Annotated in this window: 55 protein-coding genes and 1 riboswitch (2 of these 56 running past the window's edge); of the genes, 27 read left to right on the top strand and 28 right to left on the bottom strand. The window is 66.8% G+C overall.

Translation table 11 applies throughout. The features are described from left to right. Nucleotides 1-1326 carry the 5' portion of a ShlB/FhaC/HecB family hemolysin secretion/activation protein gene (locus A9973_RS07660; protein WP_255469053.1) on the bottom strand. Its footprint begins 336 nt before the window's first position, so 1326 of the gene's 1662 nt are visible here — the first part of the coding sequence; it begins with the start codon at nt 1324-1326; its stop codon lies beyond the left edge, outside the window. A 385-nt stretch (nt 1327-1711) separates the two neighbouring features. Between A9973_RS07660 and A9973_RS07655 the strand changes: the two genes are divergently transcribed. The 7 genes from A9973_RS07655 (at nt 1712) to A9973_RS07625 (ending at nt 9827) form a co-directional block, all read left to right on the top strand. Then, a complete protein-coding gene (locus tag A9973_RS07655) occupies nt 1712-2224 on the top strand; it encodes a winged helix DNA-binding protein (RefSeq protein ID WP_183013121.1) in 513 nt (170 codons plus the stop codon). A 9-nt stretch (nt 2225-2233) separates the two neighbouring features. Continuing rightward, nucleotides 2234-4087 (top strand): dipeptide ABC transporter ATP-binding protein, encoded by a 1854-nt coding sequence (locus tag A9973_RS07650; protein WP_183013120.1) that lies wholly within the window; start codon nt 2234-2236, stop codon nt 4085-4087. Nucleotides 4088-4138: 51 nt separating this feature from the next. Continuing rightward, nucleotides 4139-5671, top strand: a complete 1533-nt coding sequence (locus tag A9973_RS07645; protein ID WP_183013119.1) for an ABC transporter substrate-binding protein — start codon at nt 4139-4141, stop codon at nt 5669-5671. 47 nt (nt 5672-5718) lie between these two features. Beyond that, the gene (locus A9973_RS07640; RefSeq protein WP_183013118.1) at nt 5719-6642 is read left to right on the top strand and encodes an ABC transporter permease; all 924 of its coding nucleotides are present in this window, start codon (nt 5719-5721) and stop codon (nt 6640-6642) included. A 5-nt stretch (nt 6643-6647) separates the two neighbouring features. Then, nucleotides 6648-7517, top strand: coding sequence for an ABC transporter permease (locus tag A9973_RS07635; RefSeq protein ID WP_183013117.1), 870 nt, complete (start codon nt 6648-6650; stop codon nt 7515-7517). Between the two features lie 69 nt (nt 7518-7586). Beyond that, a complete protein-coding gene (locus tag A9973_RS07630) occupies nt 7587-9326 on the top strand; it encodes a peptidase M14 (RefSeq protein ID WP_183013116.1) in 1740 nt (579 codons plus the stop codon). Between the two features lie 63 nt (nt 9327-9389). Then, nucleotides 9390-9827: an acetyltransferase gene (locus A9973_RS07625; RefSeq protein ID WP_006225776.1), complete on the top strand. Its 438-nt coding sequence runs from the start codon at nt 9390-9392 to the stop codon at nt 9825-9827. Nucleotides 9828-9837: 10 nt separating this feature from the next. Here the strand turns inward: A9973_RS07625 and A9973_RS07620 are convergent, their stop codons facing one another. The 7 genes from A9973_RS07620 to A9973_RS07590 all read right to left on the bottom strand — a co-directional run bounded on the left by A9973_RS07620 (nt 9838) and on the right by A9973_RS07590 (nt 15408). Then, nucleotides 9838-10023 carry an oxidoreductase-like domain-containing protein gene (locus A9973_RS07620; RefSeq protein WP_183013115.1) on the bottom strand — a complete coding sequence of 62 codons (186 nt, stop codon included), beginning with the start codon at nt 10021-10023 and terminating at the stop codon, nt 9838-9840. A gap of 30 nt (nt 10024-10053) precedes the next feature. Next, nucleotides 10054-10644, bottom strand: coding sequence for a GNAT family N-acetyltransferase (locus A9973_RS07615; protein ID WP_370539455.1), 591 nt, complete (start codon nt 10642-10644; stop codon nt 10054-10056). A 24-nt stretch (nt 10645-10668) separates the two neighbouring features. Beyond that, nucleotides 10669-11277, bottom strand: a complete 609-nt coding sequence (locus A9973_RS07610; RefSeq protein ID WP_183013114.1) for a bifunctional 2-polyprenyl-6-hydroxyphenol methylase/3-demethylubiquinol 3-O-methyltransferase UbiG — start codon at nt 11275-11277, stop codon at nt 10669-10671. Further along, complete coding sequence (locus A9973_RS07605; RefSeq protein WP_183013113.1) at nt 11274-12800, bottom strand: lytic murein transglycosylase; 1527 nt, start codon at nt 12798-12800, stop codon at nt 11274-11276. The genes A9973_RS07610 and A9973_RS07605 overlap by 4 nt, the downstream gene beginning before the upstream one ends. A gap of 84 nt (nt 12801-12884) precedes the next feature. After that, nucleotides 12885-14267 carry an MATE family efflux transporter gene (locus tag A9973_RS07600; RefSeq protein WP_183013112.1) on the bottom strand — a complete coding sequence of 461 codons (1383 nt, stop codon included), beginning with the start codon at nt 14265-14267 and terminating at the stop codon, nt 12885-12887. Nucleotides 14268-14275: 8 nt separating this feature from the next. Then, a complete protein-coding gene (locus A9973_RS07595; protein ID WP_183013111.1) occupies nt 14276-14638 on the bottom strand; it encodes a sel1 repeat family protein in 363 nt (120 codons plus the stop codon). A gap of 62 nt (nt 14639-14700) precedes the next feature. Beyond that, nucleotides 14701-15408, bottom strand: coding sequence for a hypothetical protein (locus tag A9973_RS07590; protein ID WP_183013110.1), 708 nt, complete (start codon nt 15406-15408; stop codon nt 14701-14703). A 155-nt stretch (nt 15409-15563) separates the two neighbouring features. Here A9973_RS07590 and A9973_RS07585 point away from each other — a divergent pair, with 155 nt between their 5' ends. The 4 genes from A9973_RS07585 (at nt 15564) to A9973_RS07570 (ending at nt 19895) form a co-directional block, all read left to right on the top strand. After that, the gene (locus A9973_RS07585) at nt 15564-16499 is read left to right on the top strand and encodes a LysR family transcriptional regulator (RefSeq protein ID WP_183013109.1); all 936 of its coding nucleotides are present in this window, start codon (nt 15564-15566) and stop codon (nt 16497-16499) included. Nucleotides 16500-16544: 45 nt separating this feature from the next. Continuing rightward, nucleotides 16545-17495: an adenosine deaminase gene (locus A9973_RS07580; RefSeq protein ID WP_183013108.1), complete on the top strand. Its 951-nt coding sequence runs from the start codon at nt 16545-16547 to the stop codon at nt 17493-17495. A 141-nt stretch (nt 17496-17636) separates the two neighbouring features. Then, nucleotides 17637-18905 carry a carboxylesterase family protein gene (locus tag A9973_RS07575; protein ID WP_183013107.1) on the top strand — a complete coding sequence of 423 codons (1269 nt, stop codon included), beginning with the start codon at nt 17637-17639 and terminating at the stop codon, nt 18903-18905. Nucleotides 18906-18947: 42 nt separating this feature from the next. Continuing rightward, nucleotides 18948-19895, top strand: a complete 948-nt coding sequence (locus tag A9973_RS07570) for a tripartite tricarboxylate transporter substrate binding protein (RefSeq protein WP_183013106.1) — start codon at nt 18948-18950, stop codon at nt 19893-19895. On the opposite strand, the gene A9973_RS30955 is transcribed toward A9973_RS07570, so the two are convergent. Further along, on the bottom strand, nt 19882-20043 hold the full coding sequence (locus A9973_RS30955; protein WP_220805367.1) for a hypothetical protein: 162 nt from the start codon (nt 20041-20043) through the stop codon (nt 19882-19884). The two genes, A9973_RS07570 and A9973_RS30955, sit on opposite strands and share 14 nt — an antisense overlap. A gap of 160 nt (nt 20044-20203) precedes the next feature. Here A9973_RS30955 and A9973_RS07560 point away from each other — a divergent pair, with 160 nt between their 5' ends. After that, entirely contained in the window at nt 20204-21592 is a 1389-nt protein-coding gene (locus A9973_RS07560) for an amidohydrolase (RefSeq protein WP_183013105.1), read from the top strand. Between the two features lie 165 nt (nt 21593-21757). Next, the gene (locus A9973_RS07555; protein ID WP_183013104.1) at nt 21758-22561 is read left to right on the top strand and encodes an aspartate dehydrogenase; all 804 of its coding nucleotides are present in this window, start codon (nt 21758-21760) and stop codon (nt 22559-22561) included. 10 nt (nt 22562-22571) lie between these two features. On the opposite strand, the gene A9973_RS07550 is transcribed toward A9973_RS07555, so the two are convergent. Both A9973_RS07550 and A9973_RS07545 read right to left on the bottom strand, forming a co-directional pair. Next, a complete protein-coding gene (locus A9973_RS07550; RefSeq protein ID WP_183013103.1) occupies nt 22572-24404 on the bottom strand; it encodes an ABC transporter ATP-binding protein/permease in 1833 nt (610 codons plus the stop codon). 132 nt (nt 24405-24536) lie between these two features. Beyond that, nucleotides 24537-25424 carry a LysR family transcriptional regulator gene (locus A9973_RS07545; protein WP_183013102.1) on the bottom strand — a complete coding sequence of 296 codons (888 nt, stop codon included), beginning with the start codon at nt 25422-25424 and terminating at the stop codon, nt 24537-24539. Between the two features lie 116 nt (nt 25425-25540). On the opposite strand from A9973_RS07545, the gene A9973_RS07540 reads away from it, so the two are divergent. From A9973_RS07540 to A9973_RS07520, 5 genes are all read left to right on the top strand, one after another. Then, a complete protein-coding gene (locus tag A9973_RS07540) occupies nt 25541-26377 on the top strand; it encodes an amidohydrolase (protein ID WP_183013101.1) in 837 nt (278 codons plus the stop codon). Continuing rightward, nucleotides 26374-27363 (top strand): tripartite tricarboxylate transporter substrate binding protein, encoded by a 990-nt coding sequence (locus A9973_RS07535; protein WP_183013100.1) that lies wholly within the window; start codon nt 26374-26376, stop codon nt 27361-27363. Before A9973_RS07540 ends, A9973_RS07535 begins: the two co-directional genes overlap by 4 nt. 151 nt (nt 27364-27514) lie before the next feature. Further along, nucleotides 27515-27898 carry an RNA-binding S4 domain-containing protein gene (locus A9973_RS07530; protein WP_183013099.1) on the top strand — a complete coding sequence of 128 codons (384 nt, stop codon included), beginning with the start codon at nt 27515-27517 and terminating at the stop codon, nt 27896-27898. Beyond that, complete coding sequence (locus A9973_RS07525) at nt 27895-28251, top strand: translation initiation factor Sui1 (protein ID WP_183013098.1); 357 nt, start codon at nt 27895-27897, stop codon at nt 28249-28251. The genes A9973_RS07530 and A9973_RS07525 overlap by 4 nt, the downstream gene beginning before the upstream one ends. Before the next feature lie 17 nt (nt 28252-28268). After that, nucleotides 28269-28622 (top strand): DOPA 4,5-dioxygenase family protein, encoded by a 354-nt coding sequence (locus tag A9973_RS07520; protein WP_183013097.1) that lies wholly within the window; start codon nt 28269-28271, stop codon nt 28620-28622. 4 nt (nt 28623-28626) lie between these two features. Here A9973_RS07520 and ppk2 read toward each other — a convergent pair whose 3' ends face one another. Continuing rightward, nucleotides 28627-29787 carry a polyphosphate kinase 2 gene (gene ppk2 / locus A9973_RS07515; RefSeq protein WP_183013096.1) on the bottom strand — a complete coding sequence of 387 codons (1161 nt, stop codon included), beginning with the start codon at nt 29785-29787 and terminating at the stop codon, nt 28627-28629. A gap of 222 nt (nt 29788-30009) precedes the next feature. On the opposite strand from ppk2, the gene A9973_RS07510 reads away from it, so the two are divergent. Next, nucleotides 30010-30483, top strand: coding sequence for a hypothetical protein (locus A9973_RS07510; RefSeq protein WP_183013095.1), 474 nt, complete (start codon nt 30010-30012; stop codon nt 30481-30483). Here A9973_RS07510 and A9973_RS07505 read toward each other — a convergent pair. Further along, nucleotides 30458-31648, bottom strand: a complete 1191-nt coding sequence (locus A9973_RS07505) for a PLP-dependent aspartate aminotransferase family protein (protein WP_183013094.1) — start codon at nt 31646-31648, stop codon at nt 30458-30460. The two genes, A9973_RS07510 and A9973_RS07505, sit on opposite strands and share 26 nt — an antisense overlap. Nucleotides 31649-31743: 95 nt before the next feature. Here A9973_RS07505 and A9973_RS07500 point away from each other — a divergent pair, with 95 nt between their 5' ends. Continuing rightward, nucleotides 31744-32550: a hypothetical protein gene (locus A9973_RS07500; RefSeq protein WP_183013093.1), complete on the top strand. Its 807-nt coding sequence runs from the start codon at nt 31744-31746 to the stop codon at nt 32548-32550. A 33-nt stretch (nt 32551-32583) separates the two neighbouring features. Here the strand turns inward: A9973_RS07500 and A9973_RS07495 are convergent, their stop codons facing one another. The 12 genes from A9973_RS07495 to A9973_RS07440 form a co-directional block, all read right to left on the bottom strand. Further along, the gene (locus A9973_RS07495; RefSeq protein ID WP_183013092.1) at nt 32584-33240 is read right to left on the bottom strand and encodes a methionine ABC transporter permease; all 657 of its coding nucleotides are present in this window, start codon (nt 33238-33240) and stop codon (nt 32584-32586) included. After that, on the bottom strand, nt 33221-34324 hold the full coding sequence (locus tag A9973_RS07490) for a methionine ABC transporter ATP-binding protein (RefSeq protein ID WP_183013091.1): 1104 nt from the start codon (nt 34322-34324) through the stop codon (nt 33221-33223). Before A9973_RS07490 ends, A9973_RS07495 begins: the two co-directional genes overlap by 20 nt. Before the next feature lies 1 nt (nt 34325). After that, nucleotides 34326-35087 (bottom strand): MetQ/NlpA family ABC transporter substrate-binding protein, encoded by a 762-nt coding sequence (locus A9973_RS07485; protein WP_255469085.1) that lies wholly within the window; start codon nt 35085-35087, stop codon nt 34326-34328. A 253-nt stretch (nt 35088-35340) separates the two neighbouring features. After that, nucleotides 35341-35766 (bottom strand): CopD family protein, encoded by a 426-nt coding sequence (locus A9973_RS07480; RefSeq protein ID WP_255469052.1) that lies wholly within the window; start codon nt 35764-35766, stop codon nt 35341-35343. Nucleotides 35767-35857: 91 nt separating this feature from the next. After that, nucleotides 35858-36790: a DUF2242 domain-containing protein gene (locus A9973_RS07475; RefSeq protein ID WP_183013088.1), complete on the bottom strand. Its 933-nt coding sequence runs from the start codon at nt 36788-36790 to the stop codon at nt 35858-35860. Between the two features lie 106 nt (nt 36791-36896). After that, a complete protein-coding gene (locus tag A9973_RS07470) occupies nt 36897-37883 on the bottom strand; it encodes an ABC transporter ATP-binding protein (protein ID WP_183013087.1) in 987 nt (328 codons plus the stop codon). Beyond that, complete coding sequence (locus A9973_RS07465) at nt 37880-38938, bottom strand: ABC transporter ATP-binding protein (RefSeq protein WP_183013086.1); 1059 nt, start codon at nt 38936-38938, stop codon at nt 37880-37882. Before A9973_RS07465 ends, A9973_RS07470 begins: the two co-directional genes overlap by 4 nt. Next, nucleotides 38935-39831 (bottom strand): ABC transporter permease, encoded by an 897-nt coding sequence (locus A9973_RS07460; protein WP_183013085.1) that lies wholly within the window; start codon nt 39829-39831, stop codon nt 38935-38937. Before A9973_RS07460 ends, A9973_RS07465 begins: the two co-directional genes overlap by 4 nt. A gap of 4 nt (nt 39832-39835) precedes the next feature. Continuing rightward, nucleotides 39836-40789 carry an ABC transporter permease gene (locus A9973_RS07455; RefSeq protein WP_183013084.1) on the bottom strand — a complete coding sequence of 318 codons (954 nt, stop codon included), beginning with the start codon at nt 40787-40789 and terminating at the stop codon, nt 39836-39838. 62 nt (nt 40790-40851) lie between these two features. After that, nucleotides 40852-42519, bottom strand: a complete 1668-nt coding sequence (locus A9973_RS07450) for an ABC transporter substrate-binding protein (RefSeq protein ID WP_183013083.1) — start codon at nt 42517-42519, stop codon at nt 40852-40854. Nucleotides 42520-42725: 206 nt separating this feature from the next. Next, on the bottom strand, nt 42726-44000 hold the full coding sequence (locus tag A9973_RS07445) for a Zn-dependent hydrolase (protein WP_183013082.1): 1275 nt from the start codon (nt 43998-44000) through the stop codon (nt 42726-42728). A 55-nt stretch (nt 44001-44055) separates the two neighbouring features. Then, a complete protein-coding gene (locus tag A9973_RS07440; protein ID WP_183013081.1) occupies nt 44056-45432 on the bottom strand; it encodes an MFS transporter in 1377 nt (458 codons plus the stop codon). 120 nt (nt 45433-45552) lie between these two features. On the opposite strand from A9973_RS07440, the gene A9973_RS07435 reads away from it, so the two are divergent. From A9973_RS07435 to A9973_RS07425, 3 genes are all read left to right on the top strand, one after another. Further along, the gene (locus A9973_RS07435; RefSeq protein WP_183013080.1) at nt 45553-46536 is read left to right on the top strand and encodes an AraC family transcriptional regulator; all 984 of its coding nucleotides are present in this window, start codon (nt 45553-45555) and stop codon (nt 46534-46536) included. 104 nt (nt 46537-46640) lie between these two features. Then, nucleotides 46641-47738 carry an NAD/NADP-dependent octopine/nopaline dehydrogenase family protein gene (locus A9973_RS07430; RefSeq protein WP_183013079.1) on the top strand — a complete coding sequence of 366 codons (1098 nt, stop codon included), beginning with the start codon at nt 46641-46643 and terminating at the stop codon, nt 47736-47738. After that, on the top strand, nt 47732-48742 hold the full coding sequence (locus A9973_RS07425) for a 3-hydroxybutyryl-CoA dehydrogenase (RefSeq protein ID WP_183013078.1): 1011 nt from the start codon (nt 47732-47734) through the stop codon (nt 48740-48742). Before A9973_RS07430 ends, A9973_RS07425 begins: the two co-directional genes overlap by 7 nt. Here the strand turns inward: A9973_RS07425 and ampC are convergent. After that, a complete protein-coding gene (ampC, locus tag A9973_RS07420) occupies nt 48739-49923 on the bottom strand; it encodes a class C beta-lactamase (protein WP_183013077.1) in 1185 nt (394 codons plus the stop codon). The genes A9973_RS07425 and ampC overlap by 4 nt on opposite strands. 100 nt (nt 49924-50023) lie before the next feature. Next, nucleotides 50024-50114, top strand: a riboswitch (glycine riboswitch). 140 nt (nt 50115-50254) lie between these two features. Between ampC and A9973_RS07415 the strand changes: the two genes are divergently transcribed. From A9973_RS07415 to A9973_RS07405, 3 genes are all read left to right on the top strand, one after another. After that, entirely contained in the window at nt 50255-51484 is a 1230-nt protein-coding gene (locus A9973_RS07415; RefSeq protein WP_183013076.1) for a D-amino acid dehydrogenase, read from the top strand. 176 nt (nt 51485-51660) lie between these two features. Beyond that, nucleotides 51661-51942 carry a type II toxin-antitoxin system Phd/YefM family antitoxin gene (locus A9973_RS07410; protein ID WP_183013075.1) on the top strand — a complete coding sequence of 94 codons (282 nt, stop codon included), beginning with the start codon at nt 51661-51663 and terminating at the stop codon, nt 51940-51942. A gap of 9 nt (nt 51943-51951) precedes the next feature. Next, the gene (locus A9973_RS07405; RefSeq protein ID WP_255469051.1) at nt 51952-52260 is read left to right on the top strand and encodes a type II toxin-antitoxin system RelE/ParE family toxin; all 309 of its coding nucleotides are present in this window, start codon (nt 51952-51954) and stop codon (nt 52258-52260) included. A 165-nt stretch (nt 52261-52425) separates the two neighbouring features. Here the strand turns inward: A9973_RS07405 and A9973_RS07400 are convergent, their stop codons facing one another. Next, nucleotides 52426-53751, bottom strand: coding sequence for an MFS transporter (locus A9973_RS07400; protein WP_183013074.1), 1326 nt, complete (start codon nt 53749-53751; stop codon nt 52426-52428). 97 nt (nt 53752-53848) lie between these two features. Between A9973_RS07400 and A9973_RS07395 the strand changes: the two genes are divergently transcribed. Next, nucleotides 53849-55366, top strand: coding sequence for a PLP-dependent aminotransferase family protein (locus A9973_RS07395; protein WP_183013073.1), 1518 nt, complete (start codon nt 53849-53851; stop codon nt 55364-55366). Between the two features lie 45 nt (nt 55367-55411). Here the strand turns inward: A9973_RS07395 and A9973_RS07390 are convergent, their stop codons facing one another. Next, nucleotides 55412-55591 carry the 3' end of an aspartate aminotransferase family protein gene (locus A9973_RS07390; protein ID WP_183013072.1) on the bottom strand. Its footprint extends 1149 nt past the window's final position, so 180 of the gene's 1329 nt are visible here — the last part of the coding sequence; the start codon falls outside the window, past its right edge — the gene reads right to left on this strand; its stop codon occupies nt 55412-55414.

Here is a 55591-nt window from a genome sequence, read left to right as displayed (position 1 = left end):
GTTGCCGATGGTGAAATAGTCTGCCGGCACGACGGCGGTCTTGGCGTGCTGGATCTGCCAGTTGCCTTGGTACGCGAAGGGCTGGTCCGCAATCTTGAAGGGCACGTACAGACCGATGTTTCCGGCATAGATGGTGCTGCGCCCATTCCAATCGGGGTCGCCGTAGACATAACCCGGCTGATCGGAATAATGCGGCAAGGTACCGCGCACCCCGCCCCCCACGTCCAGCACCGATTGCCCCAGATACTGACGATGCGCGTAGCTGAATTCGTAGCCGGTAACGTCACGACGTTGCACATCGATGGGCACATCGTTCAGCGTGCTGTCCGTGCGCTTGCGCAACAAGGTGAACGACGCATTCCCTTTGTAGGCCGTGCCGCGATAGGGCACGACCGAAACGCCTGCCTGCACCTGTTTGGTGGTGCCGCCATAAATGATGGGGTCTTCGAACCCCGCCACCGTCTGCCGGTACGTGGATTTGCTGGCACCGGCAAAGAACATCCAGTAGCCGAACGGAACGCTGTAGTTGATGGACGCCGCACGCGAGTTTGAATTTGAATCCCGCCAGCGCGCGTTGCTGTTCCAGGACACCGACAATTGGTCATACAGAAACAACGGTGAGTCCAGCGTCAGCCCGGCATTGACCTGATATTTGCCGATGGTGTCCATGCCGCCGTTGTCGCCGCCGACATAGCCGTGCCAGCGCTTGCCGGAGCCCGGACGGATGACGATGTCCGAATCTCCCAGCTCGGGGCCGGGCGCGACATCGATCGTCGCGTCCGCCTGACCGGCCAGCCGGCGAATATTCTCCAACGCCTGATCCAGATCGCGCTGGTTCAACTCGCCGCCCGCGCCCGTCGGCACGGCAGTGCGCCACCAGCCGACGGTGTCTTCGCCTTTGACGCCGGATATGCGTCCCGGCACATAGCGCAGCGTCAGTTTGCCCGCCGCCAATGATTGTTCGGGTACCAGCACGCGAGCGGTCACCCTGCCGCTGTCGATCAATTCACCGGTCAGGTATTCCTGCAATGCGCGCAAGCCTTGCGCGCCCACGCATTGATCAACCACCGCGCGGCTGGCTTCCGACACGAATGCGGGCGGCTGCGCGCTGTCCCACACCACCTGGTTGATGGCGAAGCACGGGGTTTCGGCCGGAAACTGCAGGGCTTGGGCGGCACGCTTGACGTCGGGAGTCAGGACGTCGGGGCGTTCCGCGGCCCGCTGGCGCTGCACATCGATTTCAAGTTCCTGCCGGCGCTGGATCTCGGCGGCGCGCCCGCCATCAGGCACCGGCTGGCCAAAAGCGGCGACCGAAGCACCGATCATGGCGACTGCGGCCAGCGCTTTCCCGCCTCTGCACAAAGCAACTTCCATACATATGTCTCGCTGCAAAACTGCCGTTTTTTGTCTACTTTAGATATTTATAGTTACCAATTTTGCCATGGAAAACCCGAATGTAATATTTTTTTATTTTCTATATTGAAACCACGACCGTGGAAGTTAGATGATCTTGCAAGAACAAGACATAAGATTGTTCTGAATTTCAGTCTTTTATCGTGCAGCACCACATCGGCGATGCAAACATTGCGACCCCACAAGTAACAGAGGTATTTGCTTATTTCCCCGGGTTATCCCGAATGCCTCCATGTCAACAAATCGTCAATAATTCGCCAACATTTTGTCATCGATCCGTCCCTTATCCGCCTTATCCATGTCCGTATCCGTCCGGGACGTCATTGTTTCCTCCGCCCATCTCGCCTCGTCCGCCCCGGAGCTTTCCGAGGTGGAATTCGGGCTGATCATCGCGTCCCATGCCTTCAACCGCTGGATGGTGCGATGCATGGCCTGCGCGGGCTTGCCCGAACTGACCTCGCTGGACATCCTGGTGCTTAACCATGTGTTCCACCGCGGCCGCGGCAAGAAGCTGGCGGACATCTGCTTCACGCTGAATGTCGAAGACACCCACCTGGTGAACTACTCGCTGAAGAAGCTGGAGCGGTTGGGCGTGGTGCAAAGCGCCAAGACGGGCAAGGAAGTGATCTACACGACCACCGAAGCCGGCGCCGCCGCCATTCAGCGCTACGCCGAAGTGCGCGAGCAATGCCTCGTCAAATCGTTCATCGACTCGCCTGCCGCGGACGACGCCAACCACCAGTTGGCCAACACCCTGCGCACCCTGTCGGGCCTGTACGACCAGGCGGCCCGCGCCGCCACCTCGCTGTGAGAATCCACGTTGTCTAGCACCCCTGCCTCTTCGTCCGCCCCGTTGCTGTCCGTACGCGGCGTATCGGTCGATTTCAATACCGAGAACGGCGTGTTCCGCGCCGTCGACGGCCTGGACTTCGACGTCCGGCCCGGCAGGACGCTGGCGATCGTCGGCGAATCCGGCTCGGGCAAGTCGGTCACGTCCATGGCGATCATGCGCCTGACCGACTACACCAGCGGCCGCATCGCCACGGGCCAGATCCTGTTCCGCGACAACGACGGCCGCGAGACCGACCTGACGACGGCCACCGACGAGCAGATGCGCGCGATCCGCGGCAACGACATCGCGATGATCTTCCAGGAGCCGATGACGTCGCTGAACCCGGTGTTCACGATCGGCGACCAGATCGTCGAGGCCATCATGCTGCATCAGCAGCTGTCCCGCGCAGCGGCACGCCAATCGGCGCGCAAGCTGCTTGAGAAAGTGCGCCTGCCGGACGCCGAGCAACTGCTGGACCGTTATCCGCACCAATTGTCGGGCGGCATGCGCCAGCGGGTGATGATCGCCATGGCGCTGTCGTGCCAGCCGCGCCTGCTGATCGCCGACGAGCCGACCACCGCGCTGGACGTGACCATCCAGGCGCAGATCCTGAACACCATCCGCGAATTGCAGCGCGACCTGGGCACGGCCGTCATCTTCATCACGCACGATATGGGCGTGGTGGCCGAGATGGCCGACGATGTGGTCGTGATGCTGCGCGGCAAGAAGGTCGAGCAAGGTACCGTCGACGAGATCTTCAACGCGCCCAAGCATCCCTATACCCGCGCGCTGCTGGCCGCCGTGCCGAGGCTGGGCAGCCTGACCGGCAGCGACCTGCCGCTGCGCACGCCGCAGACCGTGCTGGAGGGCGACACCCTGCGCGAAGTGGGCGAAACGCGCGAACAGGACACGGCGCGCTACGACGAACCGGTGCTGCGCGTTGAAAAGCTGACCACCCGCTTCGACGTGGGCCACAACCTGTTCGGCCGCGTCACGCACCGCGTGCACGCCGTCGAAGAGGTGAGCTTCGACGTCTACCCGGGCGAAACGCTGGCGCTGGTGGGCGAATCGGGTAGCGGCAAGTCCACCATCGGCAAGACCTTGCAGCAACTGGTGGCACCGACTTCGGGCGCGGTGCGCTACAACGGCCAGGACATCTTTTCGATGGACGCCGCCGGACGCCAGCGCCTGCGCCAGGAAATCCAGTACATCTTCCAGGACCCGTACGCGTCGCTGGACCCGCGCAAGACGGTGGAATTCAGCATCGCCGAACCCATCCGCACGCATGGCCTCTTGAACGGCGACACGGCGATTGCCCGCCGCGTGGGCGAACTGCTTGAGCAGGTGGGCCTGAAGCCGGAACACGCCAAACGCTACCCGCACGAATTCTCGGGCGGCCAGCGCCAGCGCGTGTGCATCGCGCGTGCGCTAGCCAGCAATCCCAAGCTGATCATCGCCGACGAATCCGTGTCGGCGCTGGACGTGTCTATTCAGGCGCAGATCCTGAACCTGCTGATGGACCTGCAGAAAGACCGCGGCCTGTCCTACCTGTTCATCACGCACGACATGGCCGTAGTGGAGAAAGTCAGCCACCGCGTGGCCGTGCTGTATCTGGGCCAGATCGTGGAACTGGGCACGCGCCGGCAGATCTTCGAATCGCCGCAGCATGCCTATACCCGCAAGCTGCTGGCCGCCGTGCCGGTGGCCGAACCTGGCCGCCACATCGACACCTCGCTGATCGAAGGCGAAATCCCCAGCCCGGTCCGCCGCGTGGGCGACGAGCCGGCCATCATCCCCCTGATCGAATTCGCGCCCGGCCACCAGGTGGCCCGGGCCGCCTGAAGCCCCCCTTTTTCCCTCGGCCCGATCCGACTTCCCGTCCCTGGAGCGACCATGCAATCCCTACGCACCACCTTCACCGCCGCCGCCCTGACCCTGGCGCTGGGCGGCGCGATGCCCGCCGTCTTCTCGACCGCGCATGCCGCGGGCACGCTCAGCGTGGCCATCAACCAGGACCCGGGAAGCTGGGATCCGATCGACACCTTCGTGACCTTCTGGGGTTCGGTCGGCGGCAACTTGTACGACGGCCTGACGATGCGCGGCGCCGACCTGAAGCTGCAACCGGGCCTGGCCACCAGCTGGGAATACCTGGACGACAACAAGCGCCTGCGCTTCAAGCTGCGCGAAGGCGTCAAGTTCCACAATGGCGAACCCTTCAACGCCGAAGCGGTGAAGTTCACCTTCGAACGCCTGCTTGGCGCCGAAGGGGCCAAGGGCCCGCAGAAATCCAACTACGACTCGATCGGCGAGATCAAGGTCGTGGACGAATACACCGTCGACTTCATCCTGAAGCAGCCGGATCCGGTGCTGCTGACCAAGCTGGCCGGCTACGGCGCCATGATCGTGCCGCCGAAGTACATCAAGGAAAAGGGCGAAGACTTCTTCAACACGAACCCGGTCGGCACCGGCCCGTTCAAGTTCGAAAGCTACCAGCCCAAGGTCAACGTGACGCTTGCGCGCAATGACGAGTACTGGGGCGGCAAACCCAAGCTGGACAAAGTCGTGTACCGCTTCATCAGCGAACCCGGCACCCAGGTTGCCGAGCTGCAGGCCGGCCGCATCGACATCGCCACCCTGATCCCGCTGGGCCTGATCGAAACCGTGAAGAAGGCCGGCAACGCCGACGTCATCTCGACGGGCGGCCCCGTGGCTTTCGCGCTGCGCTACAACACCAAGGGCGGCATCACCCAGAACCGCGACGTGCGCCGCGCGCTGATCATGGCCGTCGACCGCGAAGCCATCGTCAAGCAGCTGCTGCTGGGCCAGGCCAAGGTCATCGCCAGCTTCCAGGGCCCGCAGTCCTTCGGCTACAACCCCGAACAGAAGCCCCTGCCCTTCAACCCCGCCGAAGCCAAGAAGCTGTTGGCCGCGGCCGGCGTGAAGCCGGGCGCCACCGTGCAGATCGACGTGCGCGGCAGCGATTCGAACTTCCGCGAAGTGGCGCAGGCCGTGTCGGGCTACATGCAGGCCGTGGGCGTGCGCGCGACCATCAAGCCGTATGAAACCGGCGTGCTGCTCAACGACATCATCCCGGGCGGCAAGACGGGCGAAATGTGGCAGAACCAATGGGGCGGCTGGACGTACGACTACGACAACACCGCCTACCTGATGTATCACACGGGCCAGAAGTGGAACCCGTACGACAACGACGCCAAGCTCAACGGCATGCTGGAAGCGCAACGCACCGTCTATGACGTGAAGAAGCGCGAAGCCATGCTGCAGGAGATCGCCGGCTATGTCGCCGACCAGGCGCTGGAGCTGCCGCTGTACAGCCTGAACACCATCGTGGGCGTGAACAAGCGCGTGAAGAACCTGGAAGTCCCGGGCGACATCCGTTTCCGTTTCCTTGAAGTTAGCGTCGATTAAGCATTAACCCAACGATCCGCCCCGGTGTGAAGCCGGGGCGGCGCCTCATGACCGGATTTCTCATCAAACGCGTGTTGCAGGCCGTCTTCGTGATCGTGGCCGTGACACTGCTTGTCTCTTATGCCGTGCGCCTGACCGGCGACCCCGCGCTGATGCTCAGCCAGGGTTCGGGCAGCGTCACCGAACAAGACCTGGCGAACATCCGCCAGGCGCTGGGCCTGAACCGGCCCTTCCACGAGCAATACCTGTCTTACATGCAGGGCCTGCTGCACGGCGATTTCGGCCGCAGCTTCATGGGCGGCACGTCCGTCGCCAAGCTGATCGGCGACGCGCTGCCCGCTACCCTGATGCTGGCCTTCACGTCGCTGATCTTTTCGATCCTGATTTCGCTGCCGCTGGGCATCCAGGCGGCCATCAAGCGCGGCAAGGCGACCGACCAGGCCATCCGCATCCTGTCGCTGGTGGGGTTGTCGTTCCCCAACTTCTGGCTGGCGCTGATGCTGGTCCTGCTGCTGTCGATCACGTTCCCGCTGCTGCCGCCTTCGGGCTGGAGCGGCCCCGCCAGCCTGATCCTGCCGTCCCTGACGATGGCCATCATCCTCAGCGCCACCAATATCCGCCTGGTGCGAACCACGATGCTGGAAACGCTGTCGGCGCAGTACATCATGGTGGCGCGCAGCAAGGGCCTGAAGGAACGCGTGGTGCTGTACAAGCATGCGCTGCGCAACTGCGCGATTCCGCTGATCACCTATCTGGGCCTGCAGTTCGGCGGCCTGATCGGTGGCATCGTCGTCATCGAGATGGTGTTCAACTGGCCGGGCCTGGGCACGCTGGCGTTCGACGCCATTTCCGGCCGCGACTACCCGGTGCTGCAGGGCACGGTCACCGTGCTGGCCTCCGTCATCGTCCTGGTCAACCTGATCGTCGACATCGCCTACGGCATCGTCGATCCCCGTATCCGCACGCGGTAAGCCTTATGCAGACAACCACCCCCACCGCCGCCGCCCCCAAGCCTTTCAAGCCGCGCAGCCGCTACCGTTCCCTGGAATTCGTGCTGGGCACCCTGCTCACCGGCGTCATGGTCCTGCTGGTGCTGACGTCCGGCTGGCTGTTCCCCGACGGCGGCGAATCCATGGACCTGGCGGCCCGCCTGATGGCGCCGTTCACGTCCGCCGCGCATCCGTTTGGCACCGATCCACTGGGCCGCGACGTGCTGGCCCGCGTGATCGTCGGCGGCAAGATTTCGCTGATGGTGGGCTTCGCGTCCGTCATCGGCGGCGCGCTGCTGGGCATCGTCATGGGCCTGATCGCCGGCTACTACCGCGGCTTCTGGGACATGATCGTCATGCGCTTCGCCGACGTGCAGCTGGCGCTGCCCTTCATCCTGGTGGCCATCACGTTCATCGCCATCCTGGGCGGCGGGCTGTACAACGTGATCTTCTTCATGATCGTGTCGCAATGGGTGCAATATGCGCGCCTGGTCCGGGCGCAGGTGCTGGCGCTGCGTGAACGCGAGTTCGTGCTGGCCGCGCGCGCTTTCGGCGTACGCGACCTGGCCATGATCCGCCACCACATCGTGCCCAACCTGCTGGGCCCGCTGGTGATCCTGATGACGCTCAACGTGGCCAACAACATCCTGCTGGAAAGCAGCCTGACCTTCCTGGGCCTGGGCGTGGATCCCATGATCCCCAGCTGGGGCGGTATGCTTGCCGATGGGCGCACCTACATGCAGACCGCATGGTGGGTCAGCGTCTTCCCGGGCCTGGCGATCATGCTGACCGTGCTGGGCCTGAATCTGCTTGGCGACTGGTTGCGGGACCGCCTGGACCCCACCGGAAAGGTGTAAGGCAAATGCCCCGCAAGGGGCATTTTTCCCTTTCCCGGATGCCGAAAGAACACCGAAGGAACCGAAAGCATGTCTTTGCTGGAAAAAACATTCGACCGCACGCTGGACGCCTGGACCCATGCCTACATGGCCCCCGCCTGGCGCGGCGCGGTCGTGGAAGGCTGGCTGTTTGAAGGCGTGGATGCCCGCCGCGCGGCCGAAGCCCGGCTGGCCCAGGCCGGCGTCACGGCGCGCTTTCGCAGCGCCTACAAGCCGCTGGTGCACTTCTTCCTGGAAGAGGCCGACCGCGAAGGCCTGGTATCCGCCCTGGTGCGCTACCCGCTGCACGAGCATGCCCAGGCCAAGCGCTTCACGCTGGAGGCCTACCCGCTGGTCGACCTGATGGCGGGCGTGCGCGTGGTCATGCAACCCGGCGCCTCGGACCTGCATTACGACGTCACCCTGACCTACGCGGACGGACGCAAGCTGGACGCGCGGGTCTTCGCCCCCAACCAGCTGGGCCAAGCCCAGGACGGCAAGCCCGAACTGTCGCCGACCGGCTGGCTGCGGGTACACGACGCCGAAGGCCAGGTCCAGATCGATGCCGCGCACGCCACCGAATACCAGCAAGTGTTCCGCAGCATCGTCGACACCGTGCGCAGCCATCCATGGGGCGCGCACGAGCCGTACTTTGACCGTCTGGAAATTCGCGTCGACCTGCCGGGCATGGACTTCGCCCTGCCCGTGGACGAAGAAATCGTCAGCACCTTCGAAGCGCTGCACGAGGACGTGTACTTTGCATTGCTGGAGCACTTTCAGCATCACTCCGGCCGCCCCTCGGGCGATCGCGGCCTGCAGCCCGGCCAGATCATCCCCGACATCCGGCGCCATGATGGCGCGGCGCGCGTGCAGATTTCCGTGGAGCCGTTCGAGGCGCCGGCCCCTGTCTTGGCCGCGCCGCTTGACGCCCCGCTGGCCCAGCGCCGCGAACCCTTGACTGCCGGCCAGATCGCCGGCTGCATGGCGGCGTTCGGTGGCGACGCGTTCCAGGCGGTGTCGCGCCAGGGCCGCCCGGTACTGGGCACCTATGTGCGCGGCCCCGGCCCGGCCGTCTTCATTTCAGGCGCGCAGCATGCCAACGAGACGTCTGGCGTCGTAGGCGCCCTGCGCGCGGCGCAAACGCTGGCCGCCCGCGGCAATGCGCACTTCGCGCTGATCGCCGCCGAGAATCCCGACGGCTATGCGCTGTTCAACCGGCTGCGCGAGCATCACCCGCGCCATATGCTGCACGCGTCGCGCTACAGCGCCCTGGGCGACGATATCGCCTACCGCGAACACGCGCCGTTCTTCGAACGCGATGGCCGCCACCAGGCGCACGCGATCAGCGGCGCGCAGCTGCACATCAATCTGCACGGCTATCCCGCGCATGAATGGACGCGTCCGCTGTCGGGCTACCTGCCCCGCAATTTCGAACTGTGGACCATCCCCAAGGGCTTCTTCCTGGTGCTGCGCCACCATCCGGGCTGGAGCGAACGTGCACGCCGCCTGATCGAAGGCGTGACGGCCCGGCTGGCCCGCAACGTGCCGGGCCTGGTGGAGTTCAATGCGCGCCAACTGGAACGCTTTCATGCGCACGCGCTGGAATCGGGTTTCGACGTGCTGAACGGCATTCCGGTGCAGATCACGGAAACCGACCGCGAAGAACTGCCGATGGCGCTGATTTCGGAGTTTCCGGATGAAACCGTCTACGGCGACCGCTTTGTTTTCGCGCATACTGTGCAAATGGAAACCGTCCTGGCGGCGACCGAGCTGTATCGTTCAGGGCAGTAGACAGGATGAAGGCGCGGCGACCAAGGACCGCGGCGCCTTTTGACAAACAGAATCAATAAGAAAATGAATATCCGAGAACGCAATCACGGCGACGATCTGGTCCTGGCGGACATCTGGCTCCGTTCAGTGCGCGCCACGCATTCCTTCCTGACCGAAAAAGAAATCCAGGCCATGTACCCGCAGGTGCTCAACACCTACCTGCCGTCCGTGCGCGTGTGGGTCTGTGAGGACGATGCCGGCGAACTCGCCGGCTTCATGGGCTTGTCCGGCAACAAGGTGGAAATGCTGTTCGTGGACGCCAACAAGCGCGGCAAAGGCGCCGGCCGCCGGCTGCTGAACTTCGCGCGATCGCTGCACGGCACCCTGCTGGTCGACGTGAACGAGCAGAACCCGCAGGCGCACGGCTTCTACAAGCACTACGGGTTCGAAGACGTGGGCAGGTCGGCCCAAGACGACGCGGGCCGCCCGTTCCCGATCATCCACATGAAGCTGGCAGGGTGACGCGACAGGTCTACGGATTCTGTCGTTCGTGGCGCGCGCGCCAGGCTTTCAGCGCCTCGCGGTAGGCCTCCATGGCCTCGTCGTAGCGATCATAGACGCAGGGGATGCAACCGCTGTTGCAGCATTCCTCGGGCGCGGGGCGCTCCGGGGGAACGGGCTGCGGATCATTGTCTTCGGGGAGGGTCGTCGTGCTCATGACGCAATGTTAGCGCCGATGCGCCCGCCGTCAGGCACTGGCTGGCGCGTGGGCGGCCCGCCATTCCCTGCGGCGGATTTCGTAGCGGACTTTGGCGCTGGCGTCGTCGCCCGCCGTTTCACCCACATACCGCAAGCCGGTCTTTTCCATGACGCGGCGAGACGCCGCGTTGGAGCGCAACGCCACCGCTGACAACACGTCCACCGGCAACAACTCGAACCCCATTTCGATCAGCGAGGCGGCGATCTCGCCCGCGTAGCCCTGCCCCCAGCAGTGGGGCTGGAAGGCATAGGCAAGCTCGATGGCGCCGTGGTCGCCCGACACCGTGTACTTCAGGCCGGCGCGGCCCGCCATCGCGCCCGTGTGCCCGTCTTCGAGCACATACATCCCGTACCCGTACTCGACCCAATGCGAGACGTTCTGCGCCACGTAGAGCCGGCTGGCGGCGGCGTCGCGCGTGCCGCCCATCGTCTCCATCAGATCGGCGTTGGCGTGCATGTCGATGATGAACGGCAGATGCCCCTGCCGCATGCGCTGCGCACGCAGCCGGAGAGTCAGGAAAACGTCAGGAAACACGGATTGCGGCATGACAAGCGGCCAATGACGGGACGGCTCCATCATAGCGTCGCCGGGCCGCGCCGGGCATCAGCCTCGCACCAATCCCACGAAGCTCCAATGCACGTCGCCGCGGTCCAGCATGTCTTCGCGCGTGCTCAGGTGCAGGCGCGACAGCCCATGCCCGGCCGCCAGGGCGAAGGTCTCGTCGGCGGACACCTCGAACATGCGCCTGCCCGGCGGAACCGGCCCGTGGCGAAGCGACATCAGGATGCGGCCTTGCGGGGCCAGCAGCGCGGCCAGGCTGGCCATGCCCGACGCACGCTCGGCCGCGTCCAGATGCATCCAAACGGCCGTCAGCATGATCACGTCGAATGCGCGTCCCCGGGCACGCAGGCCCGCCAGGTCCGGCAAGGCATCGTCCACCCATTCCAGGTCGAGCGCCGCGTGGCGGCGTTGCCCCTCCAGACGCAACTCGGGGGTAGGCTCGGCTGCCACGACCGCATGCCCCATGCGCGCCAGCGCCGCGGCGTCGCGCCCGGAGCCCGCTCCAATGTCCGCGATGCGTGCGGGCGCGTCCGGGATCAGGTGGAGCACATCGCGATGCACGTCGGCAAACGCGATGCTCTCGTACTGGTCGGCCAGCGCGGCCGCGCGCTCGCCGTACCCTTCGGTGCCGCCTATGCGTGGCCGGCTCATTTGGGAGGAAGCGCGCGCGCCGCCAACGGCGGATCGGCCTTCAGGACATCCAGAATGCGTTTGCCCACGCGGCCGTCCTGCGGCAGGTTGCGGCGCTCTTGCTCGGCGCGCACCGCGTCGCGGGTCTTGGCGCCCGGAATGCCGTCGGCCACGCCGATGTCGTAGCCGCGGCCGTAGAGGTCTTCCTGCAGTTGCTTGATCTCGGCGCGCGACAGGCCGGGGTCGTCCGTGGGCCACGCGGCGACGATGCCGGGGCCGCCCTGCAGGCGGTTCAGCAGCAGCGACACGGCCAGGCCGTAGCGGCGCGACTGGTTGTAATGCAGGATGGCGTCGAAATTCACGGTGGCCAGGAAGACCGGGCCCTTGGCGCCGGTGGGCGCGAACAGATAGGCCTGTTCGTCGTTGCCGGACGGCAGCTTCAGCACCGAGCCGTCGCCTTGCTTCAGGCCGGCCTGCGCCCATTGCGCGATGGTGCGGCGGTCTTGCGAACCCACGTACTCCGCGTCGGGTTCAGGCGGGATCGCGGCGGCCAATTCGGCGGGCACGCGCACTTCCACGACGGCAGGCAGCCCGTGCGTCCATTTGGCGCGGCGCTTGCGCAAGTGGTTGGCGGTAGAGGCCAGCGCGTCAGGCAGCGAGTTGTAGAGGTCGATGCGCCCATCACCGTCGCCATCCGCGGCCAATTCGTAGAACGAGGTCGGGATGAACTGCGTCATGCCGAACGCGCCGCTCCAGGACCCCACGAAACTGTCCGCGGGGACCGTGCCGTCGCGCAGCAGGCGCACGGAGGCGTAGGCATTCTTTTCCCACAGCGTCTTGTTCTCGGTGCAGGCGCGCGTCAGCCATGCGTTGAGCACGTCGGTCTTGCCGATCTGGCGGCCGTAGTTCGTTTCGATACCGAAGATGGCGACGAGCGTGGCCGGATCCACCTGGTACTGCTGGCCGATCGCGGCCAGTTGCGGCCCGACCTTCTTCATCACGGCGCGGCCGTCGTTGACGCGCTCGTCGTCGACGGTCTTGGCGATGTAGTCCCACCAGCTTTCGCGCCCTTCCGGCTGCCCCTTGGCGGAGGCCACGGTCGTGGGCAGCAGTTTGGCGTTGGCGGTGTACTTGTCCCAGTCGGCCACCGTCAGGCCGTTGGCGGTGGCGCCCTTGCGCAGCTTCGCGATGCAGGCCTTGGTGTCCAGCTCGGTCGGGACGATGACGGTCGGCGCGGCGGCAGGGACCACGGCTGCGGCCGGGCTCGCCGTCGCGGCGGGAACCTCGGACGGGGCCGGGGCGGCCGGTGCCGGGGTGGCGGCGGGTTCCTTTGCCGCGTCTTGAGCCGCCGTCACATCATCGAAGCTGCGTTTCGGGGTCAAGGCCGGCTGCACCGGCGCCGGTGCGGGCGACGGGGTACGCGACCCGGTCGCCGATTCGGGCGATTGCGCATGCGCGGCGCCGGCGGCGGCCGCCATCACGGCGGCGGCCAGCAAGGCGCGGGAAAGGGTATCGATTCGAGGGCCTGAGGAACGCGGACGCATGGTAATCCTGAAAAATCGAAGTCAGCCGGAATCGTACCGCGACCAGCCGCCGAAATCGAACCGCAAGCGGGTGTCCCGGGCCTGTCAGGCGGCCGGTCTGCCCTTCAGCGCGGCCGGCGGTTCGCGCAGCACGCGCAGGCAGACCACCATGGCGATCACGCTGAACAAGGCGAAGCCCAGGGTCTGCCCCAGCATCACGCCCTCGGGGCCGCCGTAGTGCGCGCCCAGCCACACGAACGGCAAGGTGCCCAGCGTAGCGCGCAACCAGCCGATGACCGTGGAATAGGCCGCGTAGCCCAGGTTATTGAACACGGCGATCGACACGAAGAAAAGGCTGTTCACCGCCCAGGCGAAGCTGCCGTAGCGGCAGAAGAAGATGATCAGGTCGCGCCCCGGGCCGGTGACCTGGAACACGTCGGGCACCCAGGGCGCCAGCACCGCCAGTACCGTGGCAGCGGCAAAGCCGTAGAACAAGGCCCACCGCGATGTCAGCCTTACGGTCTGTTTCACGCGGTCCCATTGCCCCGAGCCCAGGTTCTGGCCAAGAATGGGGCCAATGGCGCCCGGCAGCACGAAGAACAGCGAATAGGCCAGTTGCAGCACGCGGTCGACCACCGTGGCGCCCGCGATCACGCTGGGGCCGAAGCTGGCATAGGTCGAGACGGTGAAGATCACCGCCGCCGGCGTCGCCAGCGTGGTCAGCGCGGCGGGCAACGCGATCTTGCCGATTGCCGCCAGGTCTGCTCGCAAGGCGCGCAAGGCCGGCCACGCCACCAGGCGATGCGTGCGGAACACCAGCCAGGCGCCCAGCGCCACCGTGGCCAGGCGGCCCACGCCGCCCGCCCAGGCAATGCCCGCCATGCCGCCGTCCAGCACGAAGATGACGATGGGGTCCAGCACGGCCACCGTGGCAGTGCCCGCCAGCAGCACCCACATGGACTGGCGGCCGCGGCCGGCCGCGCGCAGCAGGTTGGACAGCATCATGCCGATGCCCATCACCACCGCGAAGGGCGTGGTAATCAATACGTACGACAGCAAGTGCCCGCGCACGTCTTGCGCCAGCCCGATGGCCGCGGTGAATGGCCCGATCGCCGCCAGGAAGACCGCCCCGGCCGCCACCGCCGATCCCGCCATCAGGATCAGCGACGCCCCGGCCAGCGTCCGCGCGCGCCGCGCGTCGCCGGACCCAAGCGCCCGCGACACCAGCGCCGCGCCGCCCACGGTGACGCCGATGCACACCGACGTGATCGTGAACTGCGTCATCGAACCGAATCCGACCGCGCCCAGCACCGCCTCGTCCTTCAACGTGCCCAGGTAAAACAGCGACAGGAATTCCACCGCGAAGACGGCCAGCATGCTTGCCCAGCCCGTGAGGATCATCTCCAGGACATGCGGGCCCAGGGGCCCGGACACGAAGCGGGCGCGCGGATCGGCAGTGGCGGCGGCAGAGGTGGCGAGAGAGGCCAAGGTCCGGCCTACCGCGCCGCGGGCTGCTCGCGCAGCTGCCGCAACCGATCGATGGCGGCCTCGTAGCCCTGCGCCGCTGCCGCCTCGTACCAGCCCAGCGCCGCCTTCATGTCCACCGGTTCAAGGATCATGGCCTGCATGAACTGGGCGCCGGGGTTGCCGCGCTGCGCGTCGGCCAGCAAGGCGCGCTGCGCCAGGGCGTCCTGGCGCGGCGACTCGCCGTAGATATGCGTGTCGCCGCTCAGTTCACCGCCTACCTGGTCGCGCAGCGAAGGCGGCGTGTTCGCGAACTGGTGCCGCCAGAACAGCGCGGTCAGCGCCACGAACAACAGCAGGAGAACGATCGAGACGGACAAGCTTTTACGGGTCATTGCGCATTCAGGTCGATCGCGGCCTTGGCCGCTTGGGAATGAAGGAAAGCCGGAAACCGCGCTTATGGCGCGACCGGCGCGAACCAGTACTGGAACACGCTGCTTTCGTTGGAATACCAGGGCAGCAGGCCGATGGAATCGGACTCGCGCCGCACGGTGACCAGCAGGCCGCCGGCCTCGGGGCGAAACAGCGCCACATGCCGCCGCACTCCCATGGATTCGTACTGGCGCCAGTCGTGCCGCACGCTGACCCACAGCCGGCCCTGTGCGCAACCGGTGTGGCGGCGGATGCCGTCCGGGACGCCCGGCCTGGCGTCCCGGGCCAAGGCGCCCGGATCCTGCGCGCCGTTCAGCAAGGGCAAATACGCAGCCGACCGCGCCCCGCGCCCGTCCAGGGCCAGGACGTCCCATCCACCGGCGGCGGGCGTAAAGGCCACTGTGGCGTCGGGCGTCGACTGCCATTCGGGCAGCACATTGTCGCGCATGCCCTGAAGGTCCAGCGGGTAGCTCAAGAAAGTGCGCAGGTCGTTCAACGACTTGGTGTCGCGGTCGCCCGAGCGGTACTCGCCCTGCGTCCGGTACGTGCCCGCCAGGTCCGGGCATTGCGCCGGGTCCGAGGGCAACACCACGGGCGTGCCGTCACGAAAGGGCGGCCACTTGACCGAGACCTCGTCTACCTTGGCCACGCCGCAAGCGCTCAAGGCCAGCGCCATCAGCCCCGCTGCGGCAAGCGGAATCGTCCGCCGCGCGCCACGCACTGCTGCATTCATGGCTGTCTCCTTCTAGCCGGCTTCGCGCGACGCCCGCTGCGTGCGCCCCGTATCCGGTGTTCTACCTGGCGACGAACTATATCCGAATCCCGCGCGGCCGTTGCCAAGCGCCCGGCGCGGGAGAATAATCGGCTCATCGCCCCCGACCCCGCGCCATGACACCCTTCCGAGGCAAACTCCGCATCCGGCACCTGGAAATCGTGCTGACCGTCTCTGAATTGGGCAATTTGTCCAAGGCGGCGGCGCAGTTGCACAGCACGCAATCCGGCCTGTCGCGCGCCATCGCCGAAATCGAAGAACTGGTTGGAGCACGCCTGTTCGAGCGCACGGCCAAAGGCACCACCTGCACGCCGCTGGGCGATGCCATGTGCCGCCATGCCCGCCTGCTGCTGACCGACTTCCGCAAAGCCGAGATCGACCTGGCCGCCATGTCGCGCGGCGACGAAGGCAGCCTGACCGTGGGGTGCTTTTCGATGTTCGCGGGCTGGCCGGTGGCGCAGGCGGCGCGCGACTTCCGGCAAGCCTATCCCCGCATTACATTGACCATCGAGATCGGCACGCACGAACGCCTGATCGAAGACCTGGACGCCGGCGCGCTGGACGTGCTGATCAGCCGTTTTTCATCCACCGTCAACCCGCAGATCTACCGGTCGACCACCTTGCTGGAAGATCCCGTGGTGCTAGCCTGTGCCACCGACCATCCGTTGGCCGGGCGGGCGGACGCCACGCTGGCGGACTACGTGGCCTATCCGTGGATCACCGCGTTGCCGGGCAGCCGCATACGGGGCGAACTGGAAGTCTCGCTGCGCAACGCCGGTCTGGCGATTCCGGATATGATCGGCGCCCTGTCCATGGAGTTCGGCCGCGAAATGCTGCTGGACGGGCATTATCTGTGGATGCTGCCAGGCAGCGTGGCGGCCGTCCGCCAGGCCCGCGGCGAACTCGTCGTGCTGCCCGCGCGCCCCGCCATCGGAAAATCGCCCTTGGCCGCCATCTGGCGCCGCGACCGCCCCAGCACGCAACAGGCCCGCGCTTTCGCCGAACAGGTCCGGCAGGCCATCCAGGCGGACAACATCGCGCTGGCCGCGTAGGCGCCGCCCCCTGAATTCGCATCACCCATTTTTATCGGAGCATCCATGTACGACTGGCTCAACGCATTGCCCAAGGCGGAACTGCACCTGCACCTGGAAGGCTCGCTGGAACCCGAGCTGCTGTTCCGGCTGGCGCAACGCAACGGCGTGGCGCTGCCCTGGCCCGACATCGACGCCCTGCGCGGCGCCTACAACTACGGCAACCTTCAGGAATTCCTGAACCTGTACTACCTGGGCGCCGACGTGCTGCGCACCGAACAGGATTTCTACGACCTGACCTGGGCCTATCTGCTGAAGTGCCGCGAGCAGAACGTGGTGCATACCGAGCCCTTCTTCGACCCGCAGACCCACACCGACCGCGGCGTGCCGTTCGCCGTCGTGCTCAACGGCATCCGCCAGGCGCTGGAAGACGGCCGCAAGCAGCTGGGCGTGACCAGCGGCCTGATCCTGAGCTTCCTGCGCCACCTGCCCGAAGCGCAGGCCATGCGCACGCTGGACGAAGCATTGCCCTTTCGCGATGCCTTCATCGCCGTTGGCCTGGACAGCAGCGAACAGGGCTTCCCGCCGCGCCTGTTCCAACGCGTCTTCGACCGCGCCCGCGCCGAGGGCCTGCCCGCCGTGGCCCACGCGGGCGAGGAAGGCCCGCCCGAATACATCTGGGAAGCGCTGGACCTGTTGAAGGTGCTGCGCATCGACCATGGCGTGCGCGCCGCCGAAGACCCGAACCTGATCGCCCGCCTGATCGACGAGCAGATCCCGCTGACCGTCTGTCCCTTGTCGAACACGCGGTTGCGCGTGTTTGAACACATGCGCGACCACAACATCCTGTCGCTGCTGGACGCGGGCGTGAAGGTCACGGTCAACTCCGACGACCCGGCCTACTTCGGCGGCTACGTCAACGAGAACTTCCATGCGCTGTACGAGCATCTGGGCATGACCCAGGCACAGGCGCAGGCCCTGGCCGACAACAGCCTGGACGCGCGCATCGCCAAATAGGCCACGCCGGAAGCCATGCGGGTTCCGCATGGCAATGTTCAAAACCGGCATGGCTGCCCTGCCCCGATCCTCCCTACCATAGCCCCACGGCCGCGGCGCCTTCCGGCGCCGGCCGCATAACAACGAGGCAAGGGGCAGGATATGAATCAGACCGTCCAGGCGGTGCTGCAGGCCGGCACGCTGACTGGCGTGCGCGATGCGGGCGGCATTTGCCGTTATCACGCTATTCCCTATGCGCAAGCCCCCGTGGGCGAGCTGCGCTTTTCGCCGCCGCAACCCGCGGCATGGCGCGGCCCGCTCGACGCCACGCGGCCCGGGCCCGTGGCGCCGCAACTGCCGTCGCGGCTGCGCGGCGCGATGGGCGATTTCGACGCGCCGCAATCCGAAGACTGCCTGCACCTGACCGTGTGGACGCCCGGCGCGGACGCCGCGCGGCGGCCCGTGGTGGTGTGGCTACACGGCGGCGCCTGGCAAAGCGGCGGCGGCGCGCTGGACTGGTACGACGGTTCTCATCTTGCGGCCCGCGGCGACCTGGTGGTCGTGGGCGTCAACTACCGGCTGGCCGCACTGGGCTGGCTATACGTGCCCGGGCAAACCGCCAACGTCGGCCTGCTGGACCAGGAAGCAGCCATCGACTGGGTGCTGGACAACATCCAGGACCTGGGCGGCGACCCCGAACGAATCACGGTCATGGGCCAATCGGCAGGCGCGTCTTCGATCTGCGCAATGCTGGCGCGGCGGCCCCGCTTCTCGCGGGCCATCCTGCAAAGCGCGGCGTTGGGCCGGGGCTTTCGCAGCGCCGCGCAAGCCGACGCGCTGGGGCAGGCGTTCCTGCAAGCCGCCGGCGCCGGATCATTGGACGCGGCGCGCAGCTTGCCCGTAGCCGCGCTGTTGGCCGCGCAGCAAGCCCCGGACGTTCAGGACGTGCTGCGCGCCGAGGGCAGCAGCCGCAGTCAGTTCTGCCCCGTGCTGGACGGCCAAGTGCTGCCGCAAGACATCGCGCCCGCGCTGCAACGGGCCGCTTCCCGCGCGGATGTGCTGGTGGCCTATACCCGCGACGAAATGGCGGCCTTTCCTGGCCACGCGGCCGATGCGGAAGGCCGGCAAGCCGGCGAGCAGGTCTTCGGCGCGCCTGCCCGCCAATGGGCCGCGGACGCCGTGGCGAGCGGCCGGCAAGCCTGGCTGGCGCGCTTCGACGTCGCGCCGACGACGCGCTTTGGCGCCTGCCACTGCATCGAGCTGCCATTCGTCTTCGACACCGTCGACGCCTACGCCGCCCCCATGCTGGCCGGATTGCCCGAGACCGAGGCCGTCCAACTGACGCGGGACACTCAGGCAGCGTGGATCGCGTTCATCCGCGGCGACGCGCCCGGCTGGCCGATGGCGCCGCACCTGCAAGTCCTGGCCTGAGTCCGCGGCCACCGCACACATCCACAATACAAGGGGAATTCCATGTTCAAGCAAACCGCGCTGGCGCTTGCGCTGCTGGCGCCATTGGCCGCTTCGGCCGCCTATCCCGACAAGCCCGTGAAGATCATCGTGTCCAACCCGCCGGGCGGACCGGTGGACGTGATGCTGCGCGTGCTGGCCAGCAAGCTGGGCGCCGCCTGGGGGCAGCCCGTGGTGGTGGAGAACCGGCCGGGCGCCTCTGGCATCATCAGCACCAGCGCGCTCGTCAAGTCCGCGCCCGACGGCTACACGCTGGGCATGGTGGTCGCGTCCACCGTCACCATCGTGCCGTTCGCGGTCGACGCCCTGCCCTTCGACACGCAGAAAGACCTGCAGCCGATCTCGCTGGTGGCCCGCACGCCGTTCATCTTCATCGTGGCCAAGGACAGCCCGATCAAGACCTGGGAAGACTTCGTGCGCGAAAGCCGCGCGCGCAGTCTGAGCGTGGGTTCGTTCTCGATCGGCACGGCGTTTCATCTGGTGTGGGAACAGACGGCCCGGCGTGCCGGCGTCAAGGCGCTGTACGTGCCGTCGTCCTCGTCCGGCAAGACGCAGAACGACTTGATCGGCGGCCAGCTGGATGTGGGCCTGGATGCGCCGTCCAGCGCCAAAGGCCTGATCGACAGCGGCCGTCTGCGCGCCATCGCCATCACCAGCCCCGAACGCTTCGGCGGCCTGCCTGGCACGCCGACGCTGAAGGAATCTGGGCTGGACTATGCGCCGCAGCCGTGGATCGGTTTGATGGCGCCTGCCGGCGTGCCGAAGGAACGCGTGGCGCTGATCCAGAAGTCGGTGTCCGACATCTTGAAAGACCCCGCGATGCGAACGCAGATGGAAACGCTGGGCATGATCCCGATCGGCAGTTCGCCGGAAGAACTGGGCGCGACGATCGAAGCGGACCGCGCCGAGATGGCGCCGTTGATCAAGGAACTGGGCATCAAGCTGCAGTAGGCCTCCCTAGGCCGGGGCGGCCCATGCCGGGGCGGCCCATGCCGGGGCGGCCCATGCCGGGGCGGCCCATGCCGGCCATGATGCGGTTCGAGGCGCATACGCCCTGGCTGGTGTCCGGGTCGTTGATGATGATGCTGGGCCTGGGCATGGGGCTCGCGGCGGTGCCGTTGGGCATCGTCGCGCACGGAATTCCACCTTCCGGAATCAAACCGCGGTGATTTTAAGCATCCGTAACAAAGCTGCCGGCCGCGCGACGCTTGGGTAAGATCCTCACCCAATAACAGGTTAACAACCACGAGGAGAAGACCATGCAGTCCCGCAAGACGTTGTTCCGGCTGGCCCCCCTGGCGCTGGCCGCCCACCTGCTGATGGCCGGCCCCGCCGCCGCGCAAAGCGCGCCCGGCACGCAAGGCCCCCTGGCCCCCGCGCCCGACGCCGCCCTGTCCGCACAGATCGACCAGCGCGCCAAAGCGATCGAAGACAAGCTTATCGCCTGGCGCCGCGACATCCATCAGCACCCCGAACTGGGCAACCAGGAATCGCGCACGGCCAAACTCGTAGCGGATCATCTGCGCGCGCTGGGCATGGACGTGAAGACCGGCGTGGCGGGCACGGGCGTCGTCGCCGTGCTCAAGGGCGGCAAGCCTGGCCCGGTCGTGGCGCTGCGCGCCGACATGGACGCGCTGCCCGTCAAAGAGCAAGTGGACGTGCCCTTCGCGTCGAAGGCCAAAGGCACCTATCTGGGCAAGGAAGTGGACGTGATGCACGCCTGCGGCCACGACACCCACACCGCCATCCTGATGGCCACGGCTGAAGTCCTGGCGGGCATGAAAGACCAGCTGCCCGGCAGCGTGAAATTCATTTTCCAGCCCGCCGAGGAAAGCCCGGCCGACTTCGAGCCCGACGGCAAGAAGATCTGGGGCGCCAAGATGATGGTGCAGGAAGGCGTGCTGGAGAATCCCAAAGTGGACGCCATCTTCGGCCTGCACGTGTCCAGCGCCTACCCGGCCGGCTGGCTGTCGTGGCGCAGCGGCCCGGCCATGGCCGCCGCCGACCAGTTCTGGATCGACGTCACCGGCAAGCAGACGCACGGCGCGCGCCCGTGGTCCGGCATCGACCCCATCGTCGTCAGCTCGCAGATCATCCTGGGCTTGCAGACCATCCCCAGCCGCCAGATCAACAGCATGCTGGAGCCGGCCGTCATCACCGTGGGCGCGATCCACGGCGGCAACCGCATGAACATCGTGCCGGACAACGTCGCCATGACGGGCACCATCCGCACGTATGACGAAGGCATGAAGAAGGACATCCACCAGCGCATCACGCGCACCGCCGAAATGATCGCGCAAAGCGCCGGCGCAAAGGCCGACGTGCGCGTGGTCGAACTCTACAACGCCACCGTCAACAACCCGGCGTTGACCGAAAAAATGGGGTCCACCTTGCGCCGCGTGGCCGGTGAAGGCAACTACGGCCTGCAGCCGAAGTCCACCGCGTCGGAAGACTTTTCCTTCTACCAGGAGAAGGTGCCCGGCATGTTCTTCTACCTGGGCGTAACGCCCAAAGGCACCGACGTGGAGAAGGCCGCCCCCAACCACTCGCCGCGCTTCTACGTGGATGAATCGGGCCTGATCAACGGCGTGCGCGCCTTGTCGAACCTGACCATCGACTACATGGCCCGCGCGCAGAAGGGAAGCTGAAGCACACCGTTGAAGCACGCCCGCCGCGCCCTGCGGCCATTCCGCATTGACGCCTGCCGGCACCGTCGCTACAGTGGCCGGCAGCCCTGCGCCGTCATCGGCGCGCATTCGCCTTGAATCGTCCGCGGCCCGCCGCGCCCTTTTCCCAGCTTCCTCTGGACCCTTATGAACAGCTACCGCGTCGGCATCGCCGGCTTCGGCGCCATCGGCCAAGCCGTGGCGCAATCCCTGGATGCCGGCCTGCCCGGCCTGACCCTGGCCGCTGTCGCCGTGCGCGACCCCAAGGCCCCGCCCGCCTTCGCGTGGACGCAAGCGGCCCCGGCCTTCACCACCCTCGACGCCTTGCATGAACATTGCGACGTGGTGGTGGAATGCGCGCCCGCCGCGGTGTTCCGCGACATCGCCGAACCCGTGTTGCGCAACGGCAAGAAGATGGTGGTGCTGAGTTCCGGCGCCCTGCTGCGCCACGACGACCTGATCGAGCTGGCGCGCCAGCATCATGGCCAGATCATCGTGCCGTCGGGCGCCATTCTGGGCCTGGACGCCATCACGGCCGCCGCCGAAGGCGTCATCCACTCCGTCACGATGATCACCCGCAAGCCCGTGCGCGGTTTGCTGGGCGCGCCCTACCTGACCGACAACAACATCGACATCGCGAACATCACCGAACCGCGCCTGATCTTCCGCGGTTCGCCGCGCGAGGCCGCGGTGGGCTTTCCGGCCAACCTGAACGTGGCGGTCAGCGTGTCGCTGGCGGGCATCGGGCCCGACCGCACCACGTTGGAAATCTGGGCCGACCCGTCGCTGGAACGCAATATCCATCGCGTGGAAGTGGTGTCCGATTCGGCATCGTTCTCGATGGAGATCCAGAACATTCCGTCGGCCAACCCCAAGACGGGCCGCATCACGGCGCAAAGCGTCGTCGCCGCGCTGCGCAAGCTGACCGGCCCGTTGCGCATGGGTACCTGAACCGCTCCCCTCAGGCCGCGGCGCGCAATGCCGTGCCGGCGGCCGGCGGCGCCATCGGCCCCGCCGTCCAGTTGCCCGCGCCGTCCAGCACCAGCCGATGCGTGTGGAACGGGTCCAGCGTGCTGCGATGGCCCACGCTGACCAGCATGCAATCGGGCAATGCGCTGCGCAGCAGGCTGTACAGCATGTGTTCCAGGCCTTCATCGGTTGCCGAGGTCGCCTCGTCCAGGAACACGATGGCCGGCCGATTGAACAGCACGCGCGCAAACGCCACGCGCTGCTGCTCGCCCAAGGACAGGATGCGGGACCAGTCCGCGACCTCGTCCAACCGATTCGCCAGATGCCCCAGATTGACTTGCCGCAACGCGTCGGCCAGACGCGCGTCGTCTTGCGGCTGCGCCTGCCCCGGATAGGCGACCGCCCCGCGCAGATCGCCCAGCGGCAGATAGGGCCGCTGCGACAGGAACAGCGCCGATGCGCCCTGCGGCCGCCGCACCTGGCCTTGCGCATAAGGCCACAACCCGGCCAACGCACGCAGCAAGGTCGTCTTGCCGCTGCCCGACGGCCCCTTGATCAACAAGGCCTGCCCCGGGCGCATCCGCAGATGCAATTCGCGCAGCAGCATGCTGCCGTCGGGCCGCGTCACCGTGACCCCGTCGATGTCCATCCCATCCGGCAACGTCTCGGTCCGCACGGACGGCAGGTCACGCGCCGCCTCGTTGGCATCCAGGAACCCGTTCAGCCGGTCCAGCGTGGCACGGTATTGCGCGAAGGTGTCGTAGGACGTCCGAAAGAACGACAGCGAATCCTGCACCTGGCCGAACGCCTGCGACGTCTGCATCACGTCGCCCAGCTTGATCGCACCGCTGAAAAAGCGCGGCGCCTGCAGGATGAAGGGAAACACCACCGCGACCTGGCTGACCGACAGGTTGAAGCCGTCGAACTTCAGGCCCCGGTAGACCCGTGCCCACAAGTTCGCGATGTAGGCCGTGAAACGCGTCCACAACGTCGCCCGCTCCGCCGCTTCGCCCTGATAGAACGCCACGTTCTCGGCGTTCTCGCGCAGGCGGACCAGGGCATAGCGGAAGTTGGCGGTCAGCCGTTCGGACAGGAAGCTCAGTTGGATCAGCGGCCGGCCGATCTTGAAGGCGAACCACGTCGCGACGATCACATACAGGAAGACCACGAACACCATGGCGCGGGGAATGTCGATGCCGCCGACCGACAAGGGGCCGGACAAGCCCCACAGGATGCCGGTGAACGCCACCAGCGACACCACCGCGCTGAGCGCGCCGATGGCCAGCGTGCGCGATCCGGTGACGAACATCGCGATGTCCTGCTCGATGCGTTGATCGGGGTTGTCGACGGGCGCGTCGACGAAGTGGCCGCGGTAGTACGCGCCCGCGCCCAGCCAATCGCGCGTCAGGCGGTCGTTCAGCCACACGCGCCAATGGATATCGAACGACTGGCCGGCATAGCTGTCGGCAAGCGAGCGCACGACGTGCACACAGGCCAGTATCGAGAAGATGCCCAGGAAACGCCAGAAGGCGGACGGGTCCAGCGCTTGCAGCGCGCTGTAGAAGCCGTTGTACCAAAACGAGAACAGCACGGTCATGCGCACCGCGGCCATCGCCAGGAACAGCAGCAGCGCCAGCATCAGCAAGGGCCGCCAACTACGCCGCGGCGTCAGGTAGGGCCACGCCAGGCGCCAGAACTTGCGGCCCCAATCGGTGGTGCGTGCGAAGACCACCGCCATCACGGCCGTCGCGACGGCCGTGATGGCGAACGCGCGCACCAGCCACAGCGCGCTTTCCGCCAATTGTTGCTGCCAGTTCAGATCCATGGGCAAGCTCCCCGAAAAACCGTTTCTGGTTAGACGGGGCGGATGGCCCGGGTTCCAAAGAAAATGCCGTTTTAAGCCAGGCTTAAGCGTTCTGAAAGGGACGCTGAATGCGCAATGAAAGGCAAGACAAATTCAGCGCGAACCGAGGTCCAGATTGGCGAACAGGTCGGCCAGCGTCGGCACTGAACGCGCCGGCCAGATAGCGCTCAGGTCGAAACTGGGCAGGCCCTGGCCATCGCGCACTTCGCAGAACCGCACGCCGCCGAAATTCATCGTCCGGATCCAGCTGGGCAAGAGCGCCACGCCGCACCCGCCCGCCACGCACGACAGGACGGTGAGCGTCCGGTTGGCTTCCTGCGCCACCTGGGCGTCGTGCCCGCCCTTGCGCATCGCGTCCAGGATGCCCGCGTAGAACGCCGGCAGCTGCGCCTGCGGATACATCACCAGCCCCGCTTGCGCGATCTGCGCCATCGTCACCTGCCCGTCCTCGGCCACGACGAACTCGTCCGGCACCGCGGCCACCAGGCGGTCACGCAGCAGCTGCCGTTCACGCATGCGCCCGCCCACGGCGACGGGGGTGTGCATCAGCCCGATGTCGATCTCGCCCGTCTGCAGGGCTTCAGCCTGCTCGGCGTTGCTCATCTCGCGCAGGATCACGCGCACGCCCGGCGCCTGGCGCCGCATCTCGCGCAGCGCGCGCGGCAAGGTGTCGAACAGGGCCGATGACACCAGGCCCACCGTCAACTGCCCCGCGCTGCCCCGGCCGATCTCGCGTGCCCGCTGCGCCGCCGCGTCGATCCGCGCCACGCTGGTGCGCACGTCTTCCAGAATCGCCAGGGCGGCGGGCGTGGGCGCGGCACCCTGACGCGATCGCTCGAACAGGCGCACGCCCAAGTCCTTCTCCATGCGGCCCAGCGTCTGGCTCAACGCGGGTTGCGCAATCCCCAGCCATTCCGACGCGCGGCTGACGCTGCCGTGGTCCACGACCGCCAGGAAGTAACGCAGGTGCCGGGTTTCCATATCATTCCGATATATATAAATCGATTTTCTACAATAGAAAACTATACATCGACTTCTTAGAATCCCGCCTTATAGAACAGCGCGGGCCGTGTCCGCGTACAGAACAGGAGACTGCATTGCCCCCGCTCGCGACCGGCGCCGCCGTCGACACCCACGCACACGTGTTCCAGCAAGGCCTGGCGCTTGCCGACACGCGCCGCCACACCCCTGACTACGACGCCACGCCGGCGGACTACCTGGCGCTGCTGGACGCGCACGGATTCAGCCATGGCGTGCTGGTGCAGCCCAGCTTCCTGGGCACCGACAACCGCTACCTGCTTGACGCCCTGCGCGCCGCGCCTGGCCGCCTGCGCGGCGTGGCGGTGATCGCCCCGGGCATCGCGGACGCCGAATTGCAAGCCCTGGCCGACGCCGGCGTGGCCGGCATCCGGCTAAACCTGATCGGCCTGGACTTGCCCGAGCTGGCCGCGCCCGGCTGGCAGGCGCTGCTTGCCCGCGTGAATGCGCTGGGCTGGCACGTGGAAGTCCACCTGCAGGCGGCACGCCTGCCGGACATCGTGCCTGCCCTGCTGGCGGCCGGGTGCCGCCTGGTCGTCGACCACTTCGGTCGCCCCGACCCGGCGCTGGGCGTGTCTGACCCCGGCTTCCGGTACCTGCTGCAACAGGCGGATAGCGGCCGCGTGTGGGTCAAGCTGTCCGCGCCCTACCGCAACTGGCAGGCGGCGGACTGCGCCGCGTCCGGCCGGCAGGCCACGCAGCTGCTGCTAACCGCCTATTCCGCCGACCGCCTGATGTGGGGCAGCGACTGGCCCCATACCGAACATCGCCACCTGGCGTCCTACCCTGCCGCAACGCAATGGCTGGACGCCTGGATCGACGACCCCACGCAACGGCGTGCCGTGCTTGCCGGCACCCCGTTGCAGCTGTTCCAATTCCAAGGAGACAACCCATGACCCCCATGATCCAACGCCTGGCGCGCCGCAGCGGCCTGCTGATGGCCGCCGGCCTGTTGGCCGGCGCCGCTGGCGCCGCATCCGCCGCCTACCCCGAACGCGCCGTCACGCTGGTCGTGACCTATCCGCCGGGCGGCACCGTGGACGTGGTGGCCCGCCTGATCGGCCCCAAACTGGCGGCCGAACTGGGCCAGCCCGTGGTCATTGAAAACCGTGGCGGCGCCGGCGGCATGATCGGCGGCGCGGTCGTGGCCAAGGCGCAGCCCGACGGCTACACCTTGATGCTGGACGCCTCCAACCACGCGCAGAATCCCGCGCTGCATCCGAAGATGCAGTTCGACACGCTGACCGCGTTCGCGCCCGTCTCGCTGCTGCTGCGCGTGCCGAACGTGCTGGTCGTCACGCCGTCCTACGAGGTCAAGACGGTTGCCGACCTGATCAGGCTGGGCCAACCCGGCGCCAAGGACCACGTGTACTTCGCGTCGGCCGGCCCCGGCTCGGCGCAGCACCTGGCCGGCGAACTGTTCAATCTGCTGGCCAAGACGCAGTTGCAGCACGTCGCCTACAAGGGCGGCGGCCCCGCCATGATCGACGTCATGTCCGGCCAGGTGCCCGTGATGTTCGCCAGCATGGGCTCGGCGTGGCAGCACGTGAAGAACGGCAAGCTGCGGGCCGTGGCCGTCGGGGGTTCGGAACGTTCCAAGACCGCCCCCGACCTGCCGACCATCGCCGAATCGGGCGTGCCGGGCTACGAGACATATGAATGGAACGCCGTGTTCGCGCCCGCCGGCACGCCCCCCGCGATCGTCGACCAGGTATCGCAGGCGCTGGCCAAGGTGCTGAAGGATCCCGCCATCGCCGAGCAATTGGCCGGCATCGGCGCGGAGCCCATCGGCTCGACGCCCGCCGAACTGGACACGTTCCGCCGCGCCGAAATCGCCAAGTGGCAGCGCGTGGTGAAGGAAGCGGGCCTGAAGCTGGATTGAGACCTGCCGGGCCGCCCGGCCCGGTCGCCGGATAGCCGGTTTTGCGGCGCTCGAAAGGGCGCCGCTTTTTTTTCGCCCGGCGCCGCCCGTCCGGCGCGGCTGGCGCGGCTATCATCATGGCTTGAAGCAGATTTCCGCACGGACAGGCAAGATGGACAAGATTCGACTCGACAAGTGGCTTTGGGCCGCCCGCTTCTACAAGACGCGCAGCTTGGCGGTGCAGGAAATCGGCAAAGGCCGGGTATCCGTGAACGACCAGCCCGCCAAACCGTCGCGCGAAGTCGCCCCCGGCGATCTGATCACCATCCGCAAAGAAGATCCGGCGCTGCACGTGCGCGTGGTAGCGGTGAGCGGCGTGCGCGGCCCGGCGCCGGCCGCGCGCCTGTTGTACGACGAAACACCCGAGAGCATCGCGGCCCGCACGCGCGCGGCCGAAATGCGGCGCCTGGCGCCGGAACCCGCACTGGGGATCGAGACCGGCCGTCCGACCAAGCGCGACCGACGGCTGATCGACCAGATGCGAGGAAAATCATGAAACGCAACGCGACGGGCGGCCTCGTCTATTCCACCGAAAGCGGCCGCATGTGCCCCGTTTGCCGGCAAGCGCTTGTTCAATGCCAATGCAAGGCCGCCGCCGTGCCTGCGGGCGACGGCGTGGCCCGCGTATCGCGCGAAACCAAGGGCCGCGGCGGCAAGAGCGTGACCGTGGTCCGCGGGCTGGCGATGGATCCGGTTGCGCTGGGCGTGCTGGGCAAGCAGCTGCGCACGGCTTGCGGGTCGGGCGGAACAGTCAAGGACGGGGTGATCGAAGTGCAGGGAGAGCACTGCGACCGCATCATCGACGCCCTCACGAAAAGCGGCCACCGCGTCAAGCGCGCCGGCGGCTGAACCTGAAAGAGAACACCATGAACGAAGCCGCCATAGACCGCATCGCCAGCTGGCACGCCCACGTGTATTTCGACGCCGCCAGCCGAGACGCCGCCTTCGCGCTGCGCGAACGCGTGATCGCGCAGTTCGACGGCAAGATGGAAATGAGGCGCTTCCATGAGCGCCCCGTCGGCCCACATCCGCAATGGAGCTACCAGATCGCGTTCGTCCCGGCGCACTTCGCCGAGATCGCGGCCTGGCTGACCCTGAACCATGGCGGGCTGGATGTCTTCATGCATCCCAACACCGGCGATTCGCTGCGCGACCACCGCGACTGCGCCGTGTGGATCGGCCGCAGCTACACGCTGAACCTGAAAGCGCTGGGCGCCTGAACGCCTACAGTGCCCGGCCGACGATCAGCGAGTCCAGCGCCATGCCGGCGTCGCCGCTCTTGCCTTCGTACGGCAGACGGCTCAGCACATAGCGCATGGCATTGAGCCGCGCGCGCTTCTTGCAATCGGACTTCACCACGATCCACGGCGCATCCGCCGTGTCAGTGTGCGCGAACATCGCTTCCTTGGCGCGCGTGTAGTCGTCCCACTTGTCCAGCGAAGCCAGGTCCACGGGGCTCAGTTTCCACTGCTTGAGCGGGTGCACCTTGCGCTGCAGGAAGCGGCGGCGCTGCTCTTCCTGGCTGACCGAGAACCAGAATTTGACCAGGTGGATGCCGCTGCTGACCAGGTGGCGCTCGAAATCAGGCACCTGGCGCAGGAAATCCAGATACTCCTGCTGCGAGCAGAAACCCATCACACGTTCCACGCCGGCGCGGTTGTACCAGGACCGGTCGAACATCACGATCTCGCCCGCCGTGGGCAGGTGCTGCACGTAGCGCTGGAAATACCATTGGCCCTTTTCGGTGTCCGACGGCTTCTCCAGCGCGACCACGCGCGCGCCGCGCGGATTCAAGTGTTCCATCATGCGCTTGATGGTGCCGCCCTTGCCGGCTGCATCACGCCCTTCGAACAGGATCACCACGCGCTGGCCGGTCGCCTTGACCCAGGCTTGCAACTTCAGCAGCTCGACCTGCAGCTGGTATTTCTGCTTTTCGTAATTACGGCGCAGCATGCGGTGGCGATACGGATAGATGCCTTCTCGCCAATCGGTCGCCAGCTCCTCGTCGGGATTGCGGCGGCCGCCCGATTCCTGCGTATTGGCGTCCAGCAGCGCGCGATGCACGGCGCGGGCGTCGTCCGGCGACAGCTCCTCGATCACGGAACGCAAGGCTTCGTGGGCCTGCGCATCGGGCCCGACCGTGTAGCGGCGGGCGATATCGGACAGCACCGACACGGTTTCCTGACGGGCGGCAACCTCGCGGGCAACCACGCGCTTGCGGGCCTGCACCACCGGTTGCATGGACGGCGTATCGGCTGGCGCCGGCTGCGGCCGGCGCGGCGCCGTGGCGGTGCGCGGGCTGGCGGTGCGTTTGGCGGCGGTTCGCACGCGCTTCTTCGGCGTGGCGGCAACGTCTTGTTCGGCTTGCGGTGTCTTGTCTGTCATGAATCCTGTCCTTGCTGCGCTTGTCGCCTGACCCACGCCGGCCGGCGGATCACCGGCGGCCCGAGGGGCCAAAGAGGGCCGAAGAAAGCCCAATAGGCAAAGGCGAAACCCTAACTCGCGCGCCGTGGCGTGGATTTGACGAGAATCAAAGGTTGTAACATTTTTTACAGATACGGTCCCGCTACACTGCGCGATCCGCCTCCGATCCAGAATTTTCCTGCCATGTGGTCACGCATCAAGCGGTTCATGAACGGCCCGCCGCCCCCTGAAGATCCATTGCGCGAGACCGTGCGTTTCGACGACGCGGGCTTCACGCGCCAGAGCGAACTGGCGCGCGCGATGGGATTGCAGGAATCCTGGCCCTGGCGCGACGTCCACGAATTCGGCTTCGCCTTCACCCGCGCGCTCTATCCCGACCCCTGGTACGGCGACTACATGGAAAGCCTGTGGTTCGTGCGCGTGCGCTGCGACGACGGCGACCTGATGCGCGTGGACATCGAAGAACAGGTGCTGGACGCCGCGCATCTGCCGCCCGCCCTCCTGCACCATTTGCCGGGGCTCGACCTGGACGTGCTGCGGGCCGGGCAGGCCGTCGCCCGCCGCGGCCTGCGGCATTTCGAGGGCGAAGGCGAATGGGTCGCATGGCGGCGCGACGACGCCGCCCCGCCGCCTACACCCGGTCCAGACCCTGCTTGAGATCGGCCAGGATGTCGTCCGGCGTCTCCAGCCCCACCGACAGGCGCAGCAACCCTTCGGACAAGCCGTACTTCTCACGGTCTTCGGCGGTGTAGCTGGCATGCGTCATCGACGCGGGATGCTGGATCAGCGTTTCAGGGTCGCCCAGGCTGACGGCGATGCGCGCCAGCTTCAGGCTGTTCAACAGGTTCCGGCCCGCGGCCAGGCCGCCCTTCAGCTCGAATGCCACCAGCCCGCCCCCCGACGCTTGCTGGCGCCGCGCGATGTCCGCGCCGGCGGTGCCTTCCAGGCCCGGGTAGAACACGTCGGCCACCGCGCGGTGCGCGCGCAGCAGCTTCGCCACCTTCAAGGCGGATTCGCTGTGGCGCTGCACGCGCAATTCCAGCGTCTTGATGCCGCGCAGCACCAGGAAGGCGGTGAACGGCGACAAGGTCGCCCCCGTGAAGTAGCGCAATCCCTGCAACCGGATGGCGTCGATATGCGCCTTGCTGCCCACGACCGCCCCGGCCAGCAGGTCGCCGTGGCCGCCCAGGTACTTGGTGGCGGAATGCAGCACGATGTCGGCGCCATGCGCCAACGGGCGTTGCAGCACCGGCGTGGCGAAGGTGTTGTCCACGATGGTCAGCACGCCTTTGCCGCGCGCCAAGGCCGAGACCGCCGAGATGTCGACCAGGCGCAGGTTCGGGTTGGCCGGCGTTTCGAAGTAAACGGCGCGCGTCTTGGGGCCGATGGCGGCGGCGACGGTCTCGGGCCGCGTGAAATCGGCAAACACGGCGTGGATGCCGAAGCGGCTCAAACCCTGCGTGAACAGCGTGAACGCGGTGCCATAGACAATCTGGTCCACCACGATCTCGTCGCCGCTTTGCAGCAGCGACAACAAGGTGGCGGAAATGGCCGCCATGCCGGAAGCGGTGACCACGCCGGCCTCGGCCCCTTCCAGCGACGCCAGCCGCTCTTCCAGCAGCGCTTGCGTCGGGTTGCGGGTGCGGCCATAGACATAGCCCTGCTTTTCGCCCAGGCGGATCTGGTCGAAGGCCTCGATGCTGTCCTGGGTGTAGGTGGACGTCAGGTACAACGGCGGCGACAACGCGCCCTGTTCCTCGTGCGGGTCATAGCCCAAGTGGATGGAGCGGGTGGCAAAACCTTGCTGCGTGGTGTCGGACATTGCTGAACTCCTGTCATCGGTTATTGCAAAGGCCTGGCGCCCTTGCCTGAAAACTGCGTTACATTCAAAACCATGTCCCCAATTGCTGGTGCGCCATGATTTCCCAGGACAAGCCCCTGCAATCCCCGCGCGCGCGGCCAGGCTGGTTGCGCGTTGCACTCGTCGCCGGCGTGGCGGTGCTGGTGTCGGCCGTCGTGATCGGCGTGCGCAATGCCGGCGAGCGCGAGCAGGAACAGGTGGCCAGCACCGAAATCCGCAAGGTCGCCGACACCCTGAGCCAGATGGTCGGCAACCCGGAGGTCAGGCCCGAGGCCCTGCCCGCCATCGACCCGACGCCCAAGGCCACGGGTTTCTATGGCGAACTCGAACGCGTCATCAAGACGGTCGCCGGCGAACGGCTGGCGCAGCACAAGGCCTATCTTCAAGACCTGAACGACATCGGCATGCCCCGGCTGCTGGACGCGCACCGGCTGGCGCGCGACACCGGCCTGGTGGAAAGCCGGATGATTCTTGAGCAGGCCGAGCATCTGCTGCCGAAGTACCAGCAGCAAAGCCTGCAGGTGCTGAAAGACATGCCCGCGCTGATCCGCTCGCTGGCGATCCGCGAACCGGAAAAGCAGAAGATGCTGACGCGCCTGAACGCCTCGTTCGCCCAGCGCAACGCCAGCCTGGAACAGGTCTGGACGCTGGAAGCGCGCATCTTGCAGGAGTTCGGCCAGATGATCACGTTGCTGGACGACAACCGCCAGTACTGGTACGCGGACCATGACGAACTGCTGTTCGACCACGACGACGACCTGAACCGGTTTCGCCAGCACATGGCGGCGATCGGCAAGCTGTCCGCCGAACAGGAACAACTGGGCAAGCAACAGCTGACGAACCTTCTTTCTGCGCTGCCCTGACCCGGCTTGTCCGCGCGCCCGCATTGCCGCCCCCTACCGCTTGTGGTCGGCCCGGCGCGACAGCCATTCGCCCGTGAACTGCACGATCGACACCAGCGCGATCAGGATCACGATCACCTCGAACATCACGCGGGTTTCATAGCGTTCGTAGCCATAGCGGATCGCCAGGTCGCCCAGCCCGCCCGCGCCGACCGCGCCCGCCATGGCGGATGCGTTGATCATGGCGATGACGCTGACCGTCATGCCGCCGATGATGCCGGGCAAGGCCTCGGGCAGCAGCACGTGCCGCACGATATGCCAGCGGCGGCAGCCCATGGCGCGCGCCGCCTCCACCAGCCCGTGGTCCACGTCGTTCAGGCTGACCTGCGCGATGCGGGCGAAGAACGGCACCAGGTTGGCCGACAGCGGCACGATCGCCGCCCACGTGCCCAGGGTGGTGCCCACCAGGAAACGCGTCAGCGGCAGCATCGCCACCAGCAGGATGATGAAGGGGATGGCGCGGAACGTGTTCACCGTGATCGACAACGCCTTGTTCAAGCGCGGCCTGGGATACAGGTTGCCCGGCGCGGTTACGGTCAGGACGACCGCCAGCGCCAGGCCCGCCACGATGGCGATGACGGCGGACACGCTCACCATCGCCAGGGTCTGCAGGAATGCCTGCAGGTATTTATCAAGCATCGGCAGCGACATAACCCAGCACCTTGATCTGATCGGCCACCAGCGCGGCGCGCGCGGCCTCTTCCCGTAATGCGCCGGCGGGCACCGACACCAGCAGGCTGCCCTGCGCATGGCCGCGCAGCCGGTCCAGGCCGCCATGCAGCAGCGTGGCGCCCGGCCCCATCGCGGCCAAGGCTTGCAGCGACACGCCGTCCGGCCGCCCCTGCCCCGTGAAGCGCAGGCGCAGCACGGCCACGCCGTCGCGGCCGTGCAGGTCTGGCACCAGCCTGGCCGCCAGGTCGGCCGGCAACTCATGCTGCAACGGGCGCAGCAAGGCACGCGTGGCGTCCGCCTGCGGGTTGCCGAATACGCGCCAGACCTCGCCCTGTTCCACTTTGCGGCCGCCGTCCAGCACCAGCACCTGATGGCAGACTTCGCGGATCACCGCCATGTCGTGCGTGATCAGCACGACCGTCAGCCCCAGTTTGCGGTTGATGTCCTGCAGCAGGGCCAGGATGGATTGCGTGGTCTCCGGATCCAGCGCGGACGTGGCTTCGTCGCACAGCAGGATTTCGGGCTGATGCACCAGCGCGCGCGCGATGCCCACGCGCTGCTTCTGGCCGCCCGACAACTTGGACGGATAGACGTCCGCCTTGTCGCGCAGCCCCACCATGTCCAGCAGGGCCTCGACCCGCACGCGTGCGGCGCCGGCCTTCACGCCAGCCACGCGCAACGGCAGCGCGACGTTCTCGGCCACCGTCTTGGCGGAGAGCAGGTTGAAGTGCTGGAAGATCATGCCGATGCGGCGGCGCAGGCCCACCAGCGCGTCCTCGTCCAGCTGGCCCACATCCACGCCGTCCACCCGCACGCGGCCGGCAGTGGGGCGTTCCAGCATGTTGATGGAGCGCAGCAACGTGGACTTGCCCGCGCCGCTGCGCCCGATGATGCCGAAGACCTCGCCGCGCGCGACCTGGAACGACACGTCGGACAGCGCCGCCACCGCGCCCTGCGCGCTTTGATACCGTTTTTGCAGCCCCTCGAAGACGATATGGGCGTCCGGCCCCGGCGGAGCCCCCGCCGCCACGGACGGCCCGGGGTAGGAGAATTCGTGCTGCATCTTAGAAAACCGGGATCACGGAGCCTTCGTACTTGCTCAGGATGAACTGGCGGACTTCTTCCGAGTGATAGGCCTTGATCAGTTCGGGCACCCATGGCGCGTTCTTGTCCTTCTCGCGCACGGCAATGATGTTCACGTAAGGGTTGTTTTCCTTCTTCTCCACCGCGATGCCGTCACGCGTGGCGATCAGGCCGGCCTGGTAGGCGAAGCTGTTGACGATGGCAGCGGTGTCCACGTCCGGCAGCGAACGTGCCAGCACGACGGACGCGCTTTCGACGAAGTTCAGCTTCTTCGGATTGGAAGTCACGTCGGCCAGCGTGGCGGTGCCCGTCGCCGGATCGAAGCCGTCCTTCAGCGTGATCAAACCCTGGTCGTGCAAGATCACCAGCGCGCGGGTCTGGTTGCTGGGGTCGTTCGGGATGCCGACGCGGGCGCCGTCCGGCAGGTCTTTCAGCGACTTGTACTTCTTTGAATAGAAGGCGATGGGCGAGATCAGCGTGTTCGCCACCGGCACCAGCTTGTAGCCGCGCTGCTTGATCTGGTCGTTCAGGAAAGGGATGTGCTGGAAGGCGTTGGCTTCCAGGTCGCCGTTGTTCAGCGCTTCGTTGGGGCTGGCGGTACCCGTGATGACCACGGGCTCGACGGCCAGCCCGTTCTTCCTGGCGACCTGCGTCACCACTTCCCAGATCTGCTCATCGACGCCGCCCCGCACGCCCACTTTCAGCGGCTTCGGATCGGCGGAAAACGCCGGGCCATGGAACATCGCGGCGGACGCCAGCACGGCGCCCAGCAACGTTTTAAGGACAAGGCGCGTTCGCTTGACGGGTGCGGGGTTGCCCTGCGCGCCGCGCGTACCTAGAAAACGGGTAGTCATGATGGAATCGCCTCTAAGTCAATGCAGTTATGAGAGAGACGATTCTAGGGATGGCCCCGGCGGCCACGAACGAATACTTCGTTGCGTCCTTATTACGGGGGTCTTTGGATATGGCCGGGCGGCATAAGCCGCCCGCACCGGATCAGAACGGCTTGACCACGACCAGCGTCACGATGACCGCGCAGGCGACGACGGTGAGCGGCGCGTAGAAGTCCACCGCGGGCGGCCGCTTCGGGCTGCCGTTGGCCATCCGGCGCAGCGCGGCGCTCTGGATGCCCAGCAAGGCGGACAGGGCCAGCGCGCAGCCGACCTTGATCCAGATCCAGTTCATGGCGAACCAGCCGAAGGTCATCGCCAGATGCAGGCCGATCAGCCACGAGACGACCATCGCCGGGGTGGTCACCCACAGCGTCCAGCGGCGCAAGGCGCCCAGCATCTTGCGTTCCTTCGGCGCGTCATCGCCGTCTTGCGGCTGCGACGACAGCAGGAACAGCGAGACGAACAGCGAACCGACGATCCAGGCGACAACGGCCGCCACGTGGGCCATCTTGAGAAGTTGGTATGTCATGGCCGGCATTATCGCTGCTTGCGGGCGGCCTGAGCCGCAGGAAGCCGCGCCGGTTTGCGCCAAGGAAAACCGGCGCCGCGCGCTTGAGGCGTCAGTTGCCCGGTGCCGCCGTGGCCGGCGCAGTGGTTGGCGCAGTAGCTGACGTAGTGGCCGGTGTCGCGGCGGGTGCCACGCCAGAGGCGGCCGGCGTAGCGGCAGCCGAAGTGGCCGGTGAATTTGTGGATGCCGGGGCGGGGGTCGCCGCGGCGGCGGCCGGCGCTGAAGCGGCCACCCCGGCTTCCGTATTGCCCGGCACGGATGGCGCTGCCGGGTGGTTCGTATCCCCTGCCGGCGCCGTCTTGTCGCCCGTCGACGCGGTGCCGTTGGCCAAGGCCGGATTGAGGGTGTCGGCAGGCGCATCCGGCGCGACCACCGGATCCGCAGGCGGCGCGGGTGGCTTGGGCGCGTTGGCGCGGGCGCGGGCCGGCGGCGGCACGTGCGGCGCGGCGGCGGCTTCCGCGTCCGGCAGGAAGCGCTGCAACAGCTGGAAGAAGCCTTCGTAGAATTTCGGCCGCGACACGGTCTGACTGGCCGTCTTCACCAGCGAATCGTCGCTGGACCCGAACGGCATCGACACCTGTCCCAGCACGCTGACGCCCACGCTGGCGGAACTGGAGGTGCGCTTGATCGAATAGCGGTCCTGCACGGCGTTGGCGAACACCGTGGCGCGCTGGTTGGCGCTGCCGTCCGAGGCGCAGTCGATGTTGAAATTGATCTGCGTATGCAACCCGTCTTCGCCCTGGAAGTTCTTGTGCCCGGACACCCGCGCCTGGTCAAAGCGGTCGATGTTGTACCCCTGGCTCAGCAACGCGCGGCGGCCTGCGTCGCAGGCGGTGGTGCTGGCGGTGGGGAACGTGCGGGAGAACACGTCGTTCTGGGTGAAGTCCTCTCGTTCGTAGGCCGGCTTGGGCGAAGTACATCCCGCCAGAACGGCCGCGAGGACGGCGAACAGCGGCAAAGAAACACGACGGGCAACGCAGCGCATAGAGGGTCCTGCTTGGAGCAACGACAAGCATTATCGGCCAAGAATGAAAATTCATATCAGGGACAGATTATCCAGTGATACGTTGAAACAAATTTAGCCGCTCCGCCTACGCCGTCTCGGCCACGCGGATGCACCGCACCTCGTGCCCGGGCGCCACGGGTTCGATGTCGGGCACCGCCGCCTGACAGCGCGGCTGGGCCAGACTGCAACGCGGCGCGAACGAACAGCCGGGCGGCAAGGCGGCCAGATCAGGCGGAGATCCGGGAATCGTTTCAAGCCGTTGCCCTTTGCGCATGGCGCCGTGCGCCCTGCCCTTCAGCAAGGCCAGCGTGTAGGGGTGACGCGGCGCGCGCAACAGGTCGGCGACGGCGCCTTGCTCGACGATCCGGCCGCCATACATGACGGCGACGCGGTCCGCGATTTCGGCCGCCGCCCCGATGTCATGCGTCACGAAGACGATGGACAGGCCCCGTTCCCGCTGCAGTTCGCGCAACAGCAGCAGGATCTGGATCTGAACGGTCGCGTCCAGCGCGGTGGTGGGTTCGTCGGCAAGCAGCACTTTGGGATCGCAGGACAGGGCCAGCGCGATCATGGCGCGCTGCCGCATGCCCCCAGACATCTCGTGCGGGAACGCCTGCAGGCGGCGCTCCGGGCTGGGGATGCGCACCCGTTCGAACAGCGCCAGCGCGTGCGCGCGCGCCTGTGCGGCCGTCTTGCCGGTATGCCGGCGCACCATCTCTTCGATCTGGCGGCCGACGGCATAGACCGGATCCAGCGCCAGAAGCGGTTCCTGGAACACCATGGACACCACCGGTCCGCGCATCGCCGCCAGTTCGCGGGCGCTCATCGCCAGCACGTCGCGCCCGTCCACCTGCATCTGGCCGCGGATGCGCGTGCGGCGTGCCGGATGCAGGCGCATCAGCGCGCGCAGCGTCACGCTCTTGCCCGAGCCCGATTCGCCGATCAGCGCCACGGCTTCGCCGCGTCCCACGTCCAGGTTCACGCCGTTCAGCGCCTGCACGGTCTTCGCCCCGGCCTGGAAAGCAACTTCCAGGTTTCGGATGCTGACCAGGGGTTGCGAGGGGGACGTCATATCAGCGCTCCTGAAGCGGCGTAGCCGGAATCGGGTTGATGGATCAGGCAACGCACGGCATGGCCGTCGCCCTGCCGCGTCATGACGGGCGCCTGTTGCGCACAGGCCGCGCGCGCCTGGGCGCAGCGCGTATGAAAGCGGCAGCCCGGAGGCGGATCGATGGGATTGGGGGGATCGCCCGACAGCGGCGCCGATTCGGTCCGCTGCCCAGGCTCCATCGACGGCATGGACCGCAGCAGCGCTTGCGTGTAGGGATGGCGTGGCGCATCGAAGACCTGGTCGACGGGGCCCAGTTCAACGACTTCGCCCAGGTACATGACCATCACCCGGTCCGAGATGTACCGCACCACGTTCAGGTCGTGGCTGATGAACAGGTACGTCAGCCCGAAGTCGTCCTTCAGGTCCAGCAGCAGGTTCAGCACCTGCGCCTCCACAGATTTATCCAGCGCCGAGACTGCTTCGTCCAGGATGACAAGCCGCGGGTGCAAGGCCAGGGCGCGCGCAATGTTCACGCGCTGGCGCTGGCCGCCCGACAGCTCGTGCGGATAGCGGCCGGCGAATCGCTGCGGGTCCAGCCCCACCCGCCCCAGCAGTCCGCGCGCCACCGCGATGGCGTCGCTTTTTGCTGTGCCGTGCACCAATGGGCCGAACGCGACCGAGTCTTCGATGGTCATGCGCGGGTTCAACGACGAATAGCTGTCCTGGAACACCATTTGCGTCTGGCGCCGGAATTCCCGCAGCGCCAGCGCGCGCGAACCAACCGCGACGCCGTCGAACACCAGTTCGCCGCGGTCCTGCGCGATCAGCTGCATCACCAGCCGCGCCGTCGTTGACTTGCCGCAGCCGGACTCGCCGACGACACCCAGGGTTTCGCCCTTCTTCACATCGAAATCCACGCCGTCCACCGCGCGCACGGCGTTGCCGCCGCGCTTGCGCGACAACAGATCCCGCTTGAGCGGGAAGTGCTTGACCAGCCCCCGCACGCTCAGCAGTGGCTGGGCCGGGCCGCCCACATCGTCGTGGGCGGCGCGTGCCGTTTCGATCAACGCGCTCATTCCTTGACCTCCATGGCGGACCGCAGCCCATCGGAAAACAGGTTGAACGACATGGACGTGACGAAGATCATCACGCCGGGCAACGCCGCCACCCAGGGCTGCGTGTAGATGGCGGTACGCAGCGTGTTGAGCATCAGCCCCCATTCGGGCTCGGGCGGCCGCACGCCCAGGCCCAGGAACGACAGGCCGGAGGCCAGGATCATGGACACCGAGATCAGGCTGGTCGAATACACGAAGATCGGGCCCAGCACGTTGGACAGCACGTGCGCCCGCACGATCGTGAACGGCGACGCGCCAGAGGCCCGCGCCGCGTCGACATAGTCGCTGCGCCGCACCTGCGCCGTGACGCTCTCGGCCACGCGCACGACCTGCGGGATGAAGACGATGGTCAGCGACACGATGGCGTTGAAGATGCCCGCCCCCAACGTGCCCGACAGCGCGATCGCCAGCAGTACGGACGGAAAGGCGTAAAACACGTCCACCACCCGCATGATCAGCGTGCTGGTCCAGCCGCCCGCGTACCCGGCCAGGATGCCGATGGCGCTGCCCACGGCAAAGGCCGCGATCACCGGCACGATGCCCATGAACAGCGACAGCCGCGCGCCCAGCATCAGGCGCGACAGCATGTCGCGGCCCAGCTCGTCGGCGCCCAGCGGATAGCCTTCGGTGCCGATGGGCCGCAGGCGCTTGAGCATCGACGCCTGGAAGGGATCGGCGGGAGAGATCCAGGGCGCCAGCACCGCCATCAGGATCAGCGCCAGGATGATGGCGCCGGCGGCCACGGCCACGGGATCGCGACGCAGGCGGCGCAACACGTTCGACCAGTAGCCGGGCGACCGGGCGACCGGCGCCGCGGCGGGCGCGGCCGCCAGGCTTGCAAGGGAATCGGTCATGCGGTCAGCTCCTTTCGATGCGCGGGTCGAACAGGCCTTGCAGGATGTCGACGGCCAGGTTCAGCACCACGAAGAACAGCGCCAGCACCAGGATCGTTCCCTGCAACAGCGGCAGGTCTCGCTGGAAGATGGCGGCATTGAGCAGAAAGCCCGTGCCCGGCCAGGAAAAGACGGTTTCGATCAGGATGGAGCCGCCCAGCAGGTAGCCCAGCTGCAGGCCCATCACGGCCAGCGCGGTGGGCGCGCAGTTCTTGGCGACGTGCAGGAAGACGCCCAGGTCGGTCAGGCCGCGCGCGCGCAGCCCCACCACGAATTCCTGCGACAGGGTCTCGGCCACCAGCGCGCGGACCGTGCGGGCGATGATGCCCATCGGGATCACCGACATGGTCACGGCCGGCAGGATCATGTGGCGGAAATGCGCCCAGTCCGCCGCCCATTCGCCCGAACCACCGGGCCCCGCGCCCGTCGGCGGCAACCACATCAGCTGGGTCGAAAACACGATGACCAGCACCATGCCCAGCCAATAGTGCGGCACGCTGACGCCGACGACCGACACGATCGACGCAAGGCGGTCCATCGGCGAATTGCGGTAATAGCCGCCCACGAAGCCCAGGAACGCCCCGACGACAAAGCCCAGCATCGTCGCCAGACAGGCCAGCCGCAAGGTGTTGCCCACGGCGTTCAGCACTTCGCCCGCGACGGGGCGGCCCGTGGCGATGGAGGTGCCCAGATCGCCATGCAGCGCGCGCCACAGCCAGCCCGCGAACTGCTCGACCAGCGGACGGTCGAAACCGTACAGCTGCATCAGCTGCCGTTGCAGGTCAGCGGACGCATCGGGCGGCAGGATGGACACCAGCGGATCGCCCGGCGCCAGATGGATCAACAGGAAACAGAGCAGCGCGACCCCCGCCATGATGGGCAGGGCGTACACCACGCGCCGGAAGAGGTAGGACAGCATAGGCGTCACCGGCTAATGCGGGCAGGATGCCGCGCGGGGCGGCATCCTGCCCGCGTTCAACATCAATCCATCGACATCGTGGCGATATCGATGAACCAGCTCTTGGGCTGCACCACGCCCTTGATCTTCGGGGACATCGCGCGCGGGCCGACGTCATGCGCGATCCAGACGAACGGCGCCTCTTCCACCACACGCGCATGCAGCTTGGCCAGCGCGGCGTCGCGTTCCGCGGGCGTGAACGTCGTGCGCGCATCCTTGATCAGGCCGTCGATCTCGGCGTTGCCGAAATAGCCCCAGTTGTTCGACGTGGGCGGGAAGGTCTTGGTGCTGACGAAGCGCACGATCGCGAAGAAGGGATCCATGGCCGCGAAGCTGACGTTGATGGCGTCGCTGCCGTTGGCGGAAGGGTCCTTGGCGCCCTTGCGCCAGTTGGTGAACAGCGTGTTCCACTCCACCACGTCGAAGCTCACGTCGAAGTAGCAGTCCTTCAGGTTCTGCTGCACGAACTCGTTCATGGGCAGCGGCTGCATCTGGCCCGAGCCCGACGCGGAAGTCTGCACCTTGACCTTCACCGGCTTCGCCTTGGAGTAGCCCGCTTCCGCCATCAGCTTGCGCGCGGCGTCCGGGTCGTACTTGATGTCGAACTTGGGGTTGCCCCACCAGGGATGGCCCGGCGGCACCGTGCCCTTGGGCTCGGCCATCATGCCGCCCAGCAACTGCTTGAGCTCGCCCCGGTTCACGCACAAATTGGCGGCCTGGCGCACGCGCTGGTCCAGCCACGGCGACCCTTCCTTGAACGACAGCTGCCACGGCCATACGTGCGGCTGCTCGTTGGAATAGATGACGAAGCCGCGCGCCTTGATCGCGTCGAACGCGTCGGGCGCCGGCGCCTCGATCCAATCGACCTGGCCGGACATCAGCGCCGCGGTGCGGGAATTGGCTTCGGGCAGCGGCAGCATCACCACGCGGTCGATCTTCGGCCGGCGCTTCTCGTCCCAGTACGCGTCGTACTTGACGACTTCCAGCCGTTCGCGCGGCACGAACTTGGCCATCTTGAACGGGCCCGTGCCCGATGCGTCCGCCGCGAACGCGGCCCAGGCCTTCTGCGACCGCTCGGCGGCATCCGTCACGGACGCCGGCACCGCGGCCAGCTTCTTCTGCCATTGCGCGGGCGACGCCATATACAGGTTGGTCAGGTTGATCGGCAGAAAGGAATCCGGCTCCGACGTCTTGAGCTCCACCGTCAGGTCGTCGATCTTGCGGGCCGACACCAGCGTCGGCATGCGCGAGGCCGTCACGCCCACCTGGCCCGCGTCGAACTGCGGCGCGCCCTTGTCGAGCACCTTGCCCACGTTCCACACCACCGCATCCGCGTTGAAATCCGAGCCGTCATGGAACTTCACGCCCGGGCGCAGCTTGAACACCCACTTCGTCTTGTCGGCGGCGTCCACCTCCCAGGACAAGGCCAGATCCGGGATCAGCACACTGGGCCCGTCCTGCTTGGACAGGTCCCACTGGGTCAGTCCGTCATACATCGGAATACCGGTGAAGCGGTTGCCCTCGAACCCCTGGTCGGGCTGGCCCAGCGTGCGCGGGATGTCACCCGCGGTCATACCGATGCGCAACACCTTTTCGGCCCGTGCCGTGGCCGGCGAGAGGGCCGCGGCGCTTGCCGCCGTCAGCGCCAGTGCGGCGGCCAGGGATTTGATGCGGATACTCCGTGTCTGCATTGTGGTTCTCCAGGGACACGTGCACAGAGTTAGTACACAGAATTTGTATAAGCAAGTTCTGTGCCATGCGCGGGACACGGGAGCACCCGGGGAGCGGCCGGGGGAACGACCTGGAAAGGGTTGCGGGAAACGGCGCGCGGCCTTGGGCGGCGGCACCACGGCAGCGCAGGATGCGCCGCCGTGGTGCGGGCATGCGCGCTAGCGGATCATGCCGCCACGCCGGCTTGCGCCAGCATGGCGCGCAGCAGGACGTTGCATCCCGCTTCCAGGTGCTCGGGACGCGCGTCCTCGATCTCGTTATGGCTGATGCCGTCCTTGCACGGCACGAAGATCATCGCCGCCGGCGCCACGCGCGCCAGATACACGGCGTCGTGCCCTGCGCCGCTGACCACGTCCATGGCGGACATTGACAAGGCCTTGGCGCCTTCGCGCACTGACTGCACGAGCGCAGGGGCAAAGGGCTGCGGCGGGAAGTACACCACTTGCTCCACCTGCGCGGCCACGCCCCGCGCCGTCGCGGCGGTCTCGACGGCTGCGCGCAAGGCGGCGTCCATGGCCGACAACGTGGCGTCATCGGCGGCCCGCAAGTCCACCGTCATGCGCACGCGGCCGGGAATCACATTGCGGGAATTCGGAAACACGTCCATCCAGCCCACGGTGCCGCGCGCATTGGGCGCATGCGCCAGCGCGATCTGGTTCACCGCCAGCACCAGCTCGGACGCCGCCAGCAAGGCGTCGCGGCGCAGCGGCATGGGCGTGGGGCCCGCGTGTGCTTCGACACCCGTCAGCACCACGTCGTACCAGCGCTGGCCCAGCGCGGCCGTCACCACGCCGATCACGGTATCGGCGGCTTCCAGCACTGGCCCTTGCTCGATGTGCGCCTCGAAGTACGCGCCCACGTCGCCCGGTTGCGCAGGCGGCACGGCAGCGGCGCCGTCATAGCCGATGTCGCCCAGGGCCTGGCGCACGCTGACGCCGTCGCGGTCCTGCTGCGACAACGCGTGTTCCAGCGTGAAGGCGCCCGCATAGACGCCGGAGCCCATCATCACCGGCACGAAGCGTGAGCCCTCTTCATTGGTCCATACCGCCAGCTCCAGGGGCGCTTCGGTCTGCACGCCTGCGTCGTTCAGCGTGCGCAGCACTTCCAGGCCGGCCAGCACGCCGTAGTTGCCGTCGAATTTTCCGCCGGTGGGCTGGGTGTCGATATGGCTGCCCGTCATGACCGCGGGCAAGGTATTGTCCCGCCCGGGCCGACGCGCGAAGACGTTGCCGATGGCGTCGACGCGGACGTCACAGCCCGCCTCCATCGCCCAATTGACGAACAGGTCGCGGCCCTGGCGGTCCAGGTCGGTCAGGGCCAGGCGGCAAACGCCGCCCTTTTCGGTGCCGCCGATGCGGGCCAGGTCCATCAGCGACTGCCACAGGCGCGCGCCGTCCACGCGCAAGTCGGCCAGGGTGGGGGATGCGGAGGCAAGCGTCATGGGGGTTCCTGTTCAAGGGACGGCCGCGGCATGCGGCTTCCGGATGCGCTATTTTTTACTGTGTACCAGCGCCTTGCAAGTGCGCATTCACCGCGGCGTCCTCCCAGGCCAGGCTGCGCCGGTAGCGGGCGCAGCCGGATGCCAGCAGCAGCACGCACAGCACCGTCGCGCCGCCGATCAGCAGGGACAGCGACTGCCCCACCGCCGCCGGCTGCTTGAACAGCCGGTCGGTCAGCAAGGCCACCGCGGTCGTGCCCAGGCCCAGGCCGATCAGGTTCGAGATCAGCAGGAACAAGGCCGACACCTGGGCGCGAAGCTGGTTGGGCGGCAAGATCTGCATGGCCGCGGTGGATGTGGGCATGGGGAACGACGCGAAGAACATCGCGGGCAGCAGCAGCCCCACCGATAGCCACAGGCTGTCCACCTGCGTGAAGGCCACCGCCGGCAACGCCATGCCCAGCGCGCCGATCACGCCCGCGCGCAACGGCGCGTCGCCATAGCCGCACTTGGCCAGCCAGTCCATCAGCCAGCCGCCGCAGAATACGCCGGCGGTATTGGCCACCAGCACCACTACGCCCAGCATGTAGCCCGCGTCCGTCGGCGACATCCCGAACTTGCGCATGTAGAACGCGGGCGTCCAGCTCAGCAGCGCAAACAGCACCATCGCGTAGAACGAGAAGCCCAGGTAATGGCAAAAGAACGTGCCCCGGTGCCGGCCCAGAAACCGGACGGTGTCGCGCAGCGTGGGCTTTTGCGCATCCCCGGCGGCGTTGCGGCGCAGGCCCAGCCGCTGCGGATCGCGCACGGTCAGCAGAATCGCCAGCGCCACCAGCAAGCCGGGCAACCCAACAATGAAGAACGTGACCTGCCACGGCCGCATCGCGCCGATCCATGGCACCACCACGGTGTCCACGCTCTTGAGCAAGTCGATCACGTAGCCGCCGATCAGGAAGGCCATGCCGCCGCCGATGAACGATCCGATCGAATAGATGCCCACCGCGCGCCCCAGCTTTTCACGCGGGAACATGTCGCTAAGCATGGAGTAGGTGGCGGGCGACAAGGCGGCTTCGCCCACGCCCACGCCGATGCGCGCCAGGAACATCTGCGCGAAGTTGCGCGACAAGCCACAGGCCGCGGTAGCCAGGCTCCAGAACGCCACCCCGATCGCGATGATCTTCGGCCGCGAATAGCGGTCGGCCAGCAGGGCGATGGGGATGCCCATGAAGGCGTAGAACAACGAGAACGCCAGGCCGTGCAGCAGGCTGAACTGCGTGTCGGACAGCTGCAGATCGTGCTTGATCGGTTCGATCATCAGCGCCAGGATCTGTCTGTCGACGAAGGAAAATATGTACGCTAGCATGCATATCACGACGACGTACCACTCATAGGCGTAGCTTCGTCTTGTCCCTTGCTGCAGGGTGGCGTCAGTCATGGTTTTCCCTTGGAGTGTGCCGGGATCGGACTGCGTCCCGTTTGTCCATCTGTTGTAGGTCTTTGCGCAACCGGGCTCTATACGCCGGACGCAACGACTGTTCCCACCGCGCAGGAAAGCATGTTCAACGACACCTATCCGCTGAACCGCCATTGCTTGCTGGACTCGGGCAACGCCACCGAGATCAAGGACCAGGTCAGCCAGCACCTGTGGTCGCACCGCATGTGCGTCGCGCAGGGGAAGCCCTTGCAGTCGCGGCTTTACGGCGTGTTTTTCGGCAGCGCGGCGCTGTTCGACCTGCACTACGGCGCCGAAGTCGAAATCGACGCCGGCGACATCGCCAGCTATTACCTGATCCGCATCACGCTGCAAGGCACGGGACTGGTCACGCTGGGCAAGCGCCGCGCCCCGATGCGCGCCGGAGGCATGACGATCTCGTCGCCATCGGAACCCAGCGTGATCAGCATTGGACGCGATTGCCGCAACCTGATCCTGCGCGTGGAACGGCAGGCGCTGGAGCACCAGTTGCAACGCCTGCTGGACCGGCCGATCCGCCACGCCCTCGTGTTCGACCTGGAAGTGGACGCCGACGCGCCGGGCCTGGCTGCCGTGCGCGAAACGCTGGACTACCTGTGCCGGCTGTACCAGCATCCGGCCATCGACGGCGTCACCCAGACGCTGGCCGGGGGCTTTTCCGACTATCTGCTGGCCTTGCTGCTGACCCAGCTGCCCCACAACTATTCGGCGCAACTGCGCGCCGACCGCCGGCAGCCCCTGCCCCAGCATGTGCGCCGCGCCCGCGAATACATCGAAACGCATGTCGACGAAGCGATCTCGCTGGCGGACCTGGCCGCGCACTGCGGCGTGTCGATCCGCACGCTGCAGAACGGCTTCACGCAGTTCTTGAAGCAAAGCCCCAGCGACTATGTGCGCAACCAGCGCCTGGCGCTGGTGCACGCGGCGCTTGAGGCCGCGCACATGGGCGACAGCGTGACCGACATCCTGCTGCGCCATGGCGTGGCCAGCTTCGGGCATTTCGCCACGCATTACCGCAAGCGCTACGGCTGCCTGCCGTCGGACACATTGCGGCAGCACCGCGGATAATCGCCGCGCATTCCCTTGCCGGATCGGAACGGCGCCTGCGCGTTTTGCGCAGCCTGCCCCGGGTGCCGCCGCTAGGATCAAGCTTCTATCGAAGGAGCTTGATCATGCGAATCAGCGTACTGGGCGGCGGCCACGGCTGCTATGCGGCGGCCGCCGAGCTGGCGGAAAAAGGGCACGAGGTGCGCTGGTGGCGGCGCGACGGCGCGGCGTTCCAAGGCCTGCGTGATGCGGGCGCGCTGACCGTCACCGACTACCGGGGCACACGCCGCATTCCGCTGGGCCGCGGCCCCGGCCATCTGCAACTGGCCGACGCCCTGGGCGACGCGGTGGCCGATGCCCAGGTGCTGGTCATCCCGCTGCCGTCCACCACCCACGATGCGCTGGCCGCTGAATTGGCGCCGCGCTTGCAAGACGGGCAAGTCGTGTTCCTGCCCCCGGGCACCTTCGGCAGCTACGTCTTCGCCCGTGCCCAGAAAGATGCGGGCAACCCCGCCCGCGTGGCCTTTGCGGAAACCGGCACCCTGCCCTACCTGGCGCGCAAGCACGGCAACACCGTGGTCATCAGCGGCTATGCCACGCGCCTGCCCACGGGCGTGTTCCCCAGCCGGTTGTCGCAAGACGCGCTGGCGCTGCTGCGGCAGGCCTACCCGGCCATCGAACCGATCGAGGACGCCCTGTCCGGCGCGCTGATGAACGCCGGCCCCATCATCCACCCGCCGCTCATCATGATGAACGCCGGTCCGCTGGAACACTTCGACAAGTGGGACATCCACAACGAAGGCACGCAAGCCTCGATCCGCCGCATCACCGATGCGCTGGACGCCGAACGCATCGCGATCCGCGAGGCGCTGGGCTACGCCGCGCCGCACTTCCCGCTGGCCGACCACTACGCCACCGAAGGCGACGAGTGGATGTATGGCCGGGGCGCCCACGGCAAGCTCACCGACAGCGGCGACTGGCGCGAAACCATCGACTTGCACGCTCACCGCTACATGCTGGAAGACACGCGGCTGGGCCTGTCGTTCCTGGTGTCCACGGGCCGCTGGGCGGGCGTGCCCACGCCGGTGGCGCAAGGCTTGCTGAGCCTCGCGGGCGCCATCACCGGCCGCGACCTGTACGCGGAAGGCCGCACGTTGGAATGCCTGGGGCTCGCCCGCCTGTCGCGGGGCGGCATGGCGGAACTGCTGGCGCAAGGATGCTGACCATGGCCCCCAGGATCTGCGTGGCCGGCGCCGGCCGCATGGGCGAAGGCATCACCCTGTCCTACCTGCTTGCGGGGTGCGACGTGACGCTGGTCGACATCAAACCGAGGCCGCCGGCCGAGCAAGCGGAGCACAGCGGTCGCGTGGCGGCCAACCTGCGTCGCGAACTGGGCACGCTCAGCCGGCTGGGCTTGCTTGACGTCAGCCAGACGGAAGCCGCCCTGCGCCGCGTGCGCCTGTGCCGGCGCGAGGACGCCGTGGCCGACCTGCGGGCGGCGCGCATCGTCTTCGAGGCCGTACCGGAACGCCTGGACGCCAAGCAGGACACCTTCCAGTGGCTGGGGCAGGCCTGCGCGCCGGACGGCGTCATTGCATCCACCACGTCCACCTTCCTCGTCACCGACCTGGCCAAGCTGGTGCCGCACCCCGACCGCTTTCTGAACGCGCACTGGCTGAATCCGGCCGCCTTGATCCCGCTGGTGGAAGTGAGCCGGGGCCCGAAGACCAGCGATGCCGCCGTAGCGGAATTGCTGGCCGCGCTGCGCCAGGCGGGCAAGGTGCCGGTGCAATGCGCGCCGTCCGCGGGCTACATCGTGCCCCGCATCCAGGCCCTGGCCATGAACGAGGCCGCGCGCATGGTGGAGGAAGGCGTCGCCAGCGCGGAAGACATCGACACCGCCGTGCGGCTGGGCTTCGGGCTGCGCTTTTCGGTGCTGGGCCTGTTGGAGTTCATCGATTGGGGCGGCGGCGACATCCTCTACTACGCGTCGCGCTACCTGTCCGGTGAAATCGGCCCCCGCTTCGCCTCGCCCGACGTCATTGCGCGCAACATGGAGGAAGGCCGCAACGGCCTGCGCGACGGCCAGGGCTTCTACGACTATGCCGGCATGGACGTGGACGCCTACAAGATGGAGCGCCTAGGGCAGTTGTGCAAGCGGCTGGAAGTGATGGGGCTGCTGCCGCGCGCGGGCGGCGCCTCAGCCGCCCCCGGCCCGGACGCTTAAGGGGCCAGCGTTTCCAGTATCCGGTACGCCAGCCGCACCCGGGCCTCGTTCGGATAGTTCTTGTTGGCCAGGATCACGACGCCCGCCTTCCTGGCCGGCACGAACGCCACGTAAGCGCCGAAACCGTTGGTCGATCCGGTCTTGTTGATCCACACCGAACCTTGCGGCGCAAGCGGCGGATTCAGCGCGACCGCCGGATGGCTCTGGCTGTTCAGCGTGCCCGCGTTGGCTGTCAGCAACGCGTCCAGCGTTACGGGATAGGCCAGTTGCTCCCAAGCCAAGTCCTGCGTCATGTCCCCGATCCGGTAGTAGCCCACGTGCGTGCGTGCGACCGCACGCGGAATGACGGCATCGCCCGCCGTGTCCATATTGGCCTCGACGAAGCGCAGCAGGTCGCGCGCGCTGGTCTTCACGCCATACGCTTGCGCCGCCAGCACACCGGGATTCACGCGGACGGGCGCATCCTGCTTGTTGTAGCCCTGGGCGTAGTCGGCCATCGCGGCGGCCGGCACGTCGATATACGTGCGCGTCAGGCCCAGCTTGGGAAACAGCGTCTTTTCCATGGCCTGCGCGAACGGCTGTCCCAGGCTTCTGGCGGCCACCACCCCCAGCATCCCGATGCTGGGATTGGCGTAGGTCCGGTACGTACCGGCCGGATACTGGGGCTGCCACGCCTTCAGATAGTCCATCAGCTGCGCGTCGTTGCGCACGGCGTCGGGCACCTGCAGCGGAAAGCCGCCGCCGGTATGCGTGCCCAAATGAACCAGCGTCAGTTTGCCGAATTCCGAACCCTGCAAGTCCGGCAGGAAACGCGCCGGGCTGTCGTTGAACGACAGTTTGCCCAGCACTTCCGCATAGGCCGCCAGCGTCGCGGTATAGGTCTTGCTGATCGATCCCACCTCGAACAGCGTGTCGCGGCTGACCTTCGCCTGCGTCTGCCGCGACGCCACGCCATAGCTGTAGAACTGCTGCCGGCCATCCCGGGTGATCGCGATCGCCATGCCGGGCACGCCGTACTCGCGCATCACCGCCTGCGCGGCTTCGCCGATCTGGCGGCCGGCGTCCGGCGGCGCAAGCGGCGCCGCCGGCGCGGCAAACGCCTGGGAAGCCGCCGCCCCCAAGGCAAGCACCGCGAGCGCCGACAAGGCGGCGCGCCGGGTTCGCTCAACGTTTTTTCTCATGCTCCTGTCCCTTCCTGTCCGGCCACGGTGGAATGCCCGACATAGTACTTACCCTGAATCCAATCCCACAAGAACTTGGCTATTCTGTACCTCGTCGATTCAAAACCGCGCAGAAGAGACTGGCCCTTGCGGCCGGCGCCGACGGAGCAACCGCCCCGGAAACTCTCAGGCAACAGGACTGCGCGAGTCTAGACAATCTGGAGAGAGGCGCCGTGCGCGCCCACCGAAGGGGAACCCGCCGCCGTCAGCGCGACGGGTGAAGCTCTCAGGTACCGAGACAGATGGGGTGCTGCGGCCAGTTCAGGTCGCGGCCACCCAATCTGGAGCCATCATGCCCCGCATCGCCATCATCGGCGCCGGTATCACCGGCGTCACGTCCGCCTATGCCTTGTCCAAGCTGGGATATCAGATCACCGTCTACGACCGCCAGCGCTACCCCGCCATGGAAACGTCCTACGCCAACGGCGGCCAATTGTCAGCCAGCAACGCCGAAGTCTGGAACAGCGCGGCCACCATCCTGAAAGGACTGCGCTGGATGTGGCGCAAGAACGCGCCGCTGCTGCTGAACCCCAAGCCCAGCTGGCATAAGTATTCGTGGCTGGCCCAGTTCATGGCGCAGATCCCCCACTACCGCGAAAACACCATCGCCACCACCCGCCTGGCGATCGAGGCGCGGCAGCACCTGTTCGACATGGCCGACGCCGAAGGCATCGATTTCGACCTGGAGCGCCGGGGCATCCTGCACATCTATCACGATGCGGCCAGCTTCGACGCCGCCCGCCGTTCGAACGCGCTGCTTCAGGCAGGCGGCCTGGAGCGCTATGCCGTCTCGGGCAGCGAAGCGCGCAACATCGAACCCACGCTGCAGACGGATTGCCACGGCGGCTTCTTCACGCCGTCGGACGCCACCGGCGACATCCACAAATTCACCAGCGGGCTGGCGCGCGCCTGCGAACGCCATGGCGTCACCTTCGTGCAGGACGCCGACGTTGGCCAAATCAGCCGCGACAACCATCCCTATGTGCTGGAGGTGCTGCGCAACGGCGGCACGGAGCGCGAACAGCACGAGACGGATGCCATCGTCATCTGCGCCGGTGCCGTCAGCCGCAAGTTCGCGCAGCAGATGGGCGACACGCTGAACATCTATCCGGTCAAGGGCTATTCCATCAGCGTGCATCTGGACGATGCGCAAAGCCAGGCCGCCGCGCCCAGCGTCAGCCTGCTGGACGAGGCCGCCAAGATCGTCACCAGCAGGCTGGGCGACCGTTTCCGCGTGGCGGGCACGGCGGAGTTCAACGGCTTCAACATGGACATCCGCGCCGAACGCGTGCAGCCGCTGGTCGACTGGACGCGCAAGCACTTCCCCGGCATCCGGACATCGCGCGTGGTGCCCTGGTGCGGCCTGCGTCCCATGACGCCCAACATGATGCCGCGCGTGGGTCCGGGCAAACGGCCCGGCGTGTTCTACAACACCGGGCACGGCCACCTGGGCTGGACCTTATCGGCGGCCACCGCCCAGATGCTGGCGGCAAGCGTCGGGAAGACGCTGCCGCTGCCTTGAGAACACTCGTCCGACTCGCGTTGCCGCGACGGCGCCCGGGATTGGCGGCCCTGCGGCAACCCGAGGCTATCGGAGCATCGAGTAACAACGCATCATATGTCCTCATTCTCCTGCAGGAACCGGATGAACCAAATTAAGACTACAACCGGTCCACCCGTCCGACAGGAATTCAGGCCATGAAATACTCAACCCAAGTGAAGCCCATTTCCTATCTCAAGAGTCACGCCGCCGAGATCGTCACTACCCTTACGCAGACACGGGAACCCATGCTCATTACTCAAAATGGCGAGGCCAAGCTCGTCGTCATGGACGTACAGAGCTATGAAGAACAAGAGCAAATGATCGCCCTGCTTCAATTGCTTGCTCATGGCCGCCGGGATATCGAGGACGGGAGCATTGTGCCGGCCTCTGAGGTTTTCGCCCGCATCGACGCGTTGGACAAGGCGGACGAAGAGTGAGCCACAAGATTGTCTTTCTTCGATCTGCTGAAGACGATCTCCTGGATCCGGCGGTACATTCGCAAGCACTTCTCGCAAGCGACTTGGCTGAATGCCTACGCGAAAATCCAGCGCGCGATTCTGAATCTTCAGAAGTGCCCGCTCACGGGCCACGCCCCTCCGGAGCTGCCGTCGGCCCATTTTCTTGAATTCATCGCGGCGAAGAACCGGGTGATCTACGAAATCATCGGCAATACCGTCTACATCCATATCATTTGCGATGTACGCCAGGACTTCAAAACGAAACTGGCGCGGCGGCCGCTCCGGGCGCTTAAATAACAGGATAGGTTGAAGATCGCTCCCATCTAGCATGCCCCGGAGCTGCGCCGCCAACGCGACACAACGCTTAGCGCATCGATGGGGTCGCCGACGTTGGATACGCACACTTGCGCCATGCCGGCCCCGTGCTGCTGGCGCGCCAGGCTCGGCACGTGACCGGCCGGCTCACGACCGCTGCGGCGTCAAGCTGCGGTTGCGGGCCGCGGCGCGCGCGGCGTCGCGCTCGTCCGTGGGCAGGTACACCGCGCACAGGAAGTTCGCGCCCGCGATGACGGCGAACATCAGCGCCAGGGGCGGCCAGTTCAAGCCGAACTTGTGCGCCACCCACAGCCCCACCAGCGGCGTTGTGCCGCCGAAGATCGCGCCGCAAAGCTGGAAGCTGAGGGAAATGCCGGTATAGCGCATCTCGATCGGGAACGCGCGCGGCAGGTACGGGGCCAATACGGCGTAATAGGCGCCGATCAGGAAGATGGCCACGAGGATGCCGATCGCAATGTTGGTGATGTTGCCCGTCAGGATGAGCATCATCATCGGCACGGACCACAGCGTGGCCAGCGCCGTCACGTACACCAGGAAGCGGCGCTCGCCGATCTTCATCGCCAGGTAGGAAGCGAGAGGGAAGCTGATCAGTTCGACCACGCCGGCCCAGGTCACCACGTCCAGGATCTGCGGGCGGGTGATGTTCAGGTACGTGGTGGTATAGGTGATCATCAGGGTCGTCACGAAATAGAATCCCGAGATTCCCAGCAGGCACAGACCGATTCCCAACGCCAGCGCGCGTTTGCGCTCGCGCAGCACCAGGCCGATCGGCGCAATGTGCTCCTTGCGCTTTTCCTTCAGCCGCTCTTCCAGTTCCGGGCTTTCGTTCACGCCGCGGCGGATGACGAAGGCCACCAGGACCAGCACGCCGCTCACGATGAAGGGCAGGCGCCAGCCCCAGCTCAGGAAGTCTTCCTTGGGCAGGTCGGAGACGATGCGGAACACGCCGGTGGCGAGGATCAGGCCAATCGGGCTGCCGTACTGCGGCGCAGACGCCAGCAACGTGCGCCACTTGGGTGGCGCGTGCTCGGCCGCGATCAGCACGGCGCCTCCCCATTCCCCGCCCACGGCGATGCCCTGCACCAGCCGCAATGCCACCAGCAGGATGACCGCGGCCAGGCCGATGGAGTGATAGGACGGCAACAGCCCGATCAGCGTGGTCGCAATGCCCATCACCGTCAGAGTGATGATCAGGCTCTGCTTGCGGCCGACGCGGTCGCCCAGGTGGCCGAAGATCAATGCGCCGAACGGGCGCGCGAAAAAGCCGATGGCGAACGTGCCCAGCGAAGCCAGCGTACCCATGAAGGGATCGTCGGTCGCGAAAAACACATCGCCGAACACCAGCGCCGCGGCGGTGGCGTAACAGTAAAAGTCATACCACTCGATCATGGTGCCAAAGAATGCTGCCGAAGCTGCGCGAACCGGCTGGCGCCGGCTGCTCTTGCTGTCCATTTAATTCCCCTTGTATGCCTTGATGGCTGTGATTGACGATAGCAGCGACTGGCTATATCTTGTATAGCCACAAATGCCAATGTTCTAAGGCCACTTAATGAAAGAAGTGCTCCTCTCCGATCTCCTGGCCGGAGCCCTCTCGCGGGAATCTGAGCTGCCCTTGCAACGGCAGATCTACGAGATCGTGCGCAGGGGAGTGCTCGACCACACCCTGGTCGCCGGGCAACGGCTGCCGTCCTCGCGCGCGCTGGCCGAAGAACTCGGGATTTCACGCATTACGATCTCCCTGGCTTACGACAGGCTGATCGCCGAGAGCTATCTCACCGCCCGCGAGGGCAGCGGCACCTTCGTCGAACATACCGGCGAGCGTCCGCTGGCGGCGCCTTCCTCAGAAACGGCGGCCCGCCAGCGCCTGGGGCTGTCCACCCGCGGCGAAGTCACAGGCGGCGGCACGGGCGGACTGGGACAGCACACGGGCGCCTTCGTGCCAGGCATCGCGGACGCGACCCTATTCCCTTTTCATGTCTGGAAGCGGCTGCTGTCGCGCCATCTGGGCAAATCGAACCTGGCGCTGGCCGGCTATTCCAAGGATGGCGCGGGCTTCGTGCCGCTACGCGAGGCCATCGCGAACTACCTGCGCATTTCGCGCTCGGTCGTCTGCCAGCCGGAACAGATCATCGTGACTGCCGGAACCCACCAATCCGTCGACCTCTGCGCCCGCCTGCTGGCCGACGCCGGCGACGCCGCGCTGGTGGAAAGCCCCTGTCACTGGGCCTTCCCGCCGCTGCTCACCGCGGCGGGCATCCGCGTCCATCCCGCCCACGTCGACGAAGGCGGGCTGAACCTTTCCACCAGCAAAGTGCCGAAACGCGCGCGCCTCGTGATCAGCAGCCCTTCGCATCAATATCCTACCGGCGTCGTCATGCCGCTGGCGCGCCGCCTGGAACTGCTGCAAGCCGCGCGCGCGAGCGGGCTGTGGATCATCGAAGACGACTACGACAGCGAATTCCGCTACGACGGCGCGCCGATCCCGTCCCTGCAGGGCCTGGACACCGACGGCCGCGTCATCTACATGGGCACGTTCAGCAAGACCATGTTCGCAGGGCTGCGCATGAGCTACATGGTCGTTCCGGAACATATCGCGCACGCATTCTCCAACGCCTGCTCGCGCATCTACCGGCCGGGGCACCTGCATCTGCAGGCCGCACTGGCGGATTTCATGAATGACGGGCATTTCTCGCAGAACATCAAGCGCATGCGGCTGGAGTACGCGGAACGCCAGCGCGTGCTGCGGGAAGAACTTTTGCGGCAAGTCGGCCCGATGGTCGAGCTGTCGCAGGCCCGGGCGGGGCTGCACGTGTATGCGCGCCTGTCGCCGCGGGTGTCGGTGTCGCAACTGGTCGCCCACGCGCAAGCCGAGAACATCGTGCTGGGCCAGCCCCACTTCCTGCCCGATCATGCCGAGGGCGACCGCAACGCGGTGGTGCTGGGCTACGGCGGCGTGCCCGGATCGCAGATCCCCGCGGGCGTGGAACGCTTCGCGCGTGCGCTTGACCGCGCCAGCAGTACGGCGCCCGCAGCCCGGCCCCGGCGACGCCGCGCGGCGCCGGCCTGAGCGGGCCGTCGCGCGGCAAGCCACGGCTCCCGCGCCAGCCCTTCCCTACAACTTGGCGAACACCTCGTCGGCCGCCTGCATCAACTGGTCCGCGTTGGCCAGGCTGAACGGCAACTGCGGCCGCAGCTTGATGACGTTGCCGCGCAGGCCGGTGGCGCTCAGCAGCACGCGGTGTTCGCGCATCAGGTTCACGAATCGGTGCGTCTCTTCGGGGGCCGGCGTTTT

Origin of the sequence: Achromobacter sp. UMC46 (assembly GCF_014170335.1) — a bacterium.
Classification (GTDB): Bacteria; Pseudomonadota; Gammaproteobacteria; order Burkholderiales; family Burkholderiaceae_B; genus Achromobacter.
The sequence above is the reverse complement of the archived record's forward strand: the minus strand, read 5'-3'. Positions and strand labels throughout refer to the sequence as shown.

Coding starts and splice junctions, on each gene's coding strand:
- A9973_RS07655 (WP_183013121.1), top strand. CDS start 1,712: ATGTCCGTATCCGTCCGGGACGTCATTGTTTCCTCCGCCCATCTCGCC.
- A9973_RS07645 (WP_183013119.1), top strand. CDS start 4,139: ATGCAATCCCTACGCACCACCTTCACCGCCGCCGCCCTGACCCTGGCG.
- A9973_RS07640 (WP_183013118.1), top strand. CDS start 5,719: ATGACCGGATTTCTCATCAAACGCGTGTTGCAGGCCGTCTTCGTGATC.
- A9973_RS07635 (WP_183013117.1), top strand. CDS start 6,648: ATGCAGACAACCACCCCCACCGCCGCCGCCCCCAAGCCTTTCAAGCCG.
- A9973_RS07630 (WP_183013116.1), top strand. CDS start 7,587: ATGTCTTTGCTGGAAAAAACATTCGACCGCACGCTGGACGCCTGGACC.
- A9973_RS07625 (WP_006225776.1), top strand. CDS start 9,390: ATGAATATCCGAGAACGCAATCACGGCGACGATCTGGTCCTGGCGGAC.
- A9973_RS07620 (WP_183013115.1), bottom strand. CDS start 10,023: ATGAGCACGACGACCCTCCCCGAAGACAATGATCCGCAGCCCGTTCCC.
- A9973_RS07615 (WP_370539455.1), bottom strand. CDS start 10,644: ATGATGGAGCCGTCCCGTCATTGGCCGCTTGTCATGCCGCAATCCGTG.
- A9973_RS07610 (WP_183013114.1), bottom strand. CDS start 11,277: ATGAGCCGGCCACGCATAGGCGGCACCGAAGGGTACGGCGAGCGCGCG.
- A9973_RS07605 (WP_183013113.1), bottom strand. CDS start 12,800: ATGCGTCCGCGTTCCTCAGGCCCTCGAATCGATACCCTTTCCCGCGCC.
- A9973_RS07595 (WP_183013111.1), bottom strand. CDS start 14,638: ATGACCCGTAAAAGCTTGTCCGTCTCGATCGTTCTCCTGCTGTTGTTC.
- A9973_RS07590 (WP_183013110.1), bottom strand. CDS start 15,408: ATGAATGCAGCAGTGCGTGGCGCGCGGCGGACGATTCCGCTTGCCGCA.
- A9973_RS07585 (WP_183013109.1), top strand. CDS start 15,564: ATGACACCCTTCCGAGGCAAACTCCGCATCCGGCACCTGGAAATCGTG.
- A9973_RS07580 (WP_183013108.1), top strand. CDS start 16,545: ATGTACGACTGGCTCAACGCATTGCCCAAGGCGGAACTGCACCTGCAC.
- A9973_RS07575 (WP_183013107.1), top strand. CDS start 17,637: ATGAATCAGACCGTCCAGGCGGTGCTGCAGGCCGGCACGCTGACTGGC.
- A9973_RS07570 (WP_183013106.1), top strand. CDS start 18,948: ATGTTCAAGCAAACCGCGCTGGCGCTTGCGCTGCTGGCGCCATTGGCC.
- A9973_RS30955 (WP_220805367.1), bottom strand. CDS start 20,043: ATGCCCAGGCCCAGCATCATCATCAACGACCCGGACACCAGCCAGGGC.
- A9973_RS07560 (WP_183013105.1), top strand. CDS start 20,204: ATGCAGTCCCGCAAGACGTTGTTCCGGCTGGCCCCCCTGGCGCTGGCC.
- A9973_RS07555 (WP_183013104.1), top strand. CDS start 21,758: ATGAACAGCTACCGCGTCGGCATCGCCGGCTTCGGCGCCATCGGCCAA.
- A9973_RS07550 (WP_183013103.1), bottom strand. CDS start 24,404: ATGGATCTGAACTGGCAGCAACAATTGGCGGAAAGCGCGCTGTGGCTG.
- A9973_RS07545 (WP_183013102.1), bottom strand. CDS start 25,424: ATGGAAACCCGGCACCTGCGTTACTTCCTGGCGGTCGTGGACCACGGC.
- A9973_RS07535 (WP_183013100.1), top strand. CDS start 26,374: ATGACCCCCATGATCCAACGCCTGGCGCGCCGCAGCGGCCTGCTGATG.
- A9973_RS07530 (WP_183013099.1), top strand. CDS start 27,515: ATGGACAAGATTCGACTCGACAAGTGGCTTTGGGCCGCCCGCTTCTAC.
- A9973_RS07525 (WP_183013098.1), top strand. CDS start 27,895: ATGAAACGCAACGCGACGGGCGGCCTCGTCTATTCCACCGAAAGCGGC.
- A9973_RS07520 (WP_183013097.1), top strand. CDS start 28,269: ATGAACGAAGCCGCCATAGACCGCATCGCCAGCTGGCACGCCCACGTG.
- ppk2 (WP_183013096.1), bottom strand. CDS start 29,787: ATGACAGACAAGACACCGCAAGCCGAACAAGACGTTGCCGCCACGCCG.
- A9973_RS07510 (WP_183013095.1), top strand. CDS start 30,010: ATGTGGTCACGCATCAAGCGGTTCATGAACGGCCCGCCGCCCCCTGAA.
- A9973_RS07505 (WP_183013094.1), bottom strand. CDS start 31,648: ATGTCCGACACCACGCAGCAAGGTTTTGCCACCCGCTCCATCCACTTG.
- A9973_RS07500 (WP_183013093.1), top strand. CDS start 31,744: ATGATTTCCCAGGACAAGCCCCTGCAATCCCCGCGCGCGCGGCCAGGC.
- A9973_RS07495 (WP_183013092.1), bottom strand. CDS start 33,240: ATGTCGCTGCCGATGCTTGATAAATACCTGCAGGCATTCCTGCAGACC.
- A9973_RS07490 (WP_183013091.1), bottom strand. CDS start 34,324: ATGCAGCACGAATTCTCCTACCCCGGGCCGTCCGTGGCGGCGGGGGCT.
- A9973_RS07485 (WP_255469085.1), bottom strand. CDS start 35,087: ATGTTCCATGGCCCGGCGTTTTCCGCCGATCCGAAGCCGCTGAAAGTG.
- A9973_RS07480 (WP_255469052.1), bottom strand. CDS start 35,766: ATGACATACCAACTTCTCAAGATGGCCCACGTGGCGGCCGTTGTCGCC.
- A9973_RS07475 (WP_183013088.1), bottom strand. CDS start 36,790: ATGCGCTGCGTTGCCCGTCGTGTTTCTTTGCCGCTGTTCGCCGTCCTC.
- A9973_RS07470 (WP_183013087.1), bottom strand. CDS start 37,883: ATGACGTCCCCCTCGCAACCCCTGGTCAGCATCCGAAACCTGGAAGTT.
- A9973_RS07465 (WP_183013086.1), bottom strand. CDS start 38,938: ATGAGCGCGTTGATCGAAACGGCACGCGCCGCCCACGACGATGTGGGC.
- A9973_RS07460 (WP_183013085.1), bottom strand. CDS start 39,831: ATGACCGATTCCCTTGCAAGCCTGGCGGCCGCGCCCGCCGCGGCGCCG.
- A9973_RS07455 (WP_183013084.1), bottom strand. CDS start 40,789: ATGCTGTCCTACCTCTTCCGGCGCGTGGTGTACGCCCTGCCCATCATG.
- A9973_RS07450 (WP_183013083.1), bottom strand. CDS start 42,519: ATGCAGACACGGAGTATCCGCATCAAATCCCTGGCCGCCGCACTGGCG.
- A9973_RS07445 (WP_183013082.1), bottom strand. CDS start 44,000: ATGACGCTTGCCTCCGCATCCCCCACCCTGGCCGACTTGCGCGTGGAC.
- A9973_RS07440 (WP_183013081.1), bottom strand. CDS start 45,432: ATGACTGACGCCACCCTGCAGCAAGGGACAAGACGAAGCTACGCCTAT.
- A9973_RS07435 (WP_183013080.1), top strand. CDS start 45,553: ATGTTCAACGACACCTATCCGCTGAACCGCCATTGCTTGCTGGACTCG.
- A9973_RS07430 (WP_183013079.1), top strand. CDS start 46,641: ATGCGAATCAGCGTACTGGGCGGCGGCCACGGCTGCTATGCGGCGGCC.
- A9973_RS07425 (WP_183013078.1), top strand. CDS start 47,732: ATGCTGACCATGGCCCCCAGGATCTGCGTGGCCGGCGCCGGCCGCATG.
- ampC (WP_183013077.1), bottom strand. CDS start 49,923: ATGAGAAAAAACGTTGAGCGAACCCGGCGCGCCGCCTTGTCGGCGCTC.
- A9973_RS07415 (WP_183013076.1), top strand. CDS start 50,255: ATGCCCCGCATCGCCATCATCGGCGCCGGTATCACCGGCGTCACGTCC.
- A9973_RS07410 (WP_183013075.1), top strand. CDS start 51,661: ATGAAATACTCAACCCAAGTGAAGCCCATTTCCTATCTCAAGAGTCAC.
- A9973_RS07400 (WP_183013074.1), bottom strand. CDS start 53,751: ATGGACAGCAAGAGCAGCCGGCGCCAGCCGGTTCGCGCAGCTTCGGCA.
- A9973_RS07395 (WP_183013073.1), top strand. CDS start 53,849: ATGAAAGAAGTGCTCCTCTCCGATCTCCTGGCCGGAGCCCTCTCGCGG.